Source organism: Pseudomonas sp. DY-1, from assembly GCF_003626975.1.
Taxonomy (GTDB): Bacteria; Pseudomonadota; Gammaproteobacteria; order Pseudomonadales; family Pseudomonadaceae; genus Metapseudomonas.
On sequence record NZ_CP032616.1, the window covers coordinates 787073 to 843602 of the forward strand.

General features: G+C 61.4%; 49 protein-coding genes and 3 pseudogenes (1 of these 52 only partly in view). 17 read left to right on the forward strand and 35 right to left on the reverse strand.

The features are described from left to right. The first annotated feature begins 44 nt into the window (after positions 1 to 44). On the forward strand, positions 45 to 2012 hold the full coding sequence (locus tag D6Z43_RS03975) for an alkyl/aryl-sulfatase (protein ID WP_120650633.1): 1968 nt from the start codon (positions 45 to 47) through the stop codon (positions 2010 to 2012). Between the two features lie 79 nt (positions 2013 to 2091). On the opposite strand, the gene D6Z43_RS03980 is transcribed toward D6Z43_RS03975, so the two are convergent. Genes D6Z43_RS03980 through D6Z43_RS03995 form a run of 4 tightly spaced genes read right to left on the reverse strand, consistent with a single transcriptional unit; the run spans position 2092 to position 6193 of the window. Further along, positions 2092 to 2523 carry a DUF202 domain-containing protein gene (locus D6Z43_RS03980; RefSeq protein WP_120650635.1) on the reverse strand — a complete coding sequence of 144 codons (432 nt, stop codon included), beginning with the start codon at positions 2521 to 2523 and terminating at the stop codon, positions 2092 to 2094. A gap of 1 nt (position 2524) precedes the next feature. Then, a complete protein-coding gene (locus D6Z43_RS03985) occupies positions 2525 to 2899 on the reverse strand; it encodes a YidH family protein (RefSeq protein WP_120655179.1) in 375 nt (124 codons plus the stop codon). A 60-nt stretch (positions 2900 to 2959) separates the two neighbouring features. Continuing rightward, positions 2960 to 4330: a DUF1329 domain-containing protein gene (locus D6Z43_RS03990; RefSeq protein ID WP_120650637.1), complete on the reverse strand. Its 1371-nt coding sequence runs from the start codon at positions 4328 to 4330 to the stop codon at positions 2960 to 2962. Positions 4331 to 4342: 12 nt separating this feature from the next. Continuing rightward, positions 4343 to 6193 (reverse strand): DUF1302 domain-containing protein, encoded by a 1851-nt coding sequence (locus D6Z43_RS03995; protein WP_120650639.1) that lies wholly within the window; start codon positions 6191 to 6193, stop codon positions 4343 to 4345. 307 nt (positions 6194 to 6500) lie between these two features. On the opposite strand from D6Z43_RS03995, the gene D6Z43_RS04000 reads away from it, so the two are divergent. Beyond that, on the forward strand, positions 6501 to 7469 hold the full coding sequence (locus D6Z43_RS04000) for a LysR family transcriptional regulator (protein ID WP_120650641.1): 969 nt from the start codon (positions 6501 to 6503) through the stop codon (positions 7467 to 7469). Here the strand turns inward: D6Z43_RS04000 and D6Z43_RS04005 are convergent. From D6Z43_RS04005 to D6Z43_RS04025, 4 genes are all read right to left on the reverse strand, one after another. Next, positions 7433 to 8731 (reverse strand): MFS transporter, encoded by a 1299-nt coding sequence (locus D6Z43_RS04005; protein ID WP_120650643.1) that lies wholly within the window; start codon positions 8729 to 8731, stop codon positions 7433 to 7435. The genes D6Z43_RS04000 and D6Z43_RS04005 overlap by 37 nt on opposite strands. A 70-nt stretch (positions 8732 to 8801) precedes the next feature. Then, positions 8802 to 9965, reverse strand: coding sequence for an acyl-CoA dehydrogenase family protein (locus tag D6Z43_RS04010; protein ID WP_120650645.1), 1164 nt, complete (start codon positions 9963 to 9965; stop codon positions 8802 to 8804). A 13-nt stretch (positions 9966 to 9978) separates the two neighbouring features. After that, the gene (locus tag D6Z43_RS04015) at positions 9979 to 11526 is read right to left on the reverse strand and encodes an AMP-binding protein (RefSeq protein ID WP_120650647.1); all 1548 of its coding nucleotides are present in this window, start codon (positions 11524 to 11526) and stop codon (positions 9979 to 9981) included. A gap of 721 nt (positions 11527 to 12247) precedes the next feature. Continuing rightward, on the reverse strand, positions 12248 to 13141 hold the full coding sequence (locus D6Z43_RS04025; RefSeq protein ID WP_120650649.1) for a LysR family transcriptional regulator: 894 nt from the start codon (positions 13139 to 13141) through the stop codon (positions 12248 to 12250). A gap of 138 nt (positions 13142 to 13279) precedes the next feature. Here D6Z43_RS04025 and D6Z43_RS04030 point away from each other — a divergent pair, with 138 nt between their 5' ends. The 4 genes from D6Z43_RS04030 (at position 13280) to D6Z43_RS04045 (ending at position 18194) form a co-directional block, all read left to right on the forward strand. Continuing rightward, positions 13280 to 14377: a 4-oxalomesaconate tautomerase gene (locus tag D6Z43_RS04030; protein ID WP_218569242.1), complete on the forward strand. Its 1098-nt coding sequence runs from the start codon at positions 13280 to 13282 to the stop codon at positions 14375 to 14377. A 233-nt stretch (positions 14378 to 14610) separates the two neighbouring features. Beyond that, positions 14611 to 15915: a CitMHS family transporter gene (locus D6Z43_RS04035; protein WP_120650653.1), complete on the forward strand. Its 1305-nt coding sequence runs from the start codon at positions 14611 to 14613 to the stop codon at positions 15913 to 15915. Positions 15916 to 16024: 109 nt separating this feature from the next. Then, positions 16025 to 17296, forward strand: a complete 1272-nt coding sequence (locus D6Z43_RS04040; protein WP_256660943.1) for an OprD family porin — start codon at positions 16025 to 16027, stop codon at positions 17294 to 17296. A gap of 202 nt (positions 17297 to 17498) precedes the next feature. Further along, entirely contained in the window at positions 17499 to 18194 is a 696-nt protein-coding gene (locus D6Z43_RS04045) for a TerC family protein (RefSeq protein WP_120650655.1), read from the forward strand. An 11-nt stretch (positions 18195 to 18205) separates the two neighbouring features. Here the strand turns inward: D6Z43_RS04045 and D6Z43_RS04050 are convergent, their stop codons facing one another. Next, the gene (locus tag D6Z43_RS04050; protein WP_162945886.1) at positions 18206 to 19234 is read right to left on the reverse strand and encodes an AbrB family transcriptional regulator; all 1029 of its coding nucleotides are present in this window, start codon (positions 19232 to 19234) and stop codon (positions 18206 to 18208) included. Positions 19235 to 19391: 157 nt separating this feature from the next. Here D6Z43_RS04050 and D6Z43_RS04055 point away from each other — a divergent pair, with 157 nt between their 5' ends. Further along, the gene (locus D6Z43_RS04055; RefSeq protein WP_120650659.1) at positions 19392 to 20300 is read left to right on the forward strand and encodes a LysR family transcriptional regulator; all 909 of its coding nucleotides are present in this window, start codon (positions 19392 to 19394) and stop codon (positions 20298 to 20300) included. A 348-nt stretch (positions 20301 to 20648) separates the two neighbouring features. Next, a complete protein-coding gene (locus tag D6Z43_RS04060) occupies positions 20649 to 21338 on the forward strand; it encodes a GNAT family N-acetyltransferase (protein ID WP_120650661.1) in 690 nt (229 codons plus the stop codon). Positions 21339 to 22300: 962 nt separating this feature from the next. On the opposite strand, the gene D6Z43_RS04065 is transcribed toward D6Z43_RS04060, so the two are convergent. Then, positions 22301 to 23254, reverse strand: coding sequence for a DMT family transporter (locus D6Z43_RS04065; protein WP_120650663.1), 954 nt, complete (start codon positions 23252 to 23254; stop codon positions 22301 to 22303). Between the two features lie 235 nt (positions 23255 to 23489). On the opposite strand from D6Z43_RS04065, the gene D6Z43_RS04070 reads away from it, so the two are divergent. Together D6Z43_RS04070 and D6Z43_RS04075 are read left to right on the forward strand one after the other, a co-directional pair. After that, a complete protein-coding gene (locus tag D6Z43_RS04070) occupies positions 23490 to 24362 on the forward strand; it encodes a LysR family transcriptional regulator (protein ID WP_162945798.1) in 873 nt (290 codons plus the stop codon). A gap of 194 nt (positions 24363 to 24556) precedes the next feature. Continuing rightward, complete coding sequence (locus D6Z43_RS04075; RefSeq protein ID WP_120650667.1) at positions 24557 to 25300, forward strand: class I SAM-dependent methyltransferase; 744 nt, start codon at positions 24557 to 24559, stop codon at positions 25298 to 25300. Positions 25301 to 25358: 58 nt separating this feature from the next. Here D6Z43_RS04075 and D6Z43_RS04080 read toward each other — a convergent pair whose 3' ends face one another. Next, positions 25359 to 25580, reverse strand: a complete 222-nt coding sequence (locus tag D6Z43_RS04080; RefSeq protein WP_120650669.1) for a YMGG-like glycine zipper-containing protein — start codon at positions 25578 to 25580, stop codon at positions 25359 to 25361. A gap of 11 nt (positions 25581 to 25591) precedes the next feature. Further along, on the reverse strand, positions 25592 to 25963 hold the full coding sequence (locus D6Z43_RS04085; RefSeq protein ID WP_120650671.1) for a hypothetical protein: 372 nt from the start codon (positions 25961 to 25963) through the stop codon (positions 25592 to 25594). 416 nt (positions 25964 to 26379) lie between these two features. Here D6Z43_RS04085 and D6Z43_RS04090 point away from each other — a divergent pair, with 416 nt between their 5' ends. Beyond that, complete coding sequence (locus tag D6Z43_RS04090; RefSeq protein WP_120650673.1) at positions 26380 to 26655, forward strand: hypothetical protein; 276 nt, start codon at positions 26380 to 26382, stop codon at positions 26653 to 26655. Positions 26656 to 26680: 25 nt separating this feature from the next. Here the strand turns inward: D6Z43_RS04090 and D6Z43_RS04095 are convergent, their stop codons facing one another. From D6Z43_RS04095 to D6Z43_RS04155, 13 genes and pseudogenes are all read right to left on the reverse strand, one after another. After that, positions 26681 to 27208, reverse strand: coding sequence for a DUF1003 domain-containing protein (locus D6Z43_RS04095; protein ID WP_120650675.1), 528 nt, complete (start codon positions 27206 to 27208; stop codon positions 26681 to 26683). A gap of 766 nt (positions 27209 to 27974) precedes the next feature. Beyond that, a pseudogene (locus D6Z43_RS04100) lies at positions 27975 to 28124 on the reverse strand (chromate resistance protein ChrB domain-containing protein); the annotation flags it as partial. A gap of 41 nt (positions 28125 to 28165) precedes the next feature. Next, positions 28166 to 28486 carry a rhodanese-like domain-containing protein gene (locus tag D6Z43_RS04105; RefSeq protein ID WP_120650677.1) on the reverse strand — a complete coding sequence of 107 codons (321 nt, stop codon included), beginning with the start codon at positions 28484 to 28486 and terminating at the stop codon, positions 28166 to 28168. Positions 28487 to 28496: 10 nt separating this feature from the next. Then, complete coding sequence (gene chrA / locus D6Z43_RS04110) at positions 28497 to 29861, reverse strand: chromate efflux transporter (protein ID WP_120650679.1); 1365 nt, start codon at positions 29859 to 29861, stop codon at positions 28497 to 28499. Further along, positions 29854 to 30795 (reverse strand): chromate resistance protein ChrB domain-containing protein, encoded by a 942-nt coding sequence (locus D6Z43_RS04115; protein WP_371924330.1) that lies wholly within the window; start codon positions 30793 to 30795, stop codon positions 29854 to 29856. The genes chrA and D6Z43_RS04115 overlap by 8 nt, the downstream gene beginning before the upstream one ends. A 125-nt stretch (positions 30796 to 30920) precedes the next feature. Further along, positions 30921 to 31062 (reverse strand): annotated as a pseudogene (locus D6Z43_RS28235) (hypothetical protein); the annotation flags it as partial. Between the two features lie 46 nt (positions 31063 to 31108). Beyond that, on the reverse strand, positions 31109 to 33169 hold the full coding sequence (locus D6Z43_RS04125; RefSeq protein ID WP_120650685.1) for a pyridoxamine 5'-phosphate oxidase family protein: 2061 nt from the start codon (positions 33167 to 33169) through the stop codon (positions 31109 to 31111). 51 nt (positions 33170 to 33220) lie between these two features. Beyond that, a complete protein-coding gene (locus tag D6Z43_RS04130; protein ID WP_120650687.1) occupies positions 33221 to 33844 on the reverse strand; it encodes a glutathione S-transferase in 624 nt (207 codons plus the stop codon). A 157-nt stretch (positions 33845 to 34001) separates the two neighbouring features. Beyond that, positions 34002 to 34895: a LysR family transcriptional regulator gene (locus D6Z43_RS04135; RefSeq protein ID WP_178083597.1), complete on the reverse strand. Its 894-nt coding sequence runs from the start codon at positions 34893 to 34895 to the stop codon at positions 34002 to 34004. Between the two features lie 4 nt (positions 34896 to 34899). After that, the gene (locus tag D6Z43_RS04140) at positions 34900 to 35814 is read right to left on the reverse strand and encodes a LysR family transcriptional regulator (protein WP_120650691.1); all 915 of its coding nucleotides are present in this window, start codon (positions 35812 to 35814) and stop codon (positions 34900 to 34902) included. Positions 35815 to 35914: 100 nt separating this feature from the next. Then, a complete protein-coding gene (locus D6Z43_RS04145) occupies positions 35915 to 37225 on the reverse strand; it encodes an epoxide hydrolase family protein (protein ID WP_120650693.1) in 1311 nt (436 codons plus the stop codon). A 315-nt stretch (positions 37226 to 37540) separates the two neighbouring features. Beyond that, on the reverse strand, positions 37541 to 38008 hold the full coding sequence (locus D6Z43_RS04150; RefSeq protein ID WP_120650695.1) for a BRO family protein: 468 nt from the start codon (positions 38006 to 38008) through the stop codon (positions 37541 to 37543). 490 nt (positions 38009 to 38498) lie between these two features. Then, on the reverse strand, positions 38499 to 39407 hold the full coding sequence (locus D6Z43_RS04155) for a LysR family transcriptional regulator (RefSeq protein ID WP_120650697.1): 909 nt from the start codon (positions 39405 to 39407) through the stop codon (positions 38499 to 38501). Positions 39408 to 39553: 146 nt separating this feature from the next. Between D6Z43_RS04155 and D6Z43_RS04160 the strand changes: the two genes are divergently transcribed. From D6Z43_RS04160 to D6Z43_RS04175, 4 genes are all read left to right on the forward strand, one after another. Continuing rightward, entirely contained in the window at positions 39554 to 40123 is a 570-nt protein-coding gene (locus D6Z43_RS04160) for an NAD(P)H-dependent oxidoreductase (RefSeq protein ID WP_120650699.1), read from the forward strand. 130 nt (positions 40124 to 40253) lie between these two features. Continuing rightward, the gene (locus D6Z43_RS04165) at positions 40254 to 40991 is read left to right on the forward strand and encodes an SDR family oxidoreductase (RefSeq protein ID WP_120650701.1); all 738 of its coding nucleotides are present in this window, start codon (positions 40254 to 40256) and stop codon (positions 40989 to 40991) included. A gap of 156 nt (positions 40992 to 41147) precedes the next feature. Then, positions 41148 to 41402, forward strand: coding sequence for an Atu4866 domain-containing protein (locus D6Z43_RS04170; protein ID WP_120650703.1), 255 nt, complete (start codon positions 41148 to 41150; stop codon positions 41400 to 41402). A 189-nt stretch (positions 41403 to 41591) separates the two neighbouring features. Continuing rightward, a complete protein-coding gene (locus tag D6Z43_RS04175) occupies positions 41592 to 42509 on the forward strand; it encodes a helix-turn-helix domain-containing protein (RefSeq protein ID WP_120650705.1) in 918 nt (305 codons plus the stop codon). A 22-nt stretch (positions 42510 to 42531) separates the two neighbouring features. Here the strand turns inward: D6Z43_RS04175 and D6Z43_RS04180 are convergent, their stop codons facing one another. The 3 genes and pseudogenes from D6Z43_RS04180 to D6Z43_RS04190 all read right to left on the reverse strand — a co-directional run. Beyond that, the gene (locus D6Z43_RS04180; protein ID WP_120650707.1) at positions 42532 to 43089 is read right to left on the reverse strand and encodes a flavin reductase family protein; all 558 of its coding nucleotides are present in this window, start codon (positions 43087 to 43089) and stop codon (positions 42532 to 42534) included. A gap of 77 nt (positions 43090 to 43166) precedes the next feature. After that, a complete protein-coding gene (locus tag D6Z43_RS04185; protein WP_120650709.1) occupies positions 43167 to 43928 on the reverse strand; it encodes an SDR family NAD(P)-dependent oxidoreductase in 762 nt (253 codons plus the stop codon). A gap of 302 nt (positions 43929 to 44230) precedes the next feature. Continuing rightward, positions 44231 to 44533, reverse strand: a pseudogene (locus D6Z43_RS04190) (transposase); the annotation flags it as partial. 452 nt (positions 44534 to 44985) lie between these two features. Between D6Z43_RS04190 and D6Z43_RS04195 the strand changes: the two are divergent. Beyond that, positions 44986 to 45792: a lytic transglycosylase domain-containing protein gene (locus D6Z43_RS04195; RefSeq protein ID WP_120650711.1), complete on the forward strand. Its 807-nt coding sequence runs from the start codon at positions 44986 to 44988 to the stop codon at positions 45790 to 45792. Positions 45793 to 46193: 401 nt separating this feature from the next. Here the strand turns inward: D6Z43_RS04195 and D6Z43_RS04200 are convergent, their stop codons facing one another. From D6Z43_RS04200 to D6Z43_RS04235, 7 genes are all read right to left on the reverse strand, one after another. Continuing rightward, a complete protein-coding gene (locus tag D6Z43_RS04200) occupies positions 46194 to 47465 on the reverse strand; it encodes an OprD family porin (protein WP_120650713.1) in 1272 nt (423 codons plus the stop codon). Between the two features lie 40 nt (positions 47466 to 47505). Beyond that, positions 47506 to 49401: a 3-dehydroshikimate dehydratase QuiC gene (quiC, locus tag D6Z43_RS04205; RefSeq protein ID WP_120650715.1), complete on the reverse strand. Its 1896-nt coding sequence runs from the start codon at positions 49399 to 49401 to the stop codon at positions 47506 to 47508. Positions 49402 to 49608: 207 nt separating this feature from the next. Continuing rightward, the gene (gene aroQ / locus D6Z43_RS04210; RefSeq protein ID WP_120650717.1) at positions 49609 to 50058 is read right to left on the reverse strand and encodes a type II 3-dehydroquinate dehydratase; all 450 of its coding nucleotides are present in this window, start codon (positions 50056 to 50058) and stop codon (positions 49609 to 49611) included. Between the two features lie 783 nt (positions 50059 to 50841). Further along, complete coding sequence (locus tag D6Z43_RS04220; RefSeq protein ID WP_120650721.1) at positions 50842 to 51492, reverse strand: TetR/AcrR family transcriptional regulator; 651 nt, start codon at positions 51490 to 51492, stop codon at positions 50842 to 50844. A 110-nt stretch (positions 51493 to 51602) separates the two neighbouring features. After that, positions 51603 to 52964 (reverse strand): MFS transporter, encoded by a 1362-nt coding sequence (locus D6Z43_RS04225; RefSeq protein ID WP_120650723.1) that lies wholly within the window; start codon positions 52962 to 52964, stop codon positions 51603 to 51605. A 192-nt stretch (positions 52965 to 53156) separates the two neighbouring features. Then, positions 53157 to 54014: a sugar phosphate isomerase/epimerase gene (locus tag D6Z43_RS04230; protein WP_120650725.1), complete on the reverse strand. Its 858-nt coding sequence runs from the start codon at positions 54012 to 54014 to the stop codon at positions 53157 to 53159. Positions 54015 to 54057: 43 nt separating this feature from the next. Beyond that, positions 54058 to 55161 (reverse strand): Gfo/Idh/MocA family protein, encoded by a 1104-nt coding sequence (locus D6Z43_RS04235; protein WP_218569235.1) that lies wholly within the window; start codon positions 55159 to 55161, stop codon positions 54058 to 54060. A gap of 619 nt (positions 55162 to 55780) precedes the next feature. On the opposite strand from D6Z43_RS04235, the gene D6Z43_RS04240 reads away from it, so the two are divergent. Further along, on the forward strand, positions 55781 to 56530 hold the 5' portion of the coding sequence (locus D6Z43_RS04240; RefSeq protein WP_120650728.1) for an AraC family transcriptional regulator. 63 nt of this gene lie beyond the right edge of the window; 750 of the gene's 813 nt are visible here — the first part of the coding sequence; it begins with the start codon at positions 55781 to 55783; its stop codon lies off the right edge, out of view.

A 56530-nucleotide genomic window follows, 5' to 3' on the forward strand; every position in this document is an offset into this window, starting at 1 on the left:
ACCGCGTGTCCGTTCATACCAACAAAACCAGAACGAGCCTTTACATGCCCAGCTTCCGCCTCAGCGCCATCGCCCTGGCGCTTTTCCTGTCCGGCGGCGTCCATGCCGACCTGCCCGCTGCCGGCAAGCCTGCCACCGAGTTCACCCGCACCCTTAACCAGGACTGGCTCGAGCGCCTGCCCTTCGCCGACAAGGCCGATTTCGAGAGCGCCCGCCGGGGCCTGCTCGAGCCCTTCAAGGGTGTTGTCGAAAATGCCGACGGGCTGCCGGTGTGGAACCGCAAGGCCTACGACTTCCTGGATGGCAGCGATGCCGCGGCCAGTGTCAATCCCAGCCTCTGGCGCATGGCGCAGTTGAACAACATCGCCGGTCTGTTCCAGGTACGCGAACGCATTTACCAGGTGCGCGGGCTGGACCTGTCGAACATGACGATCATTGAAGGCGACAGCGGGTTGATCCTCATCGACCCTCTGATCAGTACCGAAACCGCCCGTGCCGGCCTGGATATGTACTACCGGCATCGCCCGCGCAAACCGGTGCTGGCCGTGATCTACAGCCATTCCCACGTCGACCATTTTGGCGGTGTTCGCGGGGTGATCGAGGAAGCTGACGTGAAGTCTGGCAAGGTGCGAGTGATCGCGCCGGAGGGGTTTTACGAACACGCTGTCAGCGAGAACGTGCTGGCCGGCCCGGCGATGATGCGCCGCGCCCAGTATATGTATGGTTCGCTGCTGCCTCGGGGCGAGCGGGGCCAGGTGGATGCCGGCCTGGGCAAGAGCACGCCGAACAATGCCACGGTGACGCTGATCCCCCCCACCGAGCTGATCGCCAAGCCCCTGGAGACGCACGTCATCGACGGGGTGGAGATCGAGTTCCAACTCACCCCCGGCACCGAGGCGCCGGCGGAGATGAACCTCTATTTCCCGCAGTTCCGCACCCTTTGCATGGCTGAGAACGCCACCCATACCCAGCACAACGTGCTGACCCTGCGGGGCGCACTGGTGCGTGACGCCAAGGTCTGGGCGCACTACCTGGACGATGCGCTGGTGCGCTACGGCGACAAGGCCGATGTGCTCTTCGCCCAGCACCATTGGCCCACCTGGGGAGGCGCCGAGATCCGTGACTATCTGGCGGACCAGCGTGACATGTACGCCTTCCTCGACAGCCAGACGCTGCGCCTGATCAACCAGGGTCTCACGCCCACCGAGATCGCCGCGCAACTGTCGTCGTTGCCACCGCGTCTGGCCGGCAAGTGGTACAGCCGCGACTACTACGGTTCCCTCAGCCACAACGTGCGTGCCGTCTACCAGCGCTACATGGGCTTCTACGACGGCAACCCGGCCAACCTCGACCCCTTGCCGCCGGAAGTCGCCGGCACGCGCTACGTCGAAGCCATGGGTGGCGCCGACTCGGTGCTGGCCAGCGCCCGCAAGGCATTCGCGGCCGGGGAGTATCGCTGGGCTGCGCAGTTACTTAACCATCTGGTCTTCGCCGAGCCCGGCAACCAGGCGGCGCGAGACCTGCAGGCCGACACCCTGGAGCAGTTGGGCTACCAGAGCGAGAACGCCACCTGGCGCAACGTCTACCTGAGCGGCGCCCAGGAACTGCGCCAGGGCGTGGCGCAGCCCCGTGGCCGCAACGGTGCGCCAGACATGATTCGCGCCCTGACGCCGGGCATGTTCTTCGACTACCTGGCGGTGCGCATCGACGCCATGAAGGCCGCCGGGGAGGACCTGCGCATCAACTGGCGCTTCAGCGACCTGGGCGAGGATTACGCCTTGACCCTGCGCAATGGCGTGCTGACCTACCGCAAGGGCATGCGTCATGCCGAGGCGGAGGTGGACTTGACCATGACCAAGGCGCTGCTGGATCGCATCTCGCTGAAGGAAACCGGCTTCCTCAAGGAGGCCACCGTGGGTGGCATCGAGTTCGAGAGCGGCCGCGTCAAGCTGCTCAAGCTTCTCGGCGGGCTGGACGAGGCCAATCCGCAATTCAACCTGGTGGAACCCTGATTCCACGCCTAGGCTCCGGTCGCGCCCCGAGGCGGCGCGCCGGGGCGTTCCTGCGGCAGTAAGTCAGGCCGGCGGTCACCTACGCGGCCCGCCGACTTCCTGGCTTAGGCGGCTTTCTATCGGGGGGCGGGGCTGTTGTGTTCCCGTGTTGGGTAGCCGGCGTGCGGATAGTCATTGTCGTCGCTTCCTTGTGAAGGGCCGTGGGCTGCGCCGAGCGCCAGGCGCCCAGGAGGGCGACCAGCGTCATTGTCACCAGGGCCAGGCTGGTACCCATCACCAGGACCGGCCGCGCGCGACCGCATTCGTCCTGCAGCATTGCTTGGCTGATCCGGTAGCGCCCCCCCTGGCAGGCCCACAGCAGGCCCGCGGTTACCAGGGCGACGATCATCACTAGGGGCGACTGGCCACGTAGCGCCAGGCAAGCGATCACCAGCAGGGACACCTGGGTGCGACGCCAGGCCAGCTCAGTGCGTTCGGCCTGCAGGCCCCGGTCGGTGTTGCTGGTGGTCATCTCAGCGGGGCCAGAACAGGCTGGCCAGGATCACCGCCGCCAGGCAGCAGCCCAGGGTCAACAGCGGCACCAGCACCGGCAGCGGCAGGGCGCAGCCGTGGCGCAGCGCCCGTTCCACGGCCAGCCAGCGCAGGCAGGCGCCGATGCTGACCAGCAGGCTCAGGGCCAGCAAGCAGAGGGTGATGGTCAATCGCAGCCAGGGCTCGAAAGCCTGGCCCGCGAAGGTTTCCACGGCGATGCCGCCGCCCATCAGGGCGAGCGCCGTGCGAACCCAGGCCAGAAAGGTGCGCTCGTTGGCCAGGGTGAAGCGTGGGTCAGGTTCGTCGCCGCCAAGCAGGGTGTCGCTGAGCGACTTTCGGGGGGATGGGGTGGGCATGGTGTACCGGCCAGGAAGGGCCGCCATCGGCAGGGCGCGCGATGGCGGCAGGTGGGTCACTCAGCGCAATCCCTTGCTGCGCAGGGCACCGGGTGAGTAGTCAGAGGTGCTGGCCTGATAGCCGAAGTCGAATGGATGGCGCTGTTCGCTGGTCAGGCCGGAAGCCAGGTAGCGGCCGTTGTTGAGGTCGTAGGTGATCTCCATGGCGTTGACCGCCGACTGCCCGCTGTAGTGGTAGTAGCTGTGGGCCTCGCCGATGCGCCAGAGCTCGCCACGGTTGTCGTAATGGTCGGCCTCGAGGATGGCCCAGGTATCCTCGTCGATGAAGTAGTGGCGCTTGCTGTAGATATGCCGCATGCCGGGCTTGAGGGTGGCAACCACCTCCCATACACGGTGCAGCTCGTAGCGGGTGGCGTTGGGGTTGACGTGGCCGGGTTGCAGCAGGTCGTCGTAGTGCTGGTCGGGGGAGGCCAGCCGGTAGCTGTTGTAGGGCACGTAGAGGGTCTTCTTGCCCACCAGTTTCCAGTCGTAGCGGTCCGGCGCACCGTTGAACATGTCTCGGCTATCGGCGGTACGCAGGCCAGCGGTGGTGGGACCAGCCGTGTCATAGGCAATGCTGGGCGCGCGCCGTACCCGTCGCTGACCGGCGCTGTAGACCCAGGACAGGCGCGGCTCGGCCACCTGGTCGAGGGTTTCATGCACCAGCACCACTTCGCCCACCATGCGCGAAGGAGCGGTCAGCAGGTGGCTGTAGTAGTAGAGGATGTTGCGCGCCTGCTCCGGTGCCATGCCCTTCACCGCGTCGCGGCGGGTGAAGTATTGCTGGGTCGTCATGATGGTGTAGGCGCCGTCCTTCTGGGGCGCCGCGCTGTCGGAGGTCAGGCTGAAGCTGGCGTTGCGATTGCGGGTTAGATGGTTCCAGAGCACCTCCAGGCCATTCTGCGGAATGGGGAAGGCGACCATTCCAGAGAACCCTTCCACGCCGTTGCCGTCATTCACCAGGCGGGCGCTGGTGGCGTTGCGTGCGGCAGATTCACGGAGGGCGTCGGGTACGGCCGCCGAGCGGTGGCTGGGGTAGACCGGCAGGTGGAAGCTGTTCGGGTAGCGCTTGAGCAGGGCGATCTGCCCAGGGCTCAGTTGCTCCTGGTACTGGGTGTAGTTGCGCGCATCGATAGTGAACAGTGGCTGCTCACCGCTGAAAGGATCGGCCGGCGTGCCGTTGGCCGTCAGCTCGGGCCTGGCGGCTTGCAAGCCGCCGTCCCAGGCCGGAATGCGGCCGTCGGCACTGCCAGCGCGTTCGGCACCGATCGGGGTCAGGGGGCCTTGCAGCTTGGCTGCGTCTTCCGGCGAGACAGCGGCCAGAACCTGGCCGGACAGGAGGAGGGTGCAAAAGAGTGCGCCGCCACGCACCAGGCTGTGGGTGTTGATCATGAGGGACTCCATTTAGAAATTGACGCCCAGGCTGATGGACAGGTAATCGCGGTCACCACGGGTGCCGTAGTCGCCGTCGATGTAGTCGGTGTATGCCAGGCTGGCGCTGTAGGTGTTGTTGAGGGAGGCGTCGAGGCCGACGCTGATGGCCTTGGAACCTTCACTGAAGGCCGAGCCTTCGCCGGGGCCGTTGCCGTCCACATCGTGCTGCCAGGAGAGGTTGGGGCGCAGGTCGATACCGGCGATGGCATTGGGGTAGCTCAGGTTGGTGCGCACCCGGTAACCCCAGGAGAAGCGCGTGAGAAAACCCTGGTCATTGCAGTGCTCCGGCGTTTTCGAGGTACCCGCACAGGCGCCACTGGCGAGTATGCCGCTGCCATAGGTGCCGCTGCGGCCATAGCGTGGACCGAAGGTGCCTTCCAGGCCTCCGACCCAGGTGGCTCCCACTTCGCCCACCACCACCAGTTGATCGGCCCCCAGCACCTGGGCGAAAGAGTGGGTGGCGGTGGCCTGCGCCTGGGTGACTTCCTTGCGTCGGTAGCCGTTGAACAGCGTGCTGTCCGCGTCGGGGCGGATGTCTTCGGCCACCAGGGGCGAGCGTGTGGCGTTGTTCAGCAGCGATTGGATGACGTCTGTACCGTTGAGTTGGATCGGCATGTTCGGCCGGTAGCTGATCTCGCCCTGCAGCGCGGTACCGGTGCTGAGGTTGGTGGAGAACGACAGGCCATACAGGCGGATGTCTTCCGGGTACTGGGCCAGGTACTGGGAGGTACCCAGGCGCAGGGCACCGGCCAGACTCTGGCCGTTGGCGCTGCGAAGGAAAGCACCGCAGTTGGCCAGGGGGACACCGAGGTTGGCGCACAGCTGCGGGGCGAAGCTGGTGTTGGTGTAGTAGGGGCTGCTGATGGTGCCCATGTAGGGCACGCGGCTGTGGTAGTTGGCGATATAGGCGCCGAACTCGGTGTCCAGGTTGGCGGCGAACCAGCGCAGGGACATCCCCCACTGGCCGCCGTTGCGGGCATCCTCATCGCCGGCACGGGGAATGCGGATGCCCTCGTCGGTGAGGTTGACGCCGAACGGGGTGAGGCCAGCCACTGCCGCCGGGTTGCCGGTGAGCACGTTGCCCACGTCGAGGCCGTCGCAGCCATCGGCGAGGAAGTCGTTGCTGGAGAAGAAGGTGCCGCAGTTGTCCAGCTGGGTCTGTTCCCAATCCAGCTGGTAGAAGAAGTCCCCGGAGATCGCATCAGTCAGGTTCTGCGACACGTAGAACATGTTTACTGGAACCAGGCCTTCCTTCACCTCCGAACCCGGACGGCGCAAAGCCGAAAGATTGAAGGGGTTGACCACATTCAGACCACCCGGGATGAACGTGCTTTCGCCCCAGTTCACCACCTGCTTGCCCAGGCGCGCCGAGCCCGGTTGATCGGCGATGGCGTAGTTGTAGTAGACGAAGGCGTCCAGCAACTCGGTGCCCGCGGTCTTCGCCGAGCGTTTGCGGTTGTTGTCTTCCACATCCTTGAAACGCTGGTCTTGGTCCCGCAGGACGTAGTCGTACCAGTAGCTGCCTCGCAGGAAGACGCCGACGTCACCGTGGCTCAACTGCAGGTCATGGGTGCCTTTGAAGATGCCGGAGAAGGCGTCGCCGGAGCGGAAATTGCGCCTGCCGTCGTCGCCGGTGGCGCTATTAAGCTGCTTCGGGTCAGGGTTGGCGGTAGAGATGCTGGTGCCGATGGAGAGCGAGGAATCCAGTTGGCCCTCGATCTCGCCGATCTGGAAATCGGCCGCCAGTGCATGACTGACAAGGCAACTCAGGGGTAATAGGAGAAAAGGCGGACGAATAATGCCGCGCATATTGAATCTCATCACTCATTATCCTCTTTGTTTTCGAGTGAGAACCAAGTTTCAGGCGCAGGCACAACAAGTTCGGGTATATCCAGGCAATAGGAATCCCGGCCGCTTGAGCGACGAATCGACACTATTCGGAAGAATGGATATCGAGGTGGGAAGTTGGCTCTGTTTGTCCTTTGCTTATTGTTCTGCGTAGTTGGATGAAGTTGCGGATACTCCCTTCTATCTGATGTTTAAGCGATACTAGGGGCGCCCCGGAAACCCGACAAATAGTGTCTTCCGATAGTTGCCATATCACTTCGGCATAGCCAGCGAGACCCCTATGACCCTCAAGCAGCTCCGCTACCTGATCGCCATCGCGGAGGCAGGAAGCTTCTCCGCCGCTGCGCGTCGCTCCTTCATCGCGCAGCCGGCCCTGAGCCGGCAGATCGGTCTGCTGGAAAGCGAGCTGGAAATACAGCTGCTGGAGCGCCAGCACGACGGCGTAGCCCTGACCGATGCTGGCCGACGCCTCTACGAGGTGGCGCGTTCGGTGGTGCAGAAGCTGGATTCGGTGAAGGACGAACTGACCTCGACACGGGGGGATCCCAAGGGGCATGTGTCCGTTTCCATTCCTGCCACCGCCTCGGCGTTGCTGCTACCGGAGATCATCTCGCGGGCGGCGGAGAAGTTCCCCAGCATCACCCTGACGGTGTGCGACGGCCTCACCCGCGAGGGCGGTCAGGCCATCGAGCTGGGCAAGGTGGACTTCGGCGTGGTGCCCAATGCCGAGGAGCTGGAGCACGTAGCCGCTGAACCCATCTTCAGCGAGGACCTTTACTGGGTGGGGCCGGCCAGCGAGGCCGAGAAGAACACCCCCATCACCCTGGCCGAGGCGGCCGCCACGCGGCTGGTCGTGGCGCCGCGGGCCTTGCACCTGCGGCGGCGTATCGAGCAGGCGGCGATGGAGGCGGGGGTGGTGCTCAACGTGGCCTACGAACAGCAGTCGGCCCCGGGGATTGCCAGCCTGGTCCGCAGTGGGCTGGCGGCGACCATCTGCAACTGGCCGCCGCTGGTGGAGCTGTTCGAACCGACGGGTGCGCGGCTGGTGGTGGAACCGCGCATCACACGCACTGTGTCCATCGCCCACTCGATCCACAAACCGCTGTCCTTCGCCGCGTCCTGCATGCAGGACCTGGTGCGCACGATCCTGCTGGATGCGGTGCAGGAAGGCCGCTGGCGCGGCAGCCTGATCGAGCGCGTCGACGAAGAGGCTCAAGCCCTGGAACAGAGCGCGGGCGAGTCGTCCTGAGCCAGTCGCTCGCGGGAGCGCTGCGGGTTCATCGTCACAAGGCCGATCAGGCCCGCCATGATCAGCACGCCGCCGCAAACCAGGAAGCCCTGGGCGTAGCCCTGCGGATGCCCGGCACCGGCGCCATGCACCAACAGGCCGGTGACCACCGGGGCCGAGAGCCCCGCCAGCGAGGCTACTGCGTTGCCGATGGCAAGAATGCCGCCGCGCTGGCTGCTGGGCGTGAACTCCGCCAGCATCGCCGGCCCCACCGAGTACATCACCAGTGCCAGGCCGCCGCTCAGGGTCAGGGTGATGATGCGCGTGGTGACCGAAAGCTCCTGAAGGATCAGCGACGCGGAGAACAGCCCGGCGACGATCAGGCAGCCCGAGACGAAAGCGCCACGGGCCAGGCGTGAGGGCACGCCGCGATGCAGCAGGCGCTGGGACAGCCAGGCCATGAACAGGCTGAGCGGTGTGGTCACCACCACGAAGAGGACGAACATGCGGCCGGTGTTCAGCGGGTCGATTCCCAGGCCCACTTCCAGGTAGCTCGGCACCCAGGTCAGGGTCAGTGCCAGGGACCAGTTGGCAGCGAAGTGGCAGGCGTAGTTGCCCAGCACGCTGCCATCGGTAAGCAGGCGGCGGTAGGGCACTCGATGGGTGTCCGGGGTCACCTGGCCGGCGCGCAGGTTGTCGAGTGTGCCTTCCCGGCCCAGCAGCAGCCAGAGGGCGCACCAGACCACGCCGATGGCCGCCAGCACGACGAAGTTGGTGCGCCAGCCGTAGTGCAGGCTGATCCAGGGGATCATGGCGCCGGCCACCAGCAGGCCCATGGCGCTACCGGAGTGCAACAGCGCGACTGGCAGGCTGCGGCGATCATCCGGAAACCACTTGTACAGGGCGTGGGTCGCCACCGGGGAGGCGGGGCCTTCACCGATGCCCAGCAGCACACGGCAGGCGACGATCATCCAGAGGGAACTCGCGAACAGCATGGGCAGCTGGATCAGCGCCCAGAAAAGGCCCATGCCCAGCAACAGGGTTCGGGTAGGCCGGCGGTTGGCGAGAAAGCCGCCGACCACAGCGGAGACGGCGAAGAGCCAATGCAGGGCTCCGCCGATCAGGCCGAACTCAGTGGGGGTCAGGTCCAGTTCCTCCGTCATCGGCACGGCGACCAGGCCGATCACCACCTTGTCGAGGAAATTGACCAGCATCATGAAGGCCAGCAGGACCGCAATGGTCCAGGCGCTGGCAGGGCGGAAGGCAGTGTTGTCTCGGTTCATGGGGATGCTCTTGTTGTCGTTGTAGAAGACCCGTCCGGCTTCCCCGGCCAGACGGGCACTGCAGGGCGCGTCAACCAGGCATCAGGATGCCCTTGGCGATGGTGTTGCGCTGGATCTCACTGGTGCCGGTCAGGATGCGCATCATGCGGGTCGCGCGGAATAACCACTCGACGGGATGGCCCGCAACAAGCCCTGAACCGCCGTGGATCTGCACCGCACGGTCGGCGATGCGGAAGGCGGTTTCCGAGGCGTACAGCTTGCACATCGATGCCTCGACCTTGATATCGCCGCCGGCGTCGTTGCTGAGGGCGGTGGCGAACATCATGCTGCGTGCCGCATGGAGCTCGGTGGCCATGTCGGCGAGCATGTGGCTGATGGACTGGAACAGCGCGATGGGCTGGCCGAACTGCTTGCGCGTGCGGGCGTGGTCCATTGACAGGTTCAGGGCCAGGCCGGCCATGCCGAGCATGGTTGGGCAGTGCAGCAGGCGGTTCAGCGTGATGCGCCCCATGGCCAGCTTGAAGCCAGCGCCTTCTTCACCGATGCGGTTCTCCACGGGGACGCGGACGTTTTCCAGCAGGATGTTGCCGTGGGCGCCGCCGCCGGACATCACCGAGTAGTCACTGTCCACCTGAACCCCTTCGGCAGTGAGGTCGACGAAGAATGCCGAAATGCCCTGGGGGCCGCGTCCCGGCTCGGTCACCGCCAGCAGCACGGCGATGTCGGCGTAGGTAGCGCCGGAGATGTAGCGCTTGGCGCCGTTGAGTACGTAATGGTCACCCTCGCGGCGGGCTTCGGTACGGATGGCGGTGGCGTCGGAACCGGCTTCTGCCTCGGTCAGGGCAAAGCACACGGCCTTATCCGCCCGGCATACCGGCTTCAGGAAGGCGTCCACCTGGAAGTCGCTGGCGACCCGGAACAAGTGGCCGATACGGGGTGGCCCGGAGAGTTCGCCCAGCACGTGCGGGGCGAGGGGCGAGCCGGTCAGCACGGCCGCCTCCTTCACTGCGCAGAGTTCGGCAATGCTGAGTCCGGCGCCGCCCAGGCTTTCTGGTAGCAGGGCGTTGTAGAAGCCCAGCTCGCAGGAGCGCTTCCAGATATCCCGCAGCAGGGGCCGGGCGACCGGTTGGCCCCAGGTAATACCTTCCCGCTGCACCAGCGGATCGAGTTCGTCGCGGACGAATGTGTTGATGCCGTCGATGACGCGGCTGGCCTTCTCGCTTGGTTTGAGCATTTGCCTGTCTCCCTTATATCCGTCGTTCGCTGTTCTGCCAGTACGCTTCGCGGATCAGGCGGCGCACGACCTTGCCGTTGGGGTTCTTCGGCAGTTCCTTGACGAAATCCACCGCGCGGGGCTTCTTGAAACCCGCCAGGGAGCGCCCGCAATACTCGATGATGGCTTCGGCGCTCAGGTTCTCGCCCGGTTTCAGGACCACCACCGCGCGGACGGCCTCGCCCCATTGCTCGTCCGGTACGCCCACCACGGCCGCCTCGAACACCTGGGGCAGGCTGTAGAGCACTTGTTCCACTTCGGTGGGGTAGATGTTGAAACCGCCGGAAATGATCATTTCCTTCTTGCGGTCAACGATGAACACGTAGCCGCGCTCGTCCACCGTGGCCAGGTCGCCGGTGAGGTAATAGCCGTCGCGCATGACCTCGGCGGTCAGCTCCGGCGCCTGCCAGTAGCCCTTCATGATGTCCGGGCCCTTGACCACGATTTCGCCGATCTCGCCAGGGCCCACGTCCTCGAAGGCGTCGTTCACCACCCGCAGAGTGGTCTCGAAATAACAGCGGCCGCAGGAGGCCAGGCGGCGCTGGTCGTCGCCCTCGATCAGGTGGTCCTGTTCGGTCAGCACCGTTACCAGGGAGCACGTCTCGCCTGCACCGTAGCCCTGGGCCAGGATCGGCCCGAATACGTCGATGGCGCGCTTCACCAGGGCCGGAGCCATGGGAGCGGCGCCGTACATCACCAGGCGCAGGCTGGAGAGGTCGAAGCGCTCCACCTCCGGGACGTTCACCAGGCGGTTGATCATGGCCGGCACCAGGAACAAACGGGTGACCCGCTCACGCTGGATGGTCTCCAGCAGCAGATGGTCGTCGTAGCGCTCCAGGAGCAGGTTGCAGGCGCCCACGGCCAGCAACGGCATGATCTGCATGCCACTGGCATGAGTGATGGGCCCCACATGGGCCATCACATCGCCCGGGGCCGCACGCCGGGTAGGGCTGGCGATACTCTTGCGGATCAGCGCCTTGCGGTTGCCGAAACTGAGCATGGCGGCCTTGAGTACGCCGGAGCTGCCAGAGGTGTAGTGCAGCACCGCCAGGTCATCGTCGTCCGGATCACAGTGCACTGGAGCCTCGCTGCCACGCTCCAGCACGTCCAGGTAGCGGGCGTCGCCAGCTTCGTCGTCGAGGGAGATGATCCAGCGCAGGCGCGGCACCTCACTGCGACGGGCATGGAGGGCCGCGGCGAAACGGCCGTCGGCCAGCACCGCCTGGCTGTGGGAGTCGTCTAGGACCTGGAGGATTTCGTCCAGGGAGAGGCGGGCGTTGATCGGAACCTTGACCATGCCGGCCTTGTAGAAGGCGATCTCCGCTTCCACCAGTTCCACCCGGTTCAGCGCCAGAATCGCCACATGGGCGCCCAGGGCCAGCTCCAGGGCCTGGAGCCCGGAGGCAAGACGATTGGTGCGAGCCTCCAGCTGCGCAAAAGTGATCCGTTTCCGGCTATCGACAACCGCCTCGTAGTCGGGCCAGTACAGGGCACTCCGACTGATGATCTTTCCTAAGTTCATTTATTGTTCTCATCGGCAGGACAACTGCGCCGATGCTAGCCAAGCGAACTTCGCGGCAACTAATACAACAGTACGATGCTGGCCATAGCGATATGGAATAGCTGCACCAACTGCTGGACCTGTCGCTCTTCATGGGAAGCACTCATGGCGACACCCCCACGCCGTCCGCAAGGAACGCCGGCAAATCCCGCCAGGCTACCCATAACTCCCGCTGCCAACGCACCACAGCAATTTGCCGATCAGCCCAACTGATAAAGGCCCGGCGCGGTTCTGCGTTCGGGTCACGGTGATAGTCATGCAGCGTCGGCACCAGCACCTCGCTCAGCCAGCGGCTGATCTCGGCAAGCGCAGTTCGACCTCACGCCAGAACGCCTGATCGGCGATACCGCTTATGGCACGGCCCCGATGCTGGCCTGGATGGTCGAAGAGAAGGACATCGGGCCCCACGCTCACTGAGCGTGTGATTCTGCCGGCGGCATGGGCGGCAGCTACTTTTTCAACAGAATCGGCCAGGAGTGGCCGTCTGGGGCGGGGAAACATACCCGTCCCATTTCTTCCTAAGGTTCGAAAAAATACAGAACGCCATCTGCCCGACTCACTGCAATGCCTGCGCGAGTAGGAACGATCAAGTTACACAGACGAGAGTGAATGCCCTTCCACAGAGGCTCGCCTGTCGCAAGGTCATACGCCGCAGCGTACATACCGTGTACCCATTCGATACCTATTCACGCCATCGCTTGAGTAGCATCTCGATAAAGAGTTCTGCGGTGCTCGACAGGGGTTCGCCATCTCGACGTACCAGACCGATAGTGCGCTCGATGTGCGGCGGAGGCAGGTCGCGGGAACAGAGGTTCTCATGTTCTGCATCCGGCATTGCCATGCGCGGCAAAATCGCGACACCAAGACCGCATTCAACCAGGCCAAGTGAGGTGGACAGATGCTGCACCTCATAGAATCCGTTGAGTCGGATTCCGTGGCCGGAAAGAGCACTGTCGAGCAACATTCGGTTGCCGCTGTCCCGGCTCACAGTGATGAGTCGCACCCCCTGCAAATCTTGCCAACTCACCTCAGGCAGCGCTGCGAGAGGATGGTCGCTGCGCATTGCGAGTACGAAAGGGTCACGAAGTAGGGGCGTGAAGCTAATGTCTGGGTGTTGGGCGCTGATCATGTTGATGCCAAAGTCAGCGTCTCCACTCACCACTCGTTCAAGGCCTTCGTTGGCGCTTACGTCGAGTATTCGGATGCGAATGCCCGGATACGCCTCATTGAAAACTCGTATCACGCTGGGCAGGAAGTAGAACGCCGCGGTCGGGATGCACGCGATCGTCACGGTACCTTTTTGATGTGTCTTGAGCTCACGTATGCCCTGTATCGAGGACTCGTAGTCTTCCAGCATCCGCCGAGCCCGGGGCAGGTATTCCTTGCCTATTTCGGTTAGCCAGGTGCGCCGCGTGGTGCGCTCCAGCAGCTTGGCTCCAAGGGTTTCTTCCAGTTTCTGAAGGCGGCGAGACAGCGCCGGCTGGGATAGATGGAGTGCCTGGGCGGCTTCCTGAAAAGACTGTGATTCAGCTACTCGCACAAAAGCTGCGAGGTCGAGAAATTCTATTCTATGCATGAAAGGATCTCTATGGTTCTGCTTTGCGCATTAATGCTTGAATCCTATCAGTTGGCATTGATCTTTGCATTTGAAGCATCAAAAGGGCGCTGACAAGCTGTAGCCATCGTTGGAACGGTCACGGGTTAAACCAAGATGATGAACAGCATCCCTTGCATGATTATGCGTGGCGGCACCTCGCGCGGCCCCTTCATCCACATGACCGATCTGCCTGATTCGCAGGAAGCGCGTGCCCAGGTCTTACTCGATTTAATGGGCTCCGGACATCCGCTCCAGGTAGACGGTATTGGCGGCGGTAACTCCCTTACCAGCAAAGTGGCCATCGTTGGACACTCCAGTCGTCCGGACGCAGATGTGGACTATCTGTTTGCCCAAGTGGACGTGACTGAGCGCCGGGTAGATTTCACTCCCAACTGCGGCAACATGCTTTCGGCAGTTGGCCCGTTCGCGATCGAGACCGGCCTTGTGGCGCCCACCTATGGCGAGACGCGAGTGCGAGTGTTCAACATCAACACTCAGCGCATCATTGAGTGTTTCGTACCCACTCCGCGTGGTCGCGTGGAATACGAAGGCGATACCAGTATCAGTGGCGTTCCAGGCTCTGCAGCGGGCATTCGTCTCAGCTTCCTGGACGTCGCTGGTGCCAAGACCGGGGCCCTGCTTCCTACAGGTCATGCTATCGAGCAGATTGAGGGTGTCGACGTCACCTGCCTGGATGCCGCGACACCGACGGTGATGATTCGTGCAAGCGACCTGGGTGTGGATGGTCACGCCGATCCGGCTTCACTGGATGCCAACAGCGCAATGCTTGAGCGTCTGGAGCGCATTCGCTGTGAAGCGGGCCGTCGCATGGGCATGGGAGATGTCAGCCAGTCGGTGCTGCCAAAACCCATTCTGCTGTCGTCGGCAGTTGGCGAAGACGGAACGCTGTGTGCGCGCTACTTCGTACCACAGCGCTGCCACAAGGCGCTTGCCGTAACTGGCGCGATCGCTCTTGGCGCCGCTGTGAATGTTCCCGGCAGCGTGGCCCATCGCCTCGCCCTGGAAACCAGTCGCGTAGAAGCTGGCCAACCCCTCGCGTCCATACGTATCGAGCACCCCTCAGGCCATCTGGACCTGCGAGTCGAGTTGCGTGATGGCAACCCGATGGATATCGCCCGAGTCTCGCTGATCCGAACTGCCCGCAAGATCATGGATGGTCGTCTCTATTACCGCATGCCGGATGCAGTCCACTGATTCCAAATGCTGTCCCGCGTCTCGATACGCCCAGACAACAATCACAAGACGGGTAACCCAAATGAACTCTTTCATCACACGCTGCTTACATCACAACTGCGCTGCAACCAGTCATCCACATTCTTCGTGAGGATGGCTGGGGCGCTTGCACGCCCTGGCGATTAGCGGCTTCATGTGCGGCGGCTCGTACGCCTGAATGGAGCTGGAACCCATAATTACAAGAGTCCAACGCCATGCTTTCTCTGCTCGGCTTGTCCATGGTGGTCGTGTTCACCTATCTGATCATGACCAAACGCCTGTCCCCGGTAGTGGCCCTGACAGTAGTGCCCATTGTCTTCGCATTGGTCGGCGGCTTCGCGCCCGAGCTCGGCAAGATGATGCTCGACGGCCTGAAGACGGTGGCGCCTTCTGCAGCGCTATTGCTTTTCGCCATCCTGTTTTTTGGCATCATGATCGACTCCGGGCTGTTCGACCCGCTGATTCGCCGCATCCTGCAGACAGTCAACGGCAACCCGGTGAAGATCGCCATGGGCACCGCCGTACTGTCGCTGCTGGTGGCGCTGGATGGTGACGGCACCACCACCTACATGATCACCGTGGCCGCCATGCTGCCGCTGTACAAGCGCATCGGTATGAACCCGCTGATCCTCGCCTGCATATCCATGCTGTCGCTGAGCATCATGAGCGGCATGAGCCCCTGGGGCGGTCCGGCTACCCGTGCAATCGCCGTACTCGGGCTGGACGCCAGCGAATACTTCATTCCGATGCTCCCGACTATGGCGGGCGGGGCGCTTTGGGTGGTGTTCACCGCCTATATTCTGGGGCGCAAAGAGCTGAAGCGGATCGGCAATACCCATCTGAAAACCGGTGGTGACGACTGCTACATCAAGGCCATCCTGGCCGATAACCCGAACAAGCGACCGAAGCTGATCTGGCTGAACCTCCTGCTGGTGATCGCGGTAATGGTCGCTCTGGTGGCAGGACTGATGAACGCGGCGGTGCTGTTCATGCTCGGCTTCGTCGTGGCCTTGATGATCAACTACCCGCAGCTGGACCTGCAGAAGGAGCGCATCCTCGCCCACTCGGGCAACGCCATGACCGTGGTGCTGCTGGTGTTCGCCGCCGGGGTATTCGCCGGCATATTCTCCGGCACCAAGATGGTGGATTCCCTGGCCAACTCCCTGGTGGAGATGATCCCATCCTCCTGGGGCAGTTTCTTCCCGCTGGTGGTGGCCATCACCAGCATGCCGCTTACCTTCGTGCTCTCCAACGACGCGTACTACTTCGGCATGGTGCCCATACTCGCCCAGGCCGCTGCGGCCTATGGCATCGATCCGGTGGAAATCGCACGCGCGTCCATCCTCGGCCAGCCGGTGCACCTGATGAGTCCGTTGGTGGCCTCGACACTCCTGCTGGTGGGCATGGTCGATACTGACATCGGCGACTTCCAGCGCTTCACCTACAAATGGGCGATCCTCACCTCGCTCGTCATTACCGTGCTGGCCCTGCTAACGGGTGCCATCACGCTGCTCGCGTGAGTTTCCGCGCCCGGCGAAGTCGGGCAAGCCCCCCCTGATATCTGGCCCCGTGGTGTGTTCCTGCGCGCCCGCTGGCCGAGTGCGTCCAGAACAAAAAGGTGAAGACACCATGAAAACCAACGCCAAGCCCCTGCCTTCCACCCTGGCGTGCCTAGTCGCCTGCCTGGCACCTGCCGCAGGGGCCGCCGGTTTCATCGAAGACAGCAAGGCCAACCTGCAATTGCGCAACATCTACTTCAACGATGACTTCAAGGATGAGAAGGGCATGTCCGCCAAGTCCGCTGCCAACGCACAGTCGAAGAAGGAAGAATGGGCCCAGGGTTTCCTGCTGGATCTGCAATCCGGCTACACCGCAGGCCGCCTCGGTTTCGGCCTGGACGCCCTGGGACTGCTGGGTGTGAAACTGGACTCCGGCGCTGGGCGAGCCGGTACCGGGCTTTTGCCACTGCACGATGACGGCCGGGCTGCGGACGAATTTTCCAGCCTGGGCCTGACCGGCAAGGCACGCTTCGCCGGTACCACGCTCAAGCACGGCACTCATCAGCCCAAGCTGCCGGTGCTGGTGCGCAACGATGCACGTTTGTTGCCGCAAACCTTCGAAGGCACCCAGGTCACCAGCGCAGATATAGCCGACCTAAGCCTCACAGGTGGTTACTTCGACGAGTTCCGCATGCGCGACTCCAGTGACAACCATTCGATCACTGCCGATGGATACGCAGGTGATGACGGTGAGGGCTTCTGGTTCGCCGGCGCTGACTACAAGCCCAGCAAGGCCCTGATCCTGAGTTACTACTATGGCGAGCTGGAAGAGTTCTACCAGCAGCACTTCATCGGCGTGGTCCACAGCTTGCCCCTGGGGCCAGGCAGCCTCACCACCGATCTGCGCTATTTCCATAGCCAGGATGCGGGAGAGGCGCGCAATGGCGAACTGGACAACGACATGTACAGCGGCCTGCTGACTTACACCCAGAAGGGCCATGCCTTAAGCGCAGGCTACCAGCAACTGAATGGCGAAGGCGGGCTGCCATTCGTCAACGGCGCCACGGTGTACAGCTTTAGCAACGCCGGGGTCGGCAAGTTCGTCGAGGAAGACGAGCGCACCTGGATGCTCGGATACGCCTACGACTTTGCGGCCATCGGAGTGCCTGGACTGACTGCTGGCGTTCGCTATTTCAAAGGCCGGGATGGCACGACCGAACTGCGCGGCAGCGAGGTGAATGCCCACGAATGGGAGCGGGACATTGACCTTGCCTACGTGGTGCAGCAGGGGGCTCTCAAAGGACTTGGCGTGAAGCTCCGCAACATCGCCTATCGCTCCAGCTACAGCAGGGGCCGCGACAACAATCGACTGTATTTCACCTACGACATCGCGCTCTGGTAGGTCCCGAATGCGGGCTTACCAGCCCGAAGTGGCGCTTGGAAGAGCGGGCGCCGCGCCCGCGTGCCCACAAGGCGCGCGGGCCCTTAATCCTCAAACCACGCTTTTCCGGCCACCCGTCTCGACTACCCGTCGCGCCGGCGGAGGTTCCGGAGCCGGGGGCTTTGCCCCCGGCATTTTTTATCAATAGCGGAGATACGGATTTATGGAGTGGCTGAGTGACCCTGTTTTCTGGATGGCACTGATGCAGATTATCGCCATCGACATCCTGTTGGGTGGTGATAACGCCGTGGTCATCGCACTGGCCTGTCGGCACCTGCCCGAGGCACAACGACGCCAGGCCATCGCTGGTGGAGTCGCCGGGGCAATCCTGCTGCGCATCGCGTTGTTGTTCTTTGCCATGCAGCTATTGGCCTTGCCGTACCTGAAGCTGGTAGGTGCGGCGCTGTTGCTATGGGTCGGCGTGAAATTGTTGCTGCCCGAAGACGAACAAGCCCATGAAGTAAGGGCAGGTGCGAGCTTCTTCGCTGCAATCAAAACGATCATCATCGCCGACGCTGTCATGAGTCTGGACAACGTACTTGCCGTGGCTGGGGCTGCCGGCGGCAACCTGGTCCTCGTCAGCCTGGGCGTGCTGATCAGCATCCCGATCATCGTCTGGGGCAGCCAGCTGGTGCTCAAGGTGATGGATCGTTTCCCGCAGGTTGTACTGCTGGGGGGCGGCTTGCTGGGCTGGATTGCTGGGGGCATGGCGGTAACCGACATCGCCGTGGCGAGCTGGGTTTCGAACGATGTCTGGTCGAAGCACCTGGCTGCAGCTTGTGGCGCTGCCCTGGTGATGGGCACAGGTCTATTGCTGCGCACGCGCGCATCCGCAGTGGTTGATTCGTCAAACGGCTGATGACAGTGGCCTCAGCGAGACAGGCGGATGATCTGCCTCGCCAGGAATGGGCCGACCAGAATGACACCGAACAGGCGCATGGTCTGCATGGCCAGCACCAGACCGACATCCGCCTGGGTATCCAGAGCGATGATTGCCATGGAGTCCAGCCCTCCTGGGCTGGTGGCGAGATAAACGGAGAGGAAGTCCTTGCCCAGCAGTTCCGCAATGTAATGTGCGGACAGGGCGCAAAGTGCGATCAGGGCAAGCGCGCTGAGGAGCATGGCGGGAAGCCGGCGGACGACGAAATCGAAGGTCTCGCGATCGAATCGTAATCCCACGTAGCAACCAAGGGCGCCGTAGGCCAGGCACAACAGCCACTGGGGCAGGTCGATGATGAATACACCGCCCAATTGCATCGCCGCCCCAGCCAGTAGTGGCACGAGCAGCGCGCCTGCTGGGAAGCGAGCACCAATCAACACACTGCCGACCAGAACAAAGATGGTGAGGATGCCATTGGCAGGCACAGCGAAGCCGAGGGAGGCTGCGTCAGCCGGGAGTTGGGGGGAAGTAATTTCGCCACCGAGAGCGTGGCTGACGACTGCACCTATTAACACGACGCAGACCACTCGCACGTATTGCATCGTGGCGACCACTCGGGAGTCTGCCCCGTGGTCCTCCGCCATAGCCACCATAGCGGACGCCGCCCCGGGAGACAGGCCCCAGGCGGCGGCGTTGCCCGGCAGGTCACCGTAGCGCACGAGGCAAAGCGCGACGAGCAAACTCATCACCACCGTTATCGCCGTGGCCAGCAGCATGATGGGCCAATCGTGAGCAATGCTCGCAAGCGTTTCGGCAGTGAGCGAATGAGCCACCAGCAAGCCGATGCAACCCTGACCGAATTTGAAAGCGAGCGCGGGTACTCGGATGCGGGCCCCTCGCACGCCAAGTCCAATGGCGACCAGCATGGAGCCAAGGAAGTCAGCAGCTGGCATTCCGATCTGTCGCAGCACTTGACCTGCGATGACCGCAAGAACGAGCAGAAGCAGCCACTGCCACATAAGGGCAATGGAGTCGAGAGAGGGAAGGGTAGGCAAGGCGATTCTCCGTACGCGCTGTGGGGCTGGGTGTGTCCAACGCGCAACGGCAGTATTCTGGTGCTGATTCATCAAGTCTATTTTCTAATTGTGATGAACCGATAATTCAGAGTTATCGATTATGGATCTGCGCGACCTTGCCTATTTCGAGACCATTGCTGAGCTTGGCCACCTGGGCCGTGCTGCGGAGCGTCTGTGTCGTAGCCAGCCTGCTTTAACCAAGAGCATTCAACGCCTGGAGGAATCCCTTGGAGTCAGCTTGTTCCAGCGTGATGGCCGACGCATCAAGCTGACCCCGGCGGGGCATTTGCTCCTGGAGCGAAGCCGTCAGTTACGCCACAGCGTTGATGAGACGCGTCGCGAGGTGCGCGACTTCGCCAATGGTTTGGTAGGAAATATTCGACTGGGCTGTGCAGTCTCTATGGCCGAATACCTGCTGCCGCAGCTCACAGCAACGCTGCTGAGTCTCGCTCCCAATGTGACATTGACACTTACGGTTGGGATGGACGATGTGCTTCGCGAGGGGTTGTTGCAGGGAAATCTGGACCTGGTCATTAGCCCCTTCGTCGACAAGGTAGAGGGACTGGAAACCCATGCTCTGCTGGAGGACCAAGCCGTGGTTGTGGCACGCCGCGATCATCCGCTTTTCAGCAGGCCTATCAGCCAGCGCGAGCTGTGCCGTTACCGCTGGGTGCTGCCACCTCTTTCAGCCAGTGCGCGCAAGTGGATTGACAACGCCTTCATCAGCCGACAACTGCCGACACCCATGGTGCAGGTGGAAAGCACGTCGATTTCCTTGATGCCACGTTTGATTGCCCGTACTGACTTACTCAGTTTCATTGCCCGTGAACACCTGTTAGGTGGGAAGGCGGAGGCCAGTCTGCGGGAAATTCCATTGGCGGATACCACCATGACGCGGGTAATCGGGGTGAGCTATCGCTCCGAGGGTTACAAGTCGCCGGCGACGGCAACTCTCCTGGATATTCTGCTGACTCATCAGGCCAACCTGTTTCTACAGCTTGATTCATGAGGTCCGGCCAACCTTCTCCGGCATGGCAACCCGACGCGACGGGGCATCAAGCAGGCGCGCTGGCTATTGCTGCGCAATCCGGACGAGCAACAAGTCTAAGTCCGCTTTTGGCCGATTCTGTTGAAAAAGTAGCTGGCGCCCCATGCCGCCGGCAAAATCACGCGCTCAGCGTGCGTGGAGGTGGGCAGCATGATGGGCAGTTATCGGGAGGACAGGCGCGCCTGTTTTAATCGTTCAATCTGGAAGAGCACGTCCATGCGAGTGCTGTGGGAACGCTCGATACTTGCGGGCGTTACAATGGCGCCCGCACCGATTCCCCGAATCGGGCACGCCCGGAGCCAGCTTCAGATGTTCACCCTCGTAACCCTGGACACATCACCGCCCGAATCCCTGAAGAGTCAGGTACTACAAATGGTGGTGGACTACTTCAGCGACATCAGCCCGGTGCCGCTGATGCCCAGCAATCCGCTCTATCAGTTGTATCAGTACGTGATTGGCTACGAGGTGCACCTGTATCTGCAAGCCATGGACAGCTCTCTGGATACTACGGCGCGGTTGATCCTTGCGCTGGATGATGAAGATCCCTCCCAGGTGCTGGGTTTTGCCCTGTACCTGCCGAGCCAGGATGATTCCGAGGCCTGCACTCTGGCCTATATGGCCGTCAAGGCCAGCCACCGCCGACGTGGTATTGCCCGGGCTTTGTTGCAGCAGATGGCCAAGCATCGGCCCCACGTCGAGCTGGCCTGCGTGGCGAACAAGGTGCCGACCTTTGAGTCGATGGGGTTTCAGGTACTGGCAGCGCAAGGGCCACATGTGCTGCTGAACACCCGCGATCACCGCTCGGACGGCATGGTGGCGGTGCAGGACCTGACCCCGATTTTCCAATCCAAGGAAGTGCGGCAGATCCACGCGTATCTGGTGCAGCAACACGGCAAGAAGGCCATGAGTGAGGCCGAGAACAAACGCGACCGCCTGCTCGACCAGATGGCCTACCAGGCTCAGGGATTGGTGAAAGAGCGCTTCCCTACGATTCACTGACAGCCGAAGTGGCAGAAGAATTTTTCTGCTTTGAACGTCCGTTATCGGTCATTGGCTTCGGTAAGGCTGACCTGGCGAGTCGGCGTCCATCTTGCTCAGCGGGAGAATCCTCCGAGGCAGCACTGTCAGCCACGGCCTGGTGGGTGGGCTGTTGGCGCTGCCTTGACTATCAGGGCCTGAGGACGACGATTGCGAGCCGCTGCCAGACATATGCGTGGGAAAAAACGAGTTCCGCGCGGCATGCGCGCTGTTCACAATAAGACTCCCAACGATTGAATATCCCCCTGAGACGCTTATTTGCCTGCCTTTGAACTCACAACAACAGGACTTCCTCCTTTTTTTGTGCTTCGTAAGTTTAGTTGAATTTGTAACAAGGTTTGATGTTGGATGGCTGTTATAAATTTACCGGCAATGTAATTTGGAAGTCGGTTCTGAATATCTGTTCGGATAAGACGAGGTGGAATCGGTGGTTCACTCGCATTGTTCCTCAAGGCAGAGAGACCGCTTGGCTAACCGGGTATTTGTTTCCGCAGTCAACAAAAGAGACCGGCACGGCCCAGGCTTTTGGGGGGACTACATCCGTGCCAGCCAACGCTCGTCGGATTGAGCATTTTCAGCTTGAACGAGAACTGGCTGCGACCGCGTACCATTTATCAACCTGGCCAGACCGTCCGGTAACTATGCCTACAAAGAGGTACGCCAGTACTTCATTAGTTGTAACGCCAATGATCCAAACAGCCGCGCAGAAGTATAAATAACGGCATTGCGACGGCGTCGGAAAAGTGTCGGAGTTTCAGGTCGCCAATTATTGGTACTTGCCAGTTTGGCAAATTTGAAAGACTCGGATTGGTTATTCGTTTGTGTCGCTTAATGGCTGGTTTTGGCCGTTACCAGTCCTCTGGAAACCCTTGCCATCGACCTGTCGTCGGCACGCAGGTGGCCTGAGAGTCCGGCAATGTCACTCAATGTGCGACAGCGGGACTACCGGGATTGCCGCGGAAGGCACCGATTGCTTTCACCACGCCGAGTACGATCAGCGAAATTCCGAGCACTTCCGGAGCCGTGGGCCACCGATGGGAAAAAAGCAAACCCAGGCACGTGGCGAAAACCATCTCCATGGACAGCAGTTGACTGGCGAGCGTTATGGGAAGGCGCTGGGACGCTATGGTCCAGGCCCACGCGCCGCCAATCGATGCAACCGCCGCAAGCATGAGGGCCGGGAGATACAGGTGACCAATGGCGCTCAGTCCAAAACCCAGCATCGGGGCGTTGAACAACTCCATGCCCGCACCCACGGGTAGGAATACGAGGGTTTGCAGGCTGCCGCCGACCATCATCATGGCTGTCCAGAGCCAGGCATTCATGCCGGGGCGTTTCAATAGCGCTCGTTGATTGGCGAGTCCGAACCAGACCCATAGCGCCACTGCAGCCATGGAAGCGCCAACGCCGAGGGCTAACGAGGCGTATGGCAAACCCTCAGGCTGGGCGACGTTCTGGACATTTACCAGGACCAGCCCCAGAGCGGCCAGCGAAAACGGAATCTGCAGCAATCGCCATGAGATTCCACCTTGGACATTTCCGCTGATGGCCAGAGCCACGGGCACCAGGCCCAGAAAGGCGGGCGCTATGACAGGGCCCGCATAGGTGGCGGCGATGGCGACCGCCATGAAGTACCCCACATATCCAATGAATCCCAGCCCTGCAGCGGCCAGCCAGTCTTTCCACCCGAGGTTTCGGCAGGATTCGAAATTTGCCATCAGAATCACTGCGCCAATCAATCCGGAAATGATGAATCTGCAGGCCGCAAGATCGAAGATCGAGTACTCGCCGATGAATAGCGGCGCGATGAAGTTCATCGACCATGTCAGGGAGGCGAATGTCGCTGCGGCAATGCCAGTCGTGAGCCCATGTTTCATCTTCGTCGCTACTCATCCTGGATGAACTTGATTGCATGCTGGTTCGTTTCGCTCCCGAACAAGTCAGCTCGGAAGTCGCGACACCAGAAGACAAGGCGCGCATCGAGACCAATAGGGATCTCGGTCCGCCAGAGGATTCTCTGGTGTGCACAAAAAAATTAGAATCCATTGGATTTTCCAAGCACCTGTTCCATAGCGGAACAAAAGGGGGACTCGGATGGACAGGTACAGCGACATGTTGATTCTGGTCGCAGTGGTAGACGCAGGTGGCTTTTCGCCGGCCGCGCGCAAGCTTGGGATGACCCACTCGGCCATCAGCAAACGGGTTCAGCGGCTGGAGGATCGGCTTGGCACGCAGTTGTTGTTGCGCACGACTCGGACGTTGGCGCTGACTGAAGCCGGAGGGCGGTATGTGCGTGAAGCGCGCCCGATCCTCGAAGATATCCGGGCTTTGGAAGCTGCCGTATCGCTTGATTCCGACGCGCCAAGGGGCATGTTGAAAGTCACCTCTTCAAATGCCTTCGGCCATCATCATGTGGTGCCAGCCGTCGTCGATTTCATGCGGGTCTATCCGGAAATAAAAGTAGATCTGACCCTGACGGATGCCATTGTCGACATCAGGCACGAACGCATCGATGTGGCGATAAGAAGCGGTGCGCTATCCGACCCAAGCCTTGTCGCGCAAAAACTTGGATCGAATGAACGTGTCGTTTGCGCATCCCCCACCTATCTCGAGCTGAACGGGATGCCCGCCAGGCCCTCCGACCTGTCTGAGCACCTGTGCTTGAAGCTCAACTTTGAAAGCCGGTTCAACGATTGGGAGTTCCGTTCAGCTTCCAATCGGGCGATTCGGCTGGAGGGGAGTTTTTCCTGCAACAGTGTCGAGGCCATTCGTACTGTGTGTCTGGCTGGGGTCGGAATAGCTCGTCTGCCAGCGTTCATGGTGCGCGACGACCTAGCGTCCGGTCGCCTGATTCCGCTGCTAAAGGATTTTTCACGTTCCTCAGACGCCGCGATCTATGCGCTCAGGGTCGCAAGCGATTTTGTTCCGGCCAGGACTCGAGTGTTCATCGAGTTTCTGTCGGCCCGTTTCGCTTCGACGACCTGATCGACACGAAAGGTCGACAGGCCCTTCAAGGCGGGCTGCTGCCGGCGCCTGGCCGGCGGTTGGGGAGGAGGGCGTCAGTCTGGCAAGGCCACAGCATGCAGCGGCTAGTGTGGGAAGTCTGTTTTCGGGCGGGATTGCTCGGGGCTGAGGTACCATGCTGCGCCGAAACTTACGTCGAACCTCTCTGGCTGCTTATGTCCTCCAACGCGCTGTACACCGACCTGTCCGCTTACTACGACCTGATGTGCGCCGACATCGACTACCGGGCGCAGAGCCACTGCGTACGCCGGCTGCACCAGTTGTTTGGCAATCAGGGGCGCAGGCATCTGGATCTCGCCTGTGGCACCGGGCCGCACGTGCGCCATTTCCTCGATTTCGGTTACCGCAGTGCCGGCCTGGACATCAATCAGCCAATGCTGGATATCGCCCAGCTGCGCTGCCCCGAGGCACAGTTCAGCCGACAGGACATGGCGAGCTTCGGAGTGGGCGAGCCGCTGGATCTGATCACTTGCTTCCTCTACTCGATCCACTACAACGCCGGGCTGAAACAGCTGCAGGAGTGCCTGGCCAGCGTGCACGCAGCGCTTGAGGATGGCGGCGTGTTCTGCTTCAACACGGTGGACAAGCGGCAGATCGATAACCGCTCATTCGTGCGCCATACCGTGGAGCACGAGGGCAGCTGCTTCACCTTCGGTTCCGGCTGGTACTACAGCGGCGAGGGCGAGCAGCAGGCACTGCGCCTCAGCATCGAGAAGACCACGGCGGGGGAGACCCAGGCCTGGCAGGACGAACACGCCATGGTCGCCCTGAGTTTCACCGAGCTGCAGCAGCAGTTGCAGCCCCACTTCGAGGTCCACGTCTTCGAACATGACTACGAGCGGATCACGCCTTGGGGCGGCAAGTCCGGGAATGCATTGTTTGTCTGCGTGAAGCGCTAAGAACCGGTCAGCGATCAGTTGATCGTCGGCCATGCAGCTACGCAACTCAGGGCCAGCCCTACTTCTTGCCGCCTCTGATGTTGCCCACCACGCCACCGGCGACGGCACCGACTGCGGCGCCGGTCCAGCCGCTACCGCCAGCGATGGCCGCAATACCGGCGCCGGCCGCGGCACCGATTGCGGCACCACTCAAGGTACCCTGCTGCTGGGAACTCATCGAGGTGCAGCCGATCAGGCCCGCCGCGACGAGGACGGCGGCAAACGCTTGGAACCCTTTCATGTTCTTCTCCGCTACTTGTTCTGCTGCAAGCCGGGCACGACCATCTCGAACCAGATGGTCTCGATGACCGGCCGCTTCACGCGGTCGGGGTTGGTGGCATACCACTGGTCGAGTCCATCGCGCACGGTGTCGAGCGTGTGGCCCTTCAGGCCTCTGCCGAAACGGGGAATCAGACTCTGTTCATCGGACGGCGGCTTGGTCGCGTGGTAGGCCGCCTCCACCTCGAACGCGTTGGCAATACCAATGAGATAGGCTTTCTTGAGCTCCGGCGATGATTGCGTCCATTGCTCGCCGGTAATCATGGGCACCTTGTCAGCGCCCCACGCCGTCGCCAGGGTCACGCTCAGCGCCAATGCCAGCATGCCCATCCGAACTGTCTTCATCGTCTCCTCTCCTCGTCAGGCTGAACCCCACGCCGTGGCCGGCCTCCCTGCCCGATCGCTGGCAGGGAGGCCGTATCGATGACTCAGTAAGTGTAGGTGGAGGGGGTGCAAACCGCGGCAGCCATCATCTTCACGATCACTTGACCCGCCCGTTGGATGGCCGGTGAATCGCGATTTCACTCAAGGCCAAGAGGGCGCCTTTGCCGGATAGCCGGGCAATCCCGGCCATCCCTGTTTGCAGGATCCAGACAATCGCTGGATTACCGGAGCAGCTATGAGCCGTTCAGTCGTGACAGGTTGGGATGGTATTTCCGCACCGATAGTGCGTTACCGCACCGAATGCTGGGTTCCCAAAGGGCTATATCCAGAACTCTATCCATGGCCAGGGACTGACCAGCACTGCACTGGAGAAAGCGATGAGAAGCAAGCTGGAGAACCGACTGGAGGGGAAGCTCGCTGCAATTCTTCCTGAACATGTCGTCAAGTGTTCATATGGGGCGGACGGCATCGTGGCTGTCGCGATTGAAAAGCCCGCAACGAAGGAAAGCTGGTGGATCACCGGAATCGCCATGCAATCGTTGATTAGGAAGGAGACGCTGACAGAAACCGCCGAGCAGATTCTGGTCGAGGTCAATGCCGCGAGCGGGGGGGGCACTGAATTGCTGGCAGATCAGGCCGCCAGTGCGCAGTAGCACAGGCTCGATCATCGCCTTCCAATCAAACGACTTTGATGAGATGTGCATGTACTTCGGCGGTCAGCAGTTCGATACGCACCGTCAACTCTTTGGTAAGCGCTGTGAGCTGAGTGTTTTGCTCCAGCAGTTCCAGCAACTGAGCGCTGGTTTTTGCCGCATTTGCGTGGTGCCGTTCATTGGTGACTGCAAGTGCCTCCCGATGTTTTGCATCCGCTTCGGCATGCGCTTTGTCTCGAGCGGCCTGACGTGTTTGTGCAAGCAGAATCAGGGGCGCGGCATACGCTGCCTGGAGACTGAAGGCCAGGTTGAGCAGGATGAACGGATAGATGTCGAAGTGCGCCAGGCCGGCGACGTTTACACCTATCCACGCCATGACAACCAATGTTTGCGCCCCCAGAAATAGCGGCGTACCAAAGAACCGGGCAAAGGCTTCGGCTTTGAGGGCGAACTGGTCGTTGCCAAATGTTGGAGCAAGATGTTCGTGCGGGCGATGGAAACGCAGGTGATCAGTTTCAGCTAGGGGCGCGGTGTTAGAGGGTGACGTTTTCATTGAACACTCCTGCTCGAGACTGGAACCAGTGCAACAACCTTCCATGAGTTTATGTGCTTGATCGGAGATGGAGCCGACACGGCTTAATCCGTGGGGACGTAGAGGGAGTCGAGCCGGGCCTTGGCACTTTTTCCAAGGTGGAACGATGGGAGCTGGGGTAGAAGGGAGCCCGGCACATAGCCGGGTCCCGGGTGGTGTGTTGGCCGATGGTTATTCGGGGATTATGCGGGGATTGTGTTCGTCGGGTTTGACGGGCCGCTCTACGCCAGGATCGCTGGGGTCTACCCAATCATCAGGCCGGTCATCGCGCTGGGGATCAAGCGGGTCCTGGGGGGCGTTCGGGTTTTGATTGTCCGGATAGTTCTGGTTCTGACTCTGAGTCATACATCACCTCACGTGAGGCCCAGATTGGCCTCAACCGTTTGAGGTACAGGGAATCAGCCTCGTTCAACCTTTCCGCTGGGGCGACCGTCAAGAGTTTCGAAGCAAACCCATGTGATGGATGTGGCCTAGACGGTGGCTTGCCAGCCACTGCCTGGGAGATTGCCCGATACATAGCCTTCCACCTACCAGGGCCGAATGATCACTTTTGGTCGATAGCGACCGACTGCTTCCGGCAGATTCTGTTGAAAGAAGGCGGTTCTGCGGCAGCCAGTCGGCCAGATGTTCCAGCTTTTGAAGGGGTTGCAAGCCACTCCAAGTTGCCTTTCGGCCTTTCACTGAGCGTCTGGGCTCAGGTTTGCCGTGCTCCAGCATCCCGTGTGTGCGACAGGCCCAATGAGATGGCGTACAGGCCCGATGACGGCAGGGTCAGATCGAGCCGCGAGGTGTCGGCACCGCGCACTATTGCGGCCAATTGGCCAAGAGCGGGGTCATTCAGTTCGTACTTTTTCAGGAAGGCATCGAAGCTGCACAGCTAATCATCGTGGCTGATCATGCAGCACCTCTTGCCTGTGTCTACAGGCTCTGGGTGGGCTGACCGGCGGCGCGCCAGCCGGTGAAACCATCGATCAGGTAGCGGGCGTCTAGCCCCATGGCTTCCAAGGTCGCGGCGATACCCTGGCTGATTTCGTGGCCATGGGCGCAATAGAGCACCACGGGCCTGTCCCGTGGCACCGAGTCCTTCCAGGCGAACACCGACTCAGGCTCCAGCCACCGCGAACCGGGGATGGCCGCCGCATCTGCCGCGCGGATACCTGCGCGGCGCACATCCAGCAGCGTGAAATTGCGTCCTGCCGCTTGCCACTCCATCAATTCACAACTCGTGATCCGACTCATCGCACACCTCTCAGGTACGCAACAGATGCACCACCAGCCCTACCAGTGCGCAGGCCAGCAACACCTGAATGACGCCCCGCTTGTATCGGAACAGGGCGATCGCTGCTGCCACGGCGATCAGCGCCGACGGCCAATCGAAGCGGCCGTCGAAGCCTTGGGGCCAGAGCACGTGGTAGCCGAAGAAGAGGGCCAGGTTGAGGATCACCCCCACTACCGCGGCGGTGATCCCGGTGAGCGGAGCGGTGAACTTCAGCTCGCCATGGGTGGATTCCACTAGCGGTCCGCCGACGAGAATGAACAGAAACGACGGCAGGAAGGTAAACCAGGTAACCAGGGTGGCGGCTACGGTGCCGGCGAGGAAGGCTTGTTCGGCGCCGAACATGGGGTGCACATAGCCACCGATGAAACCGACGAAGGCGACGACCATGATCAGCGGCCCCGGTGTGGTTTCCCCCAGGGCCAGGCCGTCGATCATCTGAGTCGGTGTCAGCCAGCCGTAGTGGCCCACCGCGCCCTGGTACACGTAGGGCAACACGGCATAGGCACCGCCGAAGGTGAGCAGCGCGGCCTTGGTGAAGAACCAGCCCATCTGGGTCAGGGTGCCCTGCCAACCGAACAGCGCAGTGAGCAGGCCCATCGGCAGCACCCAGAGTAGGGCGCCCACGGCTACCAGGAGCAACAGGCGTGACCAGCGAAAGCGCGCATGCTCGGGTGTAGGCGTGTCGTCATCGATCAGCGCCGGGCCGTAGGTGGTCTTCGCTGCGCCATGGCCGCCACCGAGAGCGAACCTGTCCGGGGCGAGACGACCACCGATGTAACCGATCAGGGCAGCTCCCAACACGATCAAGGGGAAGGGGACATTCAGCGCGAAGATGGCCATGAATGAGGCGGCGGCGATGCCCCACAACCAGTTGTTCTTCAGGGCGCGCGATCCGATGCGGTGGGCGGCCTGGACCACGATGGCGGTGACTGCCGGCTTGATGCCGTAAAACAGACCGGCGACCACCGGCACTTCGCCGAAGGCGATGTAGACCCAGGACAGGGCGATCAGGATGAACAACGAGGGTAATACGAAGAGCGCGCCGGCAATGACGCCTCCCCAGGTCCGGTGCATCAGCCAACCGATGTAGGTCGCAAGCTGCTGGGCCTCCGGCCCGGGCAGCAACATGCAGTAGTTCAGGGCGTGGAGGAAGCGTCGCTCGCTGATCCAGCGCCGCCGCTCCACGAGCTCCTGGTGCATGATGGAAATCTGCCCGGCGGGTCCGCCGAAACTGATGAAACCCAGCTTCAGCCAGAACAGGAAGGCCTGGAACAGCCCCACGGGGGCGGTTCCGGTTTGTGTCTGCCCGGCGGTACGCATGGTGTGCTCACTCATCGTTTTTCTCTTCATTCGCAAAGGCGGTCAGCAGGCCATCGAAGATGGCGCTGGCGGCGGCCAGCAGCTGATCGTCATCAAGGATGCTTTCCCGCAGGCCGGCCAGAACGCGTTCGATGCCAGCTGCTTCCACCGGCTGAACGCCCCCTACATCCAGGTAGTGCACCAGGGCAGCGACCCGTTCCAGGGAAAATGCATTCAGCTCGAAGCTGGCTTGCAGGGTCTCGAAGGTGACGCGGTTGCCGACGTGGCTGAAGGTGGCACCGTCGAAATCGAATCCGAGCGCATCCACCGGGCAATCTTGGGGAGAGTCCAGCCAGAGGATGCGTGCGTCGTGATCGATGAAGCGGCGGATCAGCCAGGCGCTGGCCAAGCGGTCGACCCAAGGGCGCTTGCGGGTCGCCCAGCTACGGCCCTGGTAATCCTGTTGCCTGAGCACTGGAATGGGCTGGTCATGGCTGCATGGCTCGTCTGCCGACAGGGCACGGCTGACGGCGGTTTCCAGCTCTTGCAGAGCCGTATCGACGTCCTGGCGGGGCTGGCCAGGGAAATAGTCGATGGCGATCAACTGGGCGAAGGCCTTGCGCAGCTTGCGGATTTGCTTGGTAGAGCCCAGCGCATTCTCGGTCGTCAGCTGGCCACGGCATGCGTCGACCTCGGCGCGCAGGCTTGCGTAGTCCTCGCTGCGGTCGAAAAGCGGAATGAAGCGCTCACCCTGCGGGTCCTGGATGGGGAGCAGGTAGGCGGTGCCATTGATCGAAAGGATGTCGCGCTCGATGTCGGCGAGGGCTTCGCGGCAGGCGTCGCTGTCAGGGAGCAGATACACCCCGTCCCGCAGCACTGCGGCGCCGCAGGCTTTCAGCGCCCGCCAGGCGCGCATGCGCGCGGTGGCGTTGGCAGTAGGGAGGGCGAGAACAAGGGATATCCAGCGCATGATGTAGAGTATCTAACAAAATATGTCTGATACATTACATTAGTACTTGCTGTCGTATAAAAGAAGATCCGCCTGTCCAAGCGACCTCGGCTTTTGGGGCGATTGGATATTGGCGAGCCGGACTACCCGCTGCACGCCGTCCGGACCGCAGGCGTGCAGTTCGCCGAACATGGCGCGCTTCCAGCCGCCGAAGCTGTGGTAGGCCATCGGTATCGGCAGCGGCACGTTGACACCGACCATGCGCACTTCGATCTCGTCGCAGAACAGGCCTACTCGTGAACTCTCTGCACTGTGGTCATGCCTACGTTCCTCGTCAGATATCCAGGACCAGTGGCTGTACGCCGCTTTCATCTTCCGCGGGCACGGCGCAGCAGATGAGCGCCGTGCCCGCTTCCGGCATTTCTGCCGGGGGGTTGGGATAGTGCACCTGCCCGCTGAGCACTCGTGTGCGGCAGGTGCCGCATGAGCCGCCGCGGCAGCTGAAGTCGGGAGACAGCCCACGGCTTTCCGCCAGTTCCAGCAGGCTGCCGCTATCCGGTTTCCAGCGGGCTTCCTTGGCCGAGGCGGAGAAGTACACCGGCACCGGTGATGTCGCCGCCGGCGGCTGGGCGGGCTTTGGCGGTTGCGCGTCGTCATTGCGTCGCAGCGTCGAGGGGCCGAAGGTTTCGGCGTGGATGCGCCCATCGGCGATGTTCAGCGCGCGCAGACCGTCGTAGATGGCCTGGGTAAAACTCCCCGGCCCGCACAAGTAGAAGTCGTAGTCGTCCAGTGGCAGGTGGGACTTGATCTCCGCGATGTCGATGCGTCCGGTCAGCTCATGGTCGCGCCCCTGAATGGCGTCCTCGCCCGGATTGCTCAGCGCACGGCGCACCCGCAACAAGTCAGGGCAACGCTGGCGCAGTGCCTCGATCTCCTGTTGAAAGGGCAGTTGCTGCAAGGTCCGCGCGGACTGGAACAGGTAGATGCGGCGGTTGCGACCCTGTGATTCGTTCTGCGCAACGAGTTCCCGCAGCATCGAGAGCAGTGGGGTAATGCCAACGCCCGCGCCGATCAGCACCACGGGCCGCTCGGTGTCGCCGGCAAGGGTGAAGTTGCCCATGGGCGCGCGTACTTGCAGCCGGTCGCCGACCTGGAGCTGTTCGTGCAGGTGGCGTGAGGCCCTCCCTTGTGCCTTGACGCTGATGCGCAGGTGGCCGTCCGACGGCGCGCTGGAGAGGCTGTAGGTGCGGATCAGTACGTCTTCGCCGTTACCCGCGGGAATGCGCAGCGGCAGATGTTGACCCGGTGTGAAGCTCACCGTCGCACCGTCTGGGGGCTGGAGGTAGAAGGAGCGGATGTCCTGGCTCTCCTGTTCCAGGCGAGCCACTTGCCATTCCTGCCACTGCTGGCGCTGTTCGCGCTGGCGCAGCTTTTCGTCGGTCTCGGCCCATGTGCCGGTCATCAGGCTGGTTGGCGCGTACTCCTGGAAATCCCAACGGATCGACAAGGCGCGCGGCCGTAGCACGGCCTGCTGCACGTCGAAGCTCCAGAGACGCTCGGCGCCCTCGAAGGCGGCGATCATCGGGCTGTCGAAGATCAGTTCCGTGGTCCCGGACAGTTGCAGCACGTCGCCGCTGGCGAAGTCGACGAAAAGTAATCCGGCGATCGGGTTGAGCTGCAGGTTGCCCAGGGTGTTGAAGTGCAGGTTGCCGGCGTAGTCCGGGATGGTCAGGCGATTGCCCGTGACCTTGACGAAGCTGGGCCGACCGCCGCGATGGGAAACATCCACCGAGCGTTGCCCGTCCTCGTGTTCGACGTAGCTGGCAACGAAGAAGGTGTCGGCCTTGCGGATAATGTCCGCCAGCGTCTCGTTCAGCGCCAGGAAGTCCTGGCGCGGGTTGCGCTCGCCGTTCCGTTGTTCGTCGCGGGTATAGGCGCGTTGCTGGATGTACTGCGGGCAGTTGCCGAAGGCGTGCTCGACGGCGACCTCCAAATGGTCCGCTTCGACTCGCTGCAGGATGCCGTTGATGCGGTTGCGCCGACGTGTGTGCAGCTCGATGCCCAGCATGCCGATGGCGCCGCCGGCTTGCAGGCCGCTGGCGGCTGGGTCCTGGCCGTCTGGTTTGGTGGCCAGCACCAGACGCCGGGGATCGGGCGAGGTGACGAAGCCTTCTGGCCCTTCGAGCAGCGTCGCCCAGGGGCGTCCCTGGTCATCCACCGCGCCGGCGACCATGAACGGCAGCTGGTGATAGAAGTCGCGGTGCTGATCGGGCATGTAGTCGCGGATTACCCGCTGACCGAAGACTTCCATGCGCTCGGAGACACCGACGCGTTCCTGGAGCGCCTTTTCACCGGCATGCCAGGGTGAGTGGCGGTGCTTGGGAAGATGGTCCATGGCAGACACCTCGTTGGAAGGCTGCCGGATTCCCGGCAGCGGACGGCTGATTCAACCGGCTTGCAAGCCCGCGGCGGTGCGCTGCATGGGGACGAAACCGGGGAGCGCCTCGATCCGGGCCAGCCAGGCACGCAGGTTCGGGTAGTCCTGCAGCGACACGTTGCCTTCCGGCGCGTGTGCGATGTAGGCGTAGTTCGAAACATCGGCGATGGTCGCGGCATCGCCAGCGAGGAAGGGGGTCTTCGCCAGCTCGCTGTCCATCACCTGGAACAGTGTGTGGGCGCGGGTGAGGACTTCCTCGGTGTTGAAGTTGGCGCCGAACACCGTGTTCAACCGCGCTGCTGCCGGGCCGAAGGCAACCAGGCCGGCGGCTACCGACAGCCAACGCTGCACGCGTGCCGCTCCCTGCGGGTCTTCAGGCAGCCAGTTGTTGCCGTACTTCTTCGCCAGGTAGACGAGGATGGCGTTGGAGTCGCTGACGATGGTGCCGTTATCGTCGATGACCGGCACCTGGCCGAAGCTGTTGAGGGCGAGGAATTCGGGGTGCTTGTGGGCACCCTTGGCGAGGTCGACGAAGACCAGCTCGGTAGGCAGCTCCAGAAGCGAGAGCAGTAGCTCGACGCGGTGCGCGTGGCCGGACAGCGGGTGGCGGAAGAGTTTGATGGGGCGGGACATGGCAGCGACTCCGAATCGGGTGGGGGGAGGCAGCGCCGAGTCGGACCGGGTCGGGGTTCTCGCGCTGATGGATGCATCCTGCGCCGTGACGAGCAGCAGCAGAATCACCAGTCAGGACAATCCAGCATTTCAGAATCCGAAAGAATGGCGCCAAGGCTCAGCCGCGCAGGGCCGGATGGGCGCGCAGGCGGGGCACCGCGAAGTCGAGGAAGGTCCTGACCCGCGCAGCGGCGCGGCGGCCCTCGCGGTAGATCAGTCCTACCGGCAGGCCGGGAGCCGCGAAGTCTTCCAGCACCGCTTCAAGCCGGCCTTCCTGCAACTCCTGATGCGCCTCATGGCTCATGCAGCGCGTCAGCCCCAGGCCCAGGGTGGCGGCACGGATCGCCGCGTTGCGGGTACTGCAGGTCAGCCGCGGGGCCAAGCGTACCGAGCGCGGCGCCCCTTGGTGGAGGAAGCGCCACTCGCTCATGGCGCCGGTGGCAATGATCAGATGCGCCTTGAGATCGTCGGGCGTTTGCGGCCGCCCCTGGCGAGCCAGGTAGTCCGGTGCCGCGCAGACGATGGGGTTCACGATTCCCACCGGCAAGGCAAAGTCCGAGGAATCGGGCAGGTGGCCGATTACCAGAGCGACATCGATACCGTCCTCCAACAAATGGGGCACGTCTTCGTGGGTCTGGGCGATCAGTCGCACGTCCGGGAAGGCTGCCAGGTAATCGAGGGCGATGGGCGCGAAAACCTGGTGGGTCATCAGCAGCGGCACCGAAATGGTCAACTGCCCGGCCGGGTGCGCGTGCAGGCCAGTCACCGAACTCTCCGCTTCGGCGATCTCCTGCAGGAGCTGCCGACTGCTCGTGGCGAAGGCTTCCCCGGTGACGCTCAAACCGATGCCGCGCGGCCCCCGCAGCAGCAGCGTGGTCTGCAGGCGCGTCTCAAGCGCGGTGACCATGCGCATCACGGTCGCCGTGGACAGGCCGAGCAGCCGGGCCCCGGCGGCAAGGCTACCGGCCCGCGCCACGGCGTCGAACACTTCCATTTCCCGGTAACGGCCCAAGGCACTACTCCGCCGCAATGGCCTGCAGCGCCGGATCGTTGCGCAGGCGCTCGAAGCAGTGGTCGACGAAGGTGCGGACCTTGGCGGATACCCGCGTGCCGCCCTGATGCAGCAGGTGAATGGGGAGCGGCGGGATGCTGTACTGCTCGAGGACGATTTCCAGCTCGCCTCGGGCGACGGCTTCGGCAACCTGATAGGACAGCACCCGGGTATAGCCCCAGCCCCTGCGTGCGGCGTGGATCGCCGCATTATTCGAACTGACCACGAAGCGTGCCTGGGGGCGCTGGGTAATGGGCCCTTCAGGTCCGATGAACTGCCAGTCGGTCAGCAGTGAGCTGGCCGAGGACATCACCACCGGCGCGCCGAGCAGATCGGCAGGTGTCGCGGGCCTTCCAGCCGATTCGAGGAAGGCCGGAGCAGCACAGATCACTTGGCGGACTTCACCGACCTTCAGCGCGGTCAGGTCGCCCTCGGGTAGCTGGCCGATGCGCAGGGCGACGTCCACACCTTCGTCGATCATGTTCACCACCCGATCCACCAGCATGGCGTTGATCGTCACCTCGGCATGGGCGGCGAGGTAATCGGCAATCAACGGCACCATGTACAACTCGCCGAAGATCACGGGGGCGGTCACGGTGAGATTGCCGCGTGGGCGCAGAGCGCTGCCGGAGGCCAACTCCTCCGCTTCCTCCAGCTCCAGCAGGATGCGCCGGCAGTCTTCCACGTAGCGCCGTCCGGCCTCGGTCAGCCGGACGCTGCGCGTACTGCGCGCCAGCAGCAAAGTGCCGAGCCGCGCCTCCAGCGCCGCGATCGCACGGGTCACGCTGGGCGGCGAGAGACCCAACTGCTTCGCGCCCGCCGCGAAACTTCCCGCTTCCGCCACCACCACCAGCACTTTCATTTCCTGGAACCTGTCCATGCTTCACCGCTTCGTGCCTGCAACCTGACGAGGAAGTATGCATGGCGACGATTGGCTGCAGTGCTGAAATCATCGCGAAGCAGGCATTTGGCTGATGCAGTCAGCGCAGGGAACTGAAAGCGGCACGCACCTCGCGGCTGAATAGATCCGGTTCTTCCCAGGCAGCGAAATGCCCGCCCTTGTCGACGCGCTGGTAGTAGACGAGGTTGTGGTAGGCCCGCTCGGCCCAGCTCTTCGGCGGTTTGTACACCTCGCCGGGGAAAATGGTCACCGCGGCGGGAATGTTGATCGGAGCCATGGAGGGGGCGTTAGCAGCGTTCTCCCAGTAGATGCGTGCGCTCGAGGTTGCCGTGTTGGTCAGCCAGTAGAGGGAGATGTTGTCGAGCATTTCGTCGCGGGTGAAGGCACGTTCCGGCTCGCCACGGCTGAACACCCATTCGCCGTACTTGTCGTAGAACCAGGCCGCCAGTCCCGCCGGTGAATCGGCCAGGCCGTAACCGAGGGTCTGCGGCCGGGTTCCCATGATGGCAGCGAAGCCGAATCCCTTGCCGAGGAACTCCCTGGCCGTATCGAACACTTCCCGTTCTTCTGCATTCAGATTCGCCGGAGCAGGGTCGCCGCACTTCAGCGCCTTGGCCACCTCGGGTGGAAGGGTGGTCGCACGCTCCACCCGATTGACGTGGATGCCAAGCAGGCCAGCGGGGGCCTGGCGCCCCATGGCGTCCGAAATGATGGCGCCCCAGTCGCCACCCTGTGACACGTAGCGGCTGTAGCCGAGTCGTTTCATCAGCGCATCCCAGGCGCGCGCGATGCGATCGGGGTTCCAGCCCGTGCTGGTGGGCTTGCCGGAAAAGCCGAAGCCGGGAATGGAGGGCAGCACGAGGTGAAAGGCATCCTTGGCCGCGCCACCATGTGCCGTGGGATCGGTCAGCGGACCTATGACTTTCAGCAACTCGAAGACGGAGCCGGGCCAACCGTGGGTCATGATCAGCGGCAACGCGTCCGCATGGCGGGAGCGGACGTGAATGAAGTGGATGTCCAGGCCGTCGATGCTGGTCAGAAACTGGGGAAAAGCGTTGAGTTTGGCTTCGGCCTTGCGCCAGTCGTAGCTGCCGTCCCAGTAGCGCACCAGCGCTTGCAGCTTGGCGAGTGGCACCCCCTGGGAACGGTCGTCGACGGTTTCCCGATCAGGCCAGCGGGTTGCGGCAAGGCGGCGGTGAAGGTCCTGCAGCGCCGACTGCGGAACATTGGCGCGGAAGGGGCGCAGCGCGTCAGCCGCAAGCGGCTTCTCGGCGGACTGAGAAAACGCCGCCATTGGCCGGAACATCGTGAGGGCCGTCAGTGCGGCGCCTTTCAACATCAGGGAACGACGGGACAGGGCGGTGGTTTTGATCAGTTGCTGGATGGCCATGGTCGTGATTCCTACCAGATGCAGGATCGAGGTCACCGGCAGGCGCTTACGTCGAGATCACAGCCAAGCACGAGGAACGAGCACCAATCGGCACCGGCATCGGACCGCAGCAGCCATGACCTCAACTACGCGACGCACACGCGCTGATGTCCTGGACGGGCGGGATGTAAATGGAACTCTAGTGGATGGCATGAGGAATGCCATGAAGGCGCTTGGCAGGCACGACAGCCGCCTTTCCAGGGGTGAGGGCCCTCAAATTCTGCTCGAACGTGATGGGCCGGGCCCTGTGGGAGCGACTTCAGTCGCGAAGACACTTCACGGCAACACGTCCTTGCCATCTGCAATAAACGCCGGCAAATCCCGCCAGGCTACCCACAACTCCCGCTGCCAGCGCACTGCACCAACCTGCCGGTTGGACCAGCTGATAAAGCACCGCCGCGGCTCTGCGCTCGGGTCACGGTGATAGTCATGCAGCGTCGGCACCAGCACCTCGCTCAGCCAGCGACTGATGTCGACATGCTCCGGCCGGGCGAAGCGAAACAGCGCCTTGTAGGCACCCGCGTCGCTGATGGCTTCCACTTCCTCATGAAAGCCGCATACGTTCGCGAGCAGGATGGTGCGCTTTTCAAAGGGTTCCAGGACGTGGAGCAAGCGACGGGAACTACGGACACCCATCAACTGGGCAAAGTCTTGGGCGACGAACCAGGGCTGGTTGTCGATCATCAGGGCGCGCAGGCGGAGGTTGTGATGATGGAAAACGATGGGGGCGTATGCGTCGTGCATGGTGGAGCTCCTGTTAGCTGGTTAGGAACTGCCATCAACGTCGCCAAACGGAGGTGGCAGACCGCGCAGGGTTGGCGAACCGGCTAACAGGCCCCGGCAGACCCGAAGGTCTCCCCGCGCGATCTGCCATAAAGCGATGCAGCTTTTCTGCAATCGTGCGGGGGCCTACGAGAACATTCGCTGTTCTCGCAAACACCTTATGGCGCTGTCGCGCCTGTTAGTAACGGGTCGCCAAACCCGGCCACGGGATTGACCGTGGCCGGGGCAGGATAGGGATGGAGAAGGGGGAGGGCAAGGGGAGGGGGCTATTGAGGCTGCCTTTGACTCGAATCGGAATTTTTCTGGTTGTTGCGTCTGGCGATTAGCTGTCCACCGCGAGCGGCGGCCAAGAGCGGTCAACGAGTGGCCGCAATGTCAGGGGCTATTCACCGATGCGTGACGAGAATGTGGGTTGTAAGCGAGCTTTGAAGGGGCGAGTAAGTCCGCTTGGCTAGCTGATCTTGAGGTTCGCTGCGAGAAAATCCATGAAGGCTCTGACACGAGTAGGCAGCTGTCCGCCTTGCCCAATGTAGACGGCATGAACCTCGATCTTATCCGTGGGCATGAAGTCTTCCAGAACCGAGACAAGGCGGCCGTCGTCCAGATCCTGCTCAACCTGGCAAAGCCCAACGCGCGCGAGGCCAAGCCCAAGAATCGCCAGTTCCCTTACACCATTACCGTCGCTTACCCGGGCGTTTCCGGTCACGGATATGGGGGTGAGTTGGCCATCAGCTCCCTTGAGGCTCCACTCCATGGCGGGTTGGCTGAAAGTGAACCCCAAGCAGTTGTGGCCCTCGAGATCGGCCGGAACCTTCGGGGTACCCCGGGCGGCCAGGTAGGTCGGTGATGCGACGATAAGGCTTCGCGTATCGCCCAGGCGCCTGGCCACCAGATTGGAGCTTTTAAGTGGGCCGCTGCGGATTGCCACGTCTGCCCGCACGCTTATCAGGTCGACGACTTCGTCGCTGAGGAAAACTTCCACCGATACCCCTGGGTAGTCTCGCAGGAACTCGTTCAACAGAGGCAGCAGATACAAGCGCCCGATATCGACGTTGCAGTTCACCCTTACCGTTCCCTGTGGTGCTGAACTCGCTGCTGCTTCCTGCTCGGCCTCATCGAGTGCAGTCAGGATGGTCAGGCTGCGCTCGTAGAACGCTGCCCCTTCAGACGTGAGCAACTGCCGCCGTGTCGAGCGATTAAGCAAGCGAGCACCCAGCCGGTTTTCCAGCCTCGAAACCAGTTTGCTGACTGCCGAGGGAGTCATGGCACAACTCTTGGCCGCTGCGGTGTAGCCGCCGTCTTCGACGACCCTGACGAACACGCTCATTTCCGCGAAGCAGTTTATGTCCAAACGTCTCATATGAATTCACGTCACAAGTTGAATGCCCCGGGACCGGCTATATCCGCCGTGACGGCGCTCTTACTCTGTTTTCCAGAGCCTGCACCAGAGCTCGAGACTGAGCAATAGATGTGCCAACGATGGAAATGCCGAGTCCGGAGGATGAGATGAACAGCAAGATCAAACTGATTCTGATCTACGGCGGTAAGGATGAAGAAGGCCTCTGTCCTGCGCTGGTGAAATGGGCCTCTGAGGTTATAGCGCAACGTGCTGAGTTCGAATTCTGTGTCATCGAGCTCGATGACCTCGTAATCAGTCCTGACACTGCCGAACACGTACAGCGACACGAAAGTCTGCGACATCTCGCAAAGGCTGATGCCTTCCTGATCGTCACCTCGGAGCAGAGCAATGGTTACCCCGCCGAGCTGAAAGCGTTCATCGACCAGGTTTCGGTTCGTTGGCACGCAAGACCGGTGGCGTTCATCGGTTACGGCGAAGAGTCGGGTGGAATGCGCGCGATCGATCAGCTCCGCCAGGTTCTGGCCGGGCAGCACGCGGTCCCCATCTGCAATTTCGTGTCCTTTCCCAACCCCCGGGCGCTGATCGATGAGTCCGGGGTAATGCGTCAGCCCGATCAAACCAGGCTTCCAATGGCTCGGATGTTGGTGCAACTGAACTGGTGGGCAAGAGCCCTAAAGGCTGCGCGGGAACAGGTGTCCTATGAACTGGTGAGCTAAGCGTCAACGCATCGGAGTCGAAGCAGAAATGGGCAAATACTCCGGAGGAATCGACTAACGGGCTCTTGTTGCCCGTCCTTAACCTTATTTCCAGGCCCGCTAGCTGGGCGAACAGAAGAGGAAACCGACCATGTTGAACATCGAAGGAAAAGTCATCGCAATCACCGGCGCAAGCAGCGGTATCGGTGAGGCGACCGCGCGACTGCTGGCCAGCCATGGCGCGAAAGTGGTGCTCGGCGCTCGGCGTACCGACCGCCTAGAAATGATTGCTGGCGATATCTGCGCCGCCGGCGGCAGCGCGAAGTTCCGCGCTCTGGACGTCACAGACCGCAAGGACGTCCAGGACTTCATCGACTTTGCCGTTGCCCAGTTCGGTCAGGTCGATGTGCTGGTCAACAACGCTGGTGTAATGCCGCTTTCCAAGCTTGAGGCGCTCAAGGTGGATGAATGGGACCGCATGATCGATGTGAACATTCGTGGTGTGCTGCACGGTATCGCCGCGACCCTACCGCTGATGCAACGCCAACGGGCGGGACAGATCATCAACATCGCCTCTATTGGTGCCTATGCGGTGAGTCCGACTGCGGCCGTTTACTGCGCCACGAAGTACGCCGTGCGAGCCATTTCCGAAGGCCTTCGCCAGGAGGTCGGCGGGGACATCCGGGTCACCGTCATCGCGCCTGGCGTTACCGAGTCGGAACTGGCCGAAAGTATCTCGGACGAGGGTGGTCGCGCCGAGATGAACGAGTTTCGCAAGATCGCCATTCCGGCCGACGCCATAGCGCGAGCGATTGCATACGCCGTCGAACAGCCTGCGGAAGTTGATGTAAGCGAACTGATCGTACGGCCTACGGCGAGCCCGTTCTGACGGGGCGCGCAATTGAGTACGAAGGTCGACGCTGGCCTGCGGGCCAGCCCCGTGTTTTGGTTGTTGTCCTGGAGCTTGCTCATTGCTCCGCTGCTGCCGCTCTCAATGGCTGGGGCGGGGCAATCCTCAACTCGACTCGCACATAGGAACGATGAAATGGCACGTCCCTCAAGTGATCAGAACAAGTATGTCGGCATGTGGGTGACCGCAGATGGCCGTATTCGTCATGAACTGCTGCCCGGGGGCCGCTACGATGAGGCTCGTGGGAACAAGAAAAGCGCTTACCAGGGGCGCTACTGGTTGGAAGGAGACCACATAGAGTACGTCGACGACACCGGCTTCACCGCCGACGGTGAGTTCCGAAGCGATGTCCTTTATCACGCAGGGATGGTCTTGTACCGAGAGAAGTAGCGGGTGGTGGAAGTGGTGCGCTGATGAAAGATGAAAACGCTGGGGCTCTCTCGCTTCGTGAGGTCCTAAATGCAAAGCGCGTCTGTGTAGTGCTTGTTCGGGCAATCGATGGCGCGGGCCAAACGGAAGGCCAGAACCCAAACTAGACAGGTCGAACCTGATTGTTCTGTCGCAGTTCTTGAGAAGTTTATGAAGCACTATCCGGTGTCCGGTACCACTCGCACGTCAGCTGAGGGGCTGGAGTCCTTTATCCAGGGCGAACTGCTTGCCGCATCCGCAGGCAGTGCCTCCAGGGACGTCCTGATACAGATCTTCAACCGTCGGCGGGTTGAGGAGACATTCATAGTTCCCGCGGTAGCTGAACCTCTGGTCGTCTGGGTCCTTTCCGGGTGCGCCATTGTGGAAGAACGGGAGCTTGGCGGCGAATGGGCGTGCTCCGAAGTTTCCAAAGGTGATTTCTTTCTCACGACCTCTGCCGTGCCCTATGAGATGCGCTGGCGGGCTAGCGGCCCGGAACCATTCGAAGTGATGCACATTTATCTCGGCATCTCGTTGCTTGAGCGTGCGATGCAGGAGGTGCATGGCAGAGGGGCGGTTCGCTTGAGAGAAATCTCTGGCGGACAGGACGCAGCGCTTTCTCGGCTCCTCGATCAGTTTCGTATTGAGCTGAGCAGTCAGTATGAGGTCAGTGGGTTGTTCATCGATGGCATCGCCCAATGTCTGGCCGTGCACCTGGCGAGGAACTACCTGGATACCTGTGCCGAGAACCTCGCTCGGCGTAATGCCCTGCCAGCCTACAAACTCAAACGCGTCGTAGGTTCGATGGAGAATGGGCTCCATCTGGAGTTCAGCCTTGGCGACCTGGCGCTGGAGGCGGGTATGAGCGATTACCACTTCAGCCGACTGTTCAAGAAAGCCACGGGCCATCCACCCTCCCAGTACTTCATCAGAATGCGGATGGCCAAAGCACGTCAGCTGTTGACGGAAACGGAGCTGAGCATCATCGACATCGGCATGGAAGTGGGCTATTCCAGCCCCAGTCATTTCTCCCAGGTGTTCCGACATCATGTGGGGCTGACACCTAGCCAATATCGGGCTCAGCGTTAGTGCCCGGGCCGGGTTGCTTGGATCAAAGATTTTGCGGCAGGAACTGATCACGAAAACAGAGTGTGTCCCCGGCCACCATGAACTCGCCGTGCCCGCGGTAATGCAGCGTTCTGGGGCTGGCCACGTCAATTGCTACATGAGCCTTCACGACCTGCCAGACGAATAGACCGTACTCACCTATAAGTGCTGAATCCCACAGTTGGCATTCGAAATTCGCGTAGCACTCGTTGATGAGAGGGGCCGCGATTTTCTCCGCCTTGAAAGGCGATAGCTCAAACTCTGCGAACTTGTCTATTGAAGCCCCTGAGCTGTTGCCCACGTTCACGACTTGTTGGGCGATTTCGACCGTGGGGATATTGATGCCGCACTCCTGGCTGTGCCGAATGAGGTCGTAGCTGTGGTTGCCGGTCCAGATGTAGCAGCCGAACAACGCAGGGGAAAACTGCATCATCATGTGCCACCCCATGGTCATGATGTTCGTCTCGCCTTTGTAGGCAGAAGTCACCAGCACAATGGGGCCTGTTTCAAGGTGGCGTCTGGTCTCGACGAGTGGGTAATCGAATTTCTTGTACGCGGGCATGGTTAAGTCCTCTCCTGGTCCCGTGTCGCACTGGGAAGGGGATACAGCGACTTGCTGTACCCCTTGATCCGCGTGGATTAGCCCACTCGAACACTCATCCCGCCGTCGGCCATCACCACCGAGCCGACCATGAAGCTGGCGCGATCGGACGCGAGGAAGGCAACTATCTCGGCAATTTCCTCGGGAGAGGCTGCGCGACCGATCGGAGCCGACTTGCCATGTTCCGCCAGGAAGCTGGATCCGTCCTCCATGAAGTGGTTGAGGAGGTTGGTCACCACATTGCCGACGCCAATGGCATTGACCCGAATGCCATGCTCGATGACTTCCAGGGCCAGCGTGCGAGTCAGCTGGGCTAACGCGCCCTTGGACGCGGTGTAGGCGGCGATGTCAGGGAAGGCGAAGTAGGACGCGTAGGAGGCGATGTTCACGATCGCCCCCGACTTCTGTTTAATCATCTCCTTCACCGCTTCGCGCGAATGCAGGAAAGCTCCGGTGACGTTTGTCTCCATCTGCCAGTTCCACTCCTCGCGAGTCAGCTCCACCACCGGTTTGTAGATGATGCGGCCGGCGTTGTTGACCAGGATATCCAGCCTGCCGAACTCCTTTACCGCCAATGCAACAGCCTGTTCCGCTGAGCCGTCTTTGGTGATGTCGGCAACGAAAGGGACCAGCCCGGGACGCGCTAGTGACACAACGCTCGGGTCAATATCTTCGGCGATGATTTTTGCGCCGCGGGTGTGCAGAACCTCGGCTATCGCTTTACCGATACCGCTGGCTGCACCGGTTACCAGGACGACCTTGCCGGCTACTTCATTTGGGGTAGGTGTGAAATCAGTCATGTCATCTCTCCAGTGAGAAGGCTTGGTTACTGAGATTCGAAGCAGAACGCTTCGGACGTTTTCACTTTCTCCCGGGACGGCGAGTTCCTCTCTTGGGGAATTGCGGAGTCTGTTGGGGTTTTGCGCGAAACTGACCAAGAAGGGGTAGAAAGGTCCGCACTTCGGTCAGGTGCACCAGCTTTCGAAGTGGCCGCAAGCCACTTCACGTTGCCTTTCGGCGTTGCACTGAGCCATCGGGCTCAGGTTTGCCGGTTAATTCGAGGGTTTCTGCTCGCCGCAGGTGTACCTATCCCGTGAGCGGCGATCCGCTTGAGGTGGGCGAAGGGCATCTCGACTTTCTTGCGCTCGCAGCGGGAGCGGAGGTACTCCGGCGTCTTGGCCATGCGTCGCGCTACGGCGCGAGCCGCTTCATGGATGCTGCGGACGATCATGCGGTTTGACGTTCAGGGACAGCACGTGGCTTTCAGCGGGCAGGTGGCGCAGCCGGCTTGGCTGGAGCGGTAGATGATGGTGTTGGCCTTGGTCACCCACGTTCTCTGTTGGAGGCTATCGTCCTTGCGCTCGGTCTTGTCCCACACCGGCCCATGCGGCTCGATGTCCTTCTCTATTCCGGTGCGCAAGGCGTATTTCATTCTCGGATGAGTCCGGCCCGGGCGGATAACGATGACAACTTTGCCGTCGACTACCTGGGCCTGTCCCGCCCCGGCTCCGCTACACGCGGATGAGACTTGCGCCCGGCCCTGGCAAGCCGGAACGACGCGTCGTGCGAGCAATCAGTCCTGCGTCACGCGGGAGCGCCGACAGCCCGTACGTCAAAGTAGGCTCCAAGGCCGGTTGCAAGGGTTATAACTACTAGAACAAACGGTGGGTCACTCAGGATAGGCCCTCCAAAGGCAGCGCCTGGGAAATCCCGGGGGCCTGTCAGTGACTAGAGCACGGCGAGCGTGCGCAAAGCTCGCTTGGGGCTACCGCTGCCGACGAAAGTCCCAGTTGGTGTTTCCTGGTTGCCTGGGCTAGCCCTCAGGCCTGATCGGCGCCTGCGGCGCGGAGCGAAGTGATGAGTTCCAGAGCACGGCGATGGGCTCGCAAGAGCCTTCTTGGCTGTATCGAGCTGGCCTTGCTGGCCGCTCCGCTGTGCGCCAGCGCCACGTTCAAGTGCCAAGCCCGGGACGGAACCATCAGCTACACCAGCCAAGCCATCGCCAGCGCCCGCTGCACTCGCCTGGATGGCATGGCGGGCGCCACTGTCGGCGCCAAGGCCCCGGCCCAGCCAAGGCTTGTGCGGGCCGACAACTCAGGCGCGGTGCGCATTCGGGTGTACACCTTCGTCCACAAGGGGATTCGTCAGTATGTGAGCCGGCGCCCCGTGGGGATCTCCGCTCGGGTCGATGTCCTTGAGCTCTATTACATCAAGGGCTGCTATCTGTGCATGGCACCGAAGGATTTCAAGGTCGCCTCACTGCGCCTGGACACCCGTTCCTATCGGCGGGAGATCGAAGCCGCTTCGGGTCATTACGGCGTCGACAGGGCGCTGGTCCGCGCAGTGATACATGCCGAATCGGCGTTTCGCCCCAACGCCATTTCCGAAGCTGGCGCCCTGGGGTTGATGCAGTTGATGCCCGCCACCGCCGAGCGCTTCGCCGTGGACGATCCGTTCGACGCGCGACAGAACATTCGCGGCGGCGTGCGATACCTGGCTTGGCTGCTCAAGCGCTTCAACGGTAACCAGGTGCTGGCGTTGGCAGGTTACAACGCCGGCGAAGCGTCCGTGGTCGAGTACAACGGGGTGCCTCCCTACGCCGAGACGCAATCCTACGTCACCCTCGTGCAATCCTTGGCCGAACGCTATCGCAAGCATCGCTAGTAACGTAGGGCGCATAACCCGGATTAGGTCATACGCCGCCCCCCACGGCGGATAGCGCTGGCTCGTTATCCGCCTTGCGCAAGCAATCAGGTTCCGCGCTCAATCAGTACGCCGGGCGGGACATGACTCAACCGAACTCCCACGCTCACTGGTAGCTAACGGCCCCAAACGGCCTGTCTATCGGCCAAAACATCCCATCTGGGCTGCGATTACTACCTTGAAGGGCTCCTCATCGTCACCGCTACTCTCGACGTAAAGGCAAAAAAAACCTCGACCCACACCAGCAATGAGCCGAGGTTAAAAAACGGTTGTCTGCTTCGCCTGTTCCGATGGCTATTTCAGTGCCCAGGTGGACGTTCGGAAACTGAGAAGCGTTGCACCAGTTAACTCTTGGGCGGTGCCTACAGAAGGGACAGCGGATAGCTGATGATCAGCCGGTTCTCATCGAAGCTGGTGTTGCTACCCCAGTCACGACGCATCGTGGAGTTACGCCATTTGATGTTCAGGGCCTTGAACGCGCCCGACTGCACCACGTAAGACAGCTCGGTTTCGCGCCCCCATTCCTCGCCGTCGGTCACGGCACCAACGTGGACGTTGTCGCCACTGAGGTAACGGTTCATCAAGGTCAGACCCGGAATACCAAGAGCCGCAAAGTTGTAGTCGTGACGCAGTTGCCACGAACGCTCGCCCGCGTTGTCGTAGCTGGAGCTGAAGCTGTCATTGCCCAGAGGGCTTCCGCTGGCGCCGTTGACGCGCATCCAGGCGTCGTCGCCGCTGACCTTCTGCAGGCCGACGTAAAAGGTGTGGGCGCCGTACTTGGCAGAGAACAACCCGTACGAGGTGCGGTTGTCGAGGTCACCCGCAAGGGCACTCCCATCTTCTTTGCCATTGAAGTGACCGAGGTTGGCACCCAGTGTCCAATCGCCTACCGGTTGGCTGTGCACCAACTGAACATACTGCTGCTGGTAAATATCTTTCAGCTCGGCGCTCCACAGACCCACCAGGGTTCGGTTGTCGTTGAAGCTGTATTCGCCGCCGACAAAGTTGAAGCGATCAGACGTGAAGGTGGGCTTTCCGTTCATGAACATGTCTTCCATGCTCGCGTCGTTGCGTGGGCTGTTGCCGCGGAACTGACCGCCGTACAGGGTCAAGCCATCGATTTCTTTCGAGGTGACTTGCGCACCCTGGAAAGTCTGCGGCAGGGATCGGCCATCGTCAGAGCGCAGAATCGGCAGCAGCGGCATCCATTCACCTACCTTCAGTTCGGTGTTGGAGATGCGCATCTTGCCGGCTACCGCCAGGCGGCCGAAGTCGTCTGCGGGGCGGCCATCAGAATGCACAGGAAGGAGTTGAGTACCCTTCGTGCCCTTGCCGCCGTCGAGTTTGACGGAAAGCAGACCGAGGACATCCACGCCGAAGCCCACAGGGCCCTGAGTGAAACCCGACTTGGCATCGAGGATGAAACTCTGGGTCCATTCTTCCGCCATGCCTTGGGTCGTTGAGTCGCCAACGAAATTACGGTTCAGGTAGTAGTTGCGGAGGTTCAAGGTGGCCGCGGCGTCTTCGACGAAACCACTGTCTTCGGCGGCATAGGCATACCCGCTGCTGCCGATGACGCATTGGGCGGCAAGACCAATGGCGCAGAAGCGACGGGTCGGGGCGCGAAAATTCATTGTTGTTATGTCCTCGCTAGGTTGGTGGTGAGGGGAGGCCCTAAAACTTCAAGGTTCGGGCCTTTGCCATGGCTGCCAGGCGCACGGCGACATTGGTCGCGCCGTAGCCGGCGTAGCCGTTCTTGCGTTGCAAGATTTCAAAGAAGAAGCGCCCCTCGAACGGTTCCGTGTAGACGTGGAACAGCTCGCCTCCCTGCGCGTCGCGGTCGTAGAGCACGTTGTAGTAGGCCAACTCGCTGAGGAACTCGTCGTCGAAGTCGAAGCGCGCCGCCAGGTCGTCGTAGTAGTTCAGCGGGATATCCAGCAGCGGCACGCCGGCAAGCTTCGCGCGGCTCACCTCGGCGAAGATGTCCTCACAGGAGAAGGCGATGTGGTGCGCGCCCGAGCCGCCGTAGCTGGACAACGCGTGAGAGATTGCGGTGTTGCGGTTTTCCGAGATGCTCAGCGGCAGGCGGATGCTGCTGCAGCGGCTACGGACGGCGCGGCTCTTCACCAGGCCGTACGGGTCCGGCAGCACCACCTCATCATCGGCCTCGAAATCCAGCACGCTCTTGTAGAACAGCACCCAGCTGTCCAGCCCATCGGCCGGCAGCGCCAGGGCCATGTGGTCGATGCGATCGAGGTTGCCAGTCTGCTCGGCGCCCGCATCGAGGACGAAGTCGCTGTCAAAGATGGTCTGGCCGGCCTGGGCCTGTTCCACCAGGTAGATCAGGCTGCCGTCCGGCGCGCGCACGGCGGGAATCTCGCGCTCGTTCGGCCCTACCAGGCCACGGAATGGCTGCCCCTTGAACTCGCGGGCGCGTTCCAGCGCACTGCCGCTGTCCTTCACTCGCAGGGCAGTGGCGCACAACGATGGGCCGTGGGCCTCGAAGTAGCCGTGGGCAAAGGAATAGGGTTCGGCATTGAGCACGATGTTGATGTCGCCCTGGCGCAACAGGCTCACGGCCTTGGAGCGATGCTTGCCAGCGCGGGCAAAGCCCAGGCGCTCCAGCCAGTTGGCAAGCTTGGCGCCCTGGGACTCGTCAACGGCGAATTCGAGAAACTCCACGCCGTCGTAGCGGCTGGCCGGCGGCGGCGAGAAGAGGACATCCAGATTGGCGGCTGGAGTCGGATCCTTGGCCAGCAGCTTGCGGGTCTTCTCTTCGAGGTAAAGCAGGGAGCGCAGGCCATCGGCGGCATTGGCGCGCGGCGGCGCGGCGCGGAAGCCGTCGTTGAAGATTTCCAGCGACAGCGGGCCGGTGTAGCCGCTGCGAATGATGGGGGCGAGGAATCCCGCCAGGTCGAACTCGCCCTGGCCGGGGAAGCAGCGGAAGTGTCGGCTCCACTCCAGCACGTCCATGGCCAGCTGCGGTGCGTCAGCCATCTGCACGAAGAAGATCTTGTCGCCTGGAATTTCGGCGATACCACTCGGGTCGCCCTTGATCGACAGGGTGTGGAAGCTGTCCAGCAGCACGCCGAGGGCCGGATGATCAGCCTGGCGCACCAGGCTCCAGACTTGCTGCCAGCTGTTCACATGGCGGCCCCAGGCCAGTGCCTCGTAGCCGATACGCAGATTGCGTGCGCCGGCACGTTCAGCCAGCAGGCGCAGATCGTCGACGAGGATTTCCTCATCGGGCAGGGAGTCGGCCTGGACGTTGCTGCACACAAGCACCAGGTCAGTACCCAGCTCCTGCATCAGGTCGAACTTGCGTTCGGCACGGTCGAGGTTTTTCTGCAGACGGTCGCGGCGACAACCTTCGAAATCACGGAACGGCTGGAACAGGGTGATGGCGATGCCGAGATCAGCGCACATCTGGCGGATTTCGCGCGGGCTGCCGGCGTAGTACAGGAGGTCGTTTTCGAAGATCTCGACGCCGTCGAAACCGGCGGCGGCAATGGCCTCGAGTTTTTCCGGCAGGGTACCGCTCAGGGAGACGGTGGCAATGGAACGCTGCATGCTTCAGATCCTTTGTAATTGTTAGTTGCGGTTCACGAGCAGCTCAATTTGGAGCGGGAGCACTCCTGAAACCTGACCGAGCCGACCCTAGCTGCTGTGCATTTCGGGGCGCCGAAACGGCAATCGCCGCTCGCCATGCCCGATCTCCAGGCGCAATAAAATCCGGCTGGACCGGCGAGCCGCCGTCCAACGGCTACTTGGCAACGTTTACTGACTGCTGCGAGGGGTATCGAGAAAGGCGAAATGCTGAATCGCCAGTTGGTAGCCATGGGTGCCGAAGCCAGCCAGAACGGCTTTAGCCACAAGCGAGACATAGGAGTGATGGCGGAAGCTTTCGCGCCGGTGGACGTTGGATATGTGGACTTCGATGACGGGCACCTCCGCGGCAATCAGCGCGTCGTGAATGGCCACCGATGTATGAGTCCAGGCGCCCGGATTGATGACGATGCCATTCACCCGGCCACGCGCCTGGTGAATCCAGTCGATCATCTGGCCTTCGTGGTTGGTCTGTTGGAATTCAATTTCAAGGTCGAACTGGTTGGCAGTTTGGCGACAAAGCGCTTCGACATCGGCCAATGACTCGTGTCCGTAGACCTCTGGCTGGCGCTTGCCGAGCATGTTGAGGTTCGGGCCATTCAAAACGAGAAGGATGGACATTGGCAGCTCCAGTCAGATTGGGGCTCCTCGCAAGGCAGCCCCCGGCAATTCGTTGTGCTTGCTGCTCAGGCTGGATCACCTCCTGAACAGTCCTCTGCAGCAGTTGGATTTATTCCCCGTAAAGGGAATTAAATTAATAAATCACACTCGAAATCGGCAATAAGCCCGAGGAATACTGAGCCATCTGCTGTCGGAGGGAATACTATTTCCCCATTGGTAGAATTTCAATGGAAAAATGAGAGCTTCACCGGAAACTAAAATAGCAGTAAAGCCCATGTATTTCATGTATTTACAGATTTTATATGCGACAAAGATATAAATATCTCGCTTATTAGAATTATTTTAATTCCTTCAATGGGGAATTTAGGCGCTACGCCTTGAGCGTGAGCAGAGGCAGCTGAGCGATGAGTTGCCAGAGGCGCAAGTCATCTGAAGCCCACGATTTGGGGCTGAGAGAGGTGCAGGTCTTGGCGCCGGCAAGGCTGCCGCGGCTGGCGTTGGAGGACGAAGGTATTTGCCCGCGAGGTGCGAGGCCGCACCGCTCCGAGCTTCGCGGTGGCTGCTTCAGGGGCGGTCAGAGAACGTCAAGCAGGTGCTATCTCGAGGCGTCCTGGAAGCGCTGGAGACGACCCTCGGCACGCCCGACGGCCTAGACGCGCAGTTGAGCGTGCAGCTGCAGGACATGGAGCGCAGCACCTACACCAAAGCGCTCTTTTAAGCCAATCAGCCAAACAAAAAGCCGCTCGTTGAGCGGCTTTTAGCTTGCAAGACAGCGCTGCATCGTCAGCGCACTAGGAAGCCCAGTATTACCTCGGTTACGTGGGAAAGGCGTTCATTGAGCGCCTTGGGCGTAACCAGGTCACGACCATGGATGGTCGACAGGGTGTATTGGTTCGCGAGATAGAAATAGGTCATCCCCACGAGGGTGAAATAGAGCTGCACAGGATCGACACCGCCACGAAATGTGCCATCGATGCGGCCTTGCTCAAGAATCCGTCCCAGACTCCCCACCAGGGGCGAACCCAGCTCCGGCAGATGCTTGGAAGTCGAGAGGTAACGAGCGCGATGGAGGTTCTCGTTGTTCACCAGCGCCATGAAATCAGGATGCTCATTGTAGTAACGCCAGGAGAACTCGATCAGACGGCGAATGGCATCCATCGGCTGCAGACTTTCCAGGTCAAGCTCTCGCTCGGCCCGACGCAAGTCCAAGTAGCCGTTTTCCAACACGGAGAGAAACAACTCTTCCTTGCTGTCGTAGTAGTAGTAGATCAATCGCTTATCGACGTTGGCGCGCTCAGCGATCTCTTCGAGGCGAGCGCCTTCCAGCCCCTGCTCCGCGAAAACCGAGCGAGCTGCCTGGAGAATTGTCTCTTGCGTACGCTTGGCGTTGCGCGAGCGCTTCCCTTGAGTTGCTTCGATACTTGAATCTGCCATGCCCGAAAATACTGTCGTATTCCTGATTGGGTGAGCATCGCAGAATACCTCAACTTTGCAACCTGGGGTGGAGACCTGCTCCTTGGTCTCCACCCTGTCTGCCGAGGCTGTCAGTCGGCAGTCTTCAGCTGGATGTTGAGCGGGTTCGGCTGGGGCCTGTGATCATTGGCTCCAGGATGCCTACCCAAGTCATCCATTTTGATTTTGTACGTTTCCCGCGCAGTCCAGGTTGCCACTGCGGCGATGGCGCATCCCACCAAGGCGAGGCCTGCAGCTGCTAGCCATGGCGTGCTGCCCTTCATAAAGGCTGCGGCGACGATTGGTGCGAGCCCCGAAAGTGCAAACCCGACCTGCGTCCCGATGGCCATGCCAGAAAGCCGAACCTTAGTGCTGAACATTTCGCCGAAGAAGGCCGGCCAAATCCCATTCGCAGCGCTGAAGCACACGCCCGACATCAACACCCCCAGCACAAAGCTCAGCGGCAAATTGTTCTGGCCGAGCGACCAGAGGAAGGGAGTCATCAACGCACCGGAAGCAAGCACGCCAAACAAGTACACCGGACGGCGACCAATCTGATCGGCCAGGCGCGCCCAGAGCGGGATTGCGAAAAGTGCCACAATGTTGGTGATGATGGTCAGCCAGAGCATCGTGCTGCGCTCAACGCCGACAATGTTTACGGCATAGGACAGGGCGAAGATGCCGAACAGCGTGCTCACGGTAGACACCATGGCCGCCATGGCCACGCGAAACACGTCCGCTTTATAGTCACGAAGCAAAGCTACCAGTGGAATTTTTGCGGTCTGCTTGGTCTCCTTCGCTTCCTGGAACACTGGCGTCTCTTCGATGTTGCGCCGGATCAGGTAGCCAACTACCAGCACGATCAAGCTCAACCAGAAAGGAATGCGCCACCCCCAGGACAGCAGATCCTCTTCCGGCAGACTGGCGATCGGCAGGAACACCAGGGTTGCCAGGATAAGGCCCGCTTGGGTGCCGCTAATCGTAAAGCTGGTGAAGTACGCTCGTTGATGGTCGGGCGCATGCTCAAGCGTCATGGAGTTTGCGCCGGACTGCTCGCCAGAGGCCGAGAAGCCCTGACATAGGCGAAGTATCACGAGCATGATCGGAGCCGCGATCCCGATGCTCTCGTAGGTGGGTAGGCAGCCCACGAGGAAGGTCGAAACGCCCATCAGCAGCAGCGTTAGCACCAGCACTCGTTTACGCCCGTATTTATCACCGAGGTGACCAAGGAAAAGGGCACCAATTGGTCGGGCGAGATAGCCGACGCCGAACGTGCCCAGCGCCAGCAGCACGCCCATGGCCGGGTCGGAACCTGGGAAGAAGATCTTGCCGAAGACCAGTGCTGCCGCTGTTCCGTAGATGAAAAAGTCGTAGTACTCCATCGCGCTACCGATCCAACCGGCGAATGCGGCCTTGCCCGGCGTTTTCTTGTGTTGTGTTGCCTGGGTGTTCATGCTACCTCCGATATCGCCCCGCTCTCCCTCGGATTAGGTTGGGAAAGCGCGGCGTGTGTGCGTCAACACACACTCTGGATTGCGTTTTGTTCTTGTTGGTCCAGCAAGGCCCTATTCGGCCTGATTCTGTTTGCTCGCCAGTAGATGAACCCTCCTCAGCGATTATCCGAAGTTGAGTGAAAGCTCCACCGCTCAGTGATGAGCGGCGGGCGCAGAACTCGATTCGAAATGGATTTCTTGCGGCAGGCTTGCAAGCAAAGCCTGAGTTTTCTCCAGCATCCGCCGAGCCCGCTCAACGGCAGGCAGCTCAGCGGAGAGGCTGCGCATCGGCACCTCCAGGCTGAGGGGGATGCCCGGCGGTAGCGCCCGTAGCAGGCCCACCAAATTCAGGCCGCCGTCGCCCGGCATCAGTCGCTCGGCGCGGGCCTGATACAAGAGGGTGTCGAGGTCAATCGGTCGCCGAGCCGGTGCGTCACACAGCTGCATCAATCGGAAGTAGTGCGCCGGCAGAGCGGTAAGCGTCTCGAGTCGCTCCCCGGCCCGATCAAAGTGGATCGGGTCCACGAGGATGCCGGCATTTGTGCAGCCTGCCGCCTCAATCAGGCGTGACGCAGCTGAGAGGTTGCAGATATCAACCCAGGGGGTGGGCTCCAGGTTAGCGGAGATGCCGTATTTACCCGCCAGCTCGCAGAACCCCGCGAAGAGATCGGTCATCTGAGCAAAGTCGGCGACCTGACCCGATACGACAGCGTTACGCGCGCCGAGTAATGCGCCGGTTTCAAGTGCAGCACGAAAGTCTTCGAGTCGGGTCTCCGGCCGCAGGCGGAACAGTTCGATATCCGATACCTGGATCCCGGTGTCTCGCAGGCGACGAGCCGTTTCGCGAATCAACGGGGTGTCCCCAATACTGTCGCGTTGCGGCTCATCGGGGGTCGCCGGAATTAGTCGCAGGCCGACGCAGTCAAAGCCGGCGGTAGAGGCGCACTCCACCATATCGGCAGGCGACAACTCCAGGTGCGAAAGGGGCGCAAGGCCCAGCAAGCGCTTCATGAGCCCCCCTCGCAAATCTGCGGCAAGGCATTGCTCACGACGCTCATGATGCGCCGCCCACCAGATGTACGACGGAACCCGAGGTGGCAGCTTCGTGCACGGCCAGTGTCGCTTCGAGGGTGCGCAGGCCGTCTTCTGCGGAGCAGATGGGCTGCTCGAGCCCCTCCATCACTGCACAGAAATGCCGCAATTGCTCGGCGTAGGGGCAGCCGATGTGGGGCACGGCGCGCTCGACGGTGATCTGGTCATGCCATCCCGCCTGGTTGTGGTAGCGCCACAACTCCAGGCGAGGCAGAGTCAGTGAGCCTTCCGTGCCCGAGAAGAAGTGCGAGTTGACATCATCCTGGCGCGGGAAGCGTTCGGCCTCACCTGCCGACAGGTCCCAGTTCCAGGGGGCGGCCGTCGTATCCGAAACCGATACTGTGCCCAGGGCTCCGTTGCAGAAGCGCAGCATCACGGCTGCCGTATCTTCTACTTCAAAGCGGCGAATTCGGTTCGAGGTGATTGCTTGCAGGCTTTCGATTTCACCGAAAAGGAAGCGCAACAGATCGATGTCGTGAATCAGGTTGATGAGCACCGGACCGCCGCCTGCCTGCCGACGCCAGGTGGTTTCGAAATACTCGTCCGGCTTCAACCAGGTGCACAGTGCTGTGACGCTGACCGGCTTGCCCAGCGCTCCGGCCTCAACAATGGACTTGGCCTGACGCATGATCGGGTTGTAGCGGCGCTGGTGGCCGACCAATGCGGGTACGCCATTAGCCACTGCGGCCGCACAGATTCGACGGGCATTCTCCAGGGTGTCAGCGATTGGCTTTTCCACCAACACGGCCACCTTGCGCTCAAGGCAAGCCACGGCGACATCCGCGTGAGTTACATTCGGGGTGGCCACCACCACGCCTCGCGGCTTGGCCGCCTCCAGCATCGTGACGTAATCCGCGAACCACGGCACCCCGAGCGACTTAGCCAACTCCTGCGCGGCGGGAGAGGGGTCGGCAATGCCTACCAGTTCCACATTCTCAAGCGCTTGGGCGCGCTCGATGTGCGTCTTGCCGATCAGCCCTGCGCCGATGACTCCGAGCGGGATCCTATTCATCTTAATTCCTGTTTTTGTGAATTGATCAATGCGAATCGCCAGGAAAATTCGCAAGAAAGCCGAAATCGTGCGGATTCGCGTAAGCCAAGTAAAGATTATTTCCCCAAAACAGGAATATCAAACTGAAAATCAGAAGAATAAAAATTTCAAGCAACTATAAAAAGTCTTTGTTAACAGAGGCTTATGATTTTTTAATAACCAAAAAGTCATTTTGTGTGTGTAAATAATCATAAAACGGTATATTAATAATTCCCTATATGGGGAATTCTGGAGTGGTCTGCTGCCCCACGAACGGGAGCGACAAGCCAACACTGATCAGGTGGGTAGCAGTAGGCCGGCGCGCGATATCTGTTTGCACGCCCCAGCTCGAAGACGCGTCCAGCCTCGTAAGGAAGTTGCGACGAGCAGTCAGTGATGTACCGAAGAGTTCAGATGGGAGAGGCCAATCAAGTGACCGGGCGAGAGGCAGGCGGGGTGCGGCAGGCGGAGCGTTCAGGCAGTCAAGCGCAGAGTCTGTAATGTGGACCCATCGCTACCGAGGCCCGGGATGGACCAGCACCAACTATCTGGGCCAGTGGAGCCCTGTTTCGCAATCGACAATCGGAAGAGACACCCCAGCCGAAGCGATTTATTGTTGCCAACGTCGGTTGATACAGCTGGGGAGGCCAATGTAATGAGCGCAGGTACCGCCAAGCGAGACTGGATGCTCCATAGTCACTTTCCGAGCAAGGTGGAACGAATCGAGGCCTATTTCACCGGCCACGGTTACGAGCCGCATCGGCATGACACCTACGCCATCGGTCGAACACTCTCCGGCGTGCAAAGCTTTCGTTACCGCGGCGCCATGCGGCACAGCCTTCCCGGTGGAGCACTGGTACTCCATCCGGATGAGCTTCACGATGGCATGGCTGGCACTGATGAAGGCTTCCGCTATCGCATGCTCTACGTCGATCCTGTGTTGATCCAGCAAGCGCTAGGCGGCAGAACCCTGCCTTTCATTGCAGGCGGTCTGTCCAATGACGCACGCATCCTTCGGGCAACCGACTCGTTTTTGCAGGCTATGGAATACCCGGTCGAATCGCTGGAAGAAGACGATGCCATCCATGACCTTGCTCAGGCTCTGGAGGCGGTGGCGAATACCAACCGGGGACGCCGCGCCCTGGACTATCAGGCCGCCGAACGCGCCCGGACTTACATTCTCGACATGAATGGCGCGAGCATCACGATTGAAGAATTGGAGCAGGTCAGCGGGCGAGACCGCTGCAGCCTGTCGCGAGACTTTCGCGCACTTTTTGGCACCAGCCCCTATCGCTATGTGACGATGCGACGCCTGGATATTTGCCGCGAGCTCCTGCTGGCAGGCTCAAGCCTTGCCGATGCAGCCCTCTCTGCGGGCTTTTTCGATCAGAGTCACATGACACGC

What these genes read in the sequence shown, in the direction of transcription:
- D6Z43_RS03975 (WP_120650633.1), top strand. Translation starts at nt 45, where the DNA reads ATGCCCAGCTTCCGCCTCAGCGCCATCGCCCTGGCGCTTTTCCTGTCC.
- D6Z43_RS03980 (WP_120650635.1), bottom strand. Translation starts at nt 2,523, where the DNA reads ATGACCACCAGCAACACCGACCGGGGCCTGCAGGCCGAACGCACTGAG.
- D6Z43_RS03985 (WP_120655179.1), bottom strand. Translation starts at nt 2,899, where the DNA reads ATGCCCACCCCATCCCCCCGAAAGTCGCTCAGCGACACCCTGCTTGGC.
- D6Z43_RS03990 (WP_120650637.1), bottom strand. Translation starts at nt 4,330, where the DNA reads ATGATCAACACCCACAGCCTGGTGCGTGGCGGCGCACTCTTTTGCACC.
- D6Z43_RS03995 (WP_120650639.1), bottom strand. Translation starts at nt 6,193, where the DNA reads ATGAGATTCAATATGCGCGGCATTATTCGTCCGCCTTTTCTCCTATTA.
- D6Z43_RS04000 (WP_120650641.1), top strand. Translation starts at nt 6,501, where the DNA reads ATGACCCTCAAGCAGCTCCGCTACCTGATCGCCATCGCGGAGGCAGGA.
- D6Z43_RS04005 (WP_120650643.1), bottom strand. Translation starts at nt 8,731, where the DNA reads ATGAACCGAGACAACACTGCCTTCCGCCCTGCCAGCGCCTGGACCATT.
- D6Z43_RS04010 (WP_120650645.1), bottom strand. Translation starts at nt 9,965, where the DNA reads ATGCTCAAACCAAGCGAGAAGGCCAGCCGCGTCATCGACGGCATCAAC.
- D6Z43_RS04015 (WP_120650647.1), bottom strand. Translation starts at nt 11,526, where the DNA reads ATGAACTTAGGAAAGATCATCAGTCGGAGTGCCCTGTACTGGCCCGAC.
- D6Z43_RS04025 (WP_120650649.1), bottom strand. Translation starts at nt 13,141, where the DNA reads ATGCATAGAATAGAATTTCTCGACCTCGCAGCTTTTGTGCGAGTAGCT.
- D6Z43_RS04030 (WP_218569242.1), top strand. Translation starts at nt 13,280, where the DNA reads ATGAACAGCATCCCTTGCATGATTATGCGTGGCGGCACCTCGCGCGGC.
- D6Z43_RS04035 (WP_120650653.1), top strand. Translation starts at nt 14,611, where the DNA reads ATGCTTTCTCTGCTCGGCTTGTCCATGGTGGTCGTGTTCACCTATCTG.
- D6Z43_RS04040 (WP_256660943.1), top strand. Translation starts at nt 16,025, where the DNA reads ATGAAAACCAACGCCAAGCCCCTGCCTTCCACCCTGGCGTGCCTAGTC.
- D6Z43_RS04045 (WP_120650655.1), top strand. Translation starts at nt 17,499, where the DNA reads ATGGAGTGGCTGAGTGACCCTGTTTTCTGGATGGCACTGATGCAGATT.
- D6Z43_RS04050 (WP_162945886.1), bottom strand. Translation starts at nt 19,234, where the DNA reads ATGTGGCAGTGGCTGCTTCTGCTCGTTCTTGCGGTCATCGCAGGTCAA.
- D6Z43_RS04055 (WP_120650659.1), top strand. Translation starts at nt 19,392, where the DNA reads ATGGATCTGCGCGACCTTGCCTATTTCGAGACCATTGCTGAGCTTGGC.
- D6Z43_RS04060 (WP_120650661.1), top strand. Translation starts at nt 20,649, where the DNA reads ATGTTCACCCTCGTAACCCTGGACACATCACCGCCCGAATCCCTGAAG.
- D6Z43_RS04065 (WP_120650663.1), bottom strand. Translation starts at nt 23,254, where the DNA reads ATGAAACATGGGCTCACGACTGGCATTGCCGCAGCGACATTCGCCTCC.
- D6Z43_RS04070 (WP_162945798.1), top strand. Translation starts at nt 23,490, where the DNA reads ATGTTGATTCTGGTCGCAGTGGTAGACGCAGGTGGCTTTTCGCCGGCC.
- D6Z43_RS04075 (WP_120650667.1), top strand. Translation starts at nt 24,557, where the DNA reads ATGTCCTCCAACGCGCTGTACACCGACCTGTCCGCTTACTACGACCTG.
- D6Z43_RS04080 (WP_120650669.1), bottom strand. Translation starts at nt 25,580, where the DNA reads ATGAAAGGGTTCCAAGCGTTTGCCGCCGTCCTCGTCGCGGCGGGCCTG.
- D6Z43_RS04085 (WP_120650671.1), bottom strand. Translation starts at nt 25,963, where the DNA reads ATGAAGACAGTTCGGATGGGCATGCTGGCATTGGCGCTGAGCGTGACC.
- D6Z43_RS04090 (WP_120650673.1), top strand. Translation starts at nt 26,380, where the DNA reads ATGAGAAGCAAGCTGGAGAACCGACTGGAGGGGAAGCTCGCTGCAATT.
- D6Z43_RS04095 (WP_120650675.1), bottom strand. Translation starts at nt 27,208, where the DNA reads ATGAAAACGTCACCCTCTAACACCGCGCCCCTAGCTGAAACTGATCAC.
- D6Z43_RS04105 (WP_120650677.1), bottom strand. Translation starts at nt 28,486, where the DNA reads ATGAGTCGGATCACGAGTTGTGAATTGATGGAGTGGCAAGCGGCAGGA.
- chrA (WP_120650679.1), bottom strand. Translation starts at nt 29,861, where the DNA reads ATGAGTGAGCACACCATGCGTACCGCCGGGCAGACACAAACCGGAACC.
- D6Z43_RS04115 (WP_371924330.1), bottom strand. Translation starts at nt 30,795, where the DNA reads ATGCGCTGGATATCCCTTGTTCTCGCCCTCCCTACTGCCAACGCCACC.
- D6Z43_RS04125 (WP_120650685.1), bottom strand. Translation starts at nt 33,169, where the DNA reads ATGGACCATCTTCCCAAGCACCGCCACTCACCCTGGCATGCCGGTGAA.
- D6Z43_RS04130 (WP_120650687.1), bottom strand. Translation starts at nt 33,844, where the DNA reads ATGTCCCGCCCCATCAAACTCTTCCGCCACCCGCTGTCCGGCCACGCG.
- D6Z43_RS04140 (WP_120650691.1), bottom strand. Translation starts at nt 35,814, where the DNA reads ATGGACAGGTTCCAGGAAATGAAAGTGCTGGTGGTGGTGGCGGAAGCG.
- D6Z43_RS04145 (WP_120650693.1), bottom strand. Translation starts at nt 37,225, where the DNA reads ATGGCCATCCAGCAACTGATCAAAACCACCGCCCTGTCCCGTCGTTCC.
- D6Z43_RS04150 (WP_120650695.1), bottom strand. Translation starts at nt 38,008, where the DNA reads ATGCACGACGCATACGCCCCCATCGTTTTCCATCATCACAACCTCCGC.
- D6Z43_RS04155 (WP_120650697.1), bottom strand. Translation starts at nt 39,407, where the DNA reads ATGAGACGTTTGGACATAAACTGCTTCGCGGAAATGAGCGTGTTCGTC.
- D6Z43_RS04160 (WP_120650699.1), top strand. Translation starts at nt 39,554, where the DNA reads ATGAACAGCAAGATCAAACTGATTCTGATCTACGGCGGTAAGGATGAA.
- D6Z43_RS04165 (WP_120650701.1), top strand. Translation starts at nt 40,254, where the DNA reads ATGTTGAACATCGAAGGAAAAGTCATCGCAATCACCGGCGCAAGCAGC.
- D6Z43_RS04170 (WP_120650703.1), top strand. Translation starts at nt 41,148, where the DNA reads ATGGCACGTCCCTCAAGTGATCAGAACAAGTATGTCGGCATGTGGGTG.
- D6Z43_RS04175 (WP_120650705.1), top strand. Translation starts at nt 41,592, where the DNA reads ATGAAGCACTATCCGGTGTCCGGTACCACTCGCACGTCAGCTGAGGGG.
- D6Z43_RS04180 (WP_120650707.1), bottom strand. Translation starts at nt 43,089, where the DNA reads ATGCCCGCGTACAAGAAATTCGATTACCCACTCGTCGAGACCAGACGC.
- D6Z43_RS04185 (WP_120650709.1), bottom strand. Translation starts at nt 43,928, where the DNA reads ATGACTGATTTCACACCTACCCCAAATGAAGTAGCCGGCAAGGTCGTC.
- D6Z43_RS04195 (WP_120650711.1), top strand. Translation starts at nt 44,986, where the DNA reads ATGAGTTCCAGAGCACGGCGATGGGCTCGCAAGAGCCTTCTTGGCTGT.
- D6Z43_RS04200 (WP_120650713.1), bottom strand. Translation starts at nt 47,465, where the DNA reads ATGAATTTTCGCGCCCCGACCCGTCGCTTCTGCGCCATTGGTCTTGCC.
- quiC (WP_120650715.1), bottom strand. Translation starts at nt 49,401, where the DNA reads ATGCAGCGTTCCATTGCCACCGTCTCCCTGAGCGGTACCCTGCCGGAA.
- aroQ (WP_120650717.1), bottom strand. Translation starts at nt 50,058, where the DNA reads ATGTCCATCCTTCTCGTTTTGAATGGCCCGAACCTCAACATGCTCGGC.
- D6Z43_RS04220 (WP_120650721.1), bottom strand. Translation starts at nt 51,492, where the DNA reads ATGGCAGATTCAAGTATCGAAGCAACTCAAGGGAAGCGCTCGCGCAAC.
- D6Z43_RS04225 (WP_120650723.1), bottom strand. Translation starts at nt 52,964, where the DNA reads ATGAACACCCAGGCAACACAACACAAGAAAACGCCGGGCAAGGCCGCA.
- D6Z43_RS04230 (WP_120650725.1), bottom strand. Translation starts at nt 54,014, where the DNA reads ATGAAGCGCTTGCTGGGCCTTGCGCCCCTTTCGCACCTGGAGTTGTCG.